General features: G+C 54.7%; 48 protein-coding genes (2 of these 48 cut by a window edge). 25 read left to right on the forward strand and 23 right to left on the reverse strand.

From position 1 onward, the window contains the following. The 6 genes from rpsA to ABLV11_RS11400 form a co-directional block, all read right to left on the reverse strand. Nucleotides 1-292, reverse strand: the 5' portion of a protein-coding gene (rpsA, locus tag ABLV11_RS11375) for a 30S ribosomal protein S1 (protein ID WP_004100702.1). Its footprint begins 1382 nt before the window's first position; only the first 292 of its 1674 coding nucleotides appear in the window; its start codon is at nucleotides 290-292; its stop codon lies beyond the left edge, outside the window. Nucleotides 293-428: 136 nt separating this feature from the next. Further along, nucleotides 429-1112 (reverse strand): (d)CMP kinase, encoded by a 684-nt coding sequence (gene cmk, locus ABLV11_RS11380; RefSeq protein WP_004100701.1) that lies wholly within the window; start codon nucleotides 1110-1112, stop codon nucleotides 429-431. 171 nt (nucleotides 1113-1283) lie between these two features. Beyond that, entirely contained in the window at nucleotides 1284-2051 is a 768-nt protein-coding gene (locus ABLV11_RS11385) for a M48 family metallopeptidase (protein ID WP_004100700.1), read from the reverse strand. 147 nt (nucleotides 2052-2198) lie between these two features. Continuing rightward, nucleotides 2199-3482: a 3-phosphoshikimate 1-carboxyvinyltransferase gene (gene aroA / locus ABLV11_RS11390; protein ID WP_023320650.1), complete on the reverse strand. Its 1284-nt coding sequence runs from the start codon at nucleotides 3480-3482 to the stop codon at nucleotides 2199-2201. A 72-nt stretch (nucleotides 3483-3554) separates the two neighbouring features. Beyond that, nucleotides 3555-4643: a 3-phosphoserine/phosphohydroxythreonine transaminase gene (gene serC / locus ABLV11_RS11395; protein WP_070557441.1), complete on the reverse strand. Its 1089-nt coding sequence runs from the start codon at nucleotides 4641-4643 to the stop codon at nucleotides 3555-3557. A gap of 186 nt (nucleotides 4644-4829) precedes the next feature. After that, on the reverse strand, nucleotides 4830-5522 hold the full coding sequence (locus ABLV11_RS11400) for a DUF421 domain-containing protein (protein WP_004100689.1): 693 nt from the start codon (nucleotides 5520-5522) through the stop codon (nucleotides 4830-4832). Nucleotides 5523-5636: 114 nt separating this feature from the next. On the opposite strand from ABLV11_RS11400, the gene ycaO reads away from it, so the two are divergent. From ycaO to pflA, 4 genes are all read left to right on the forward strand, one after another. Next, nucleotides 5637-7397, forward strand: a complete 1761-nt coding sequence (gene ycaO, locus ABLV11_RS11405) for a 30S ribosomal protein S12 methylthiotransferase accessory factor YcaO (protein WP_070557450.1) — start codon at nucleotides 5637-5639, stop codon at nucleotides 7395-7397. Between the two features lie 385 nt (nucleotides 7398-7782). Continuing rightward, complete coding sequence (gene focA, locus ABLV11_RS11410; RefSeq protein ID WP_004100685.1) at nucleotides 7783-8640, forward strand: formate transporter FocA; 858 nt, start codon at nucleotides 7783-7785, stop codon at nucleotides 8638-8640. A 51-nt stretch (nucleotides 8641-8691) separates the two neighbouring features. Then, nucleotides 8692-10974, forward strand: coding sequence for a formate C-acetyltransferase (gene pflB, locus ABLV11_RS11415; protein WP_016808066.1), 2283 nt, complete (start codon nucleotides 8692-8694; stop codon nucleotides 10972-10974). Between the two features lie 203 nt (nucleotides 10975-11177). After that, entirely contained in the window at nucleotides 11178-11918 is a 741-nt protein-coding gene (pflA, locus tag ABLV11_RS11420; RefSeq protein WP_004100682.1) for a pyruvate formate lyase 1-activating protein, read from the forward strand. Nucleotides 11919-11974: 56 nt separating this feature from the next. Here the strand turns inward: pflA and ABLV11_RS11425 are convergent, their stop codons facing one another. Then, nucleotides 11975-12832 (reverse strand): MurR/RpiR family transcriptional regulator, encoded by an 858-nt coding sequence (locus ABLV11_RS11425; RefSeq protein ID WP_064355394.1) that lies wholly within the window; start codon nucleotides 12830-12832, stop codon nucleotides 11975-11977. Nucleotides 12833-12954: 122 nt separating this feature from the next. Here ABLV11_RS11425 and ABLV11_RS11430 point away from each other — a divergent pair, with 122 nt between their 5' ends. The 5 genes from ABLV11_RS11430 to ABLV11_RS11450 are packed head-to-tail and all read left to right on the forward strand — an operon-like array spanning nucleotide 12955 to nucleotide 16725. Next, nucleotides 12955-13230: a PTS sugar transporter subunit IIB gene (locus tag ABLV11_RS11430; RefSeq protein WP_004100672.1), complete on the forward strand. Its 276-nt coding sequence runs from the start codon at nucleotides 12955-12957 to the stop codon at nucleotides 13228-13230. A gap of 17 nt (nucleotides 13231-13247) precedes the next feature. After that, nucleotides 13248-14513, forward strand: a complete 1266-nt coding sequence (locus ABLV11_RS11435) for a PTS ascorbate transporter subunit IIC (RefSeq protein ID WP_004100670.1) — start codon at nucleotides 13248-13250, stop codon at nucleotides 14511-14513. Between the two features lie 12 nt (nucleotides 14514-14525). Continuing rightward, the gene (locus ABLV11_RS11440; RefSeq protein ID WP_126488871.1) at nucleotides 14526-15323 is read left to right on the forward strand and encodes a transketolase; all 798 of its coding nucleotides are present in this window, start codon (nucleotides 14526-14528) and stop codon (nucleotides 15321-15323) included. After that, nucleotides 15323-16234, forward strand: a complete 912-nt coding sequence (locus ABLV11_RS11445; protein WP_224330338.1) for a transketolase C-terminal domain-containing protein — start codon at nucleotides 15323-15325, stop codon at nucleotides 16232-16234. The genes ABLV11_RS11440 and ABLV11_RS11445 overlap by 1 nt, the downstream gene beginning before the upstream one ends. Before the next feature lie 53 nt (nucleotides 16235-16287). After that, a complete protein-coding gene (locus ABLV11_RS11450; RefSeq protein ID WP_115239784.1) occupies nucleotides 16288-16725 on the forward strand; it encodes a PTS sugar transporter subunit IIA in 438 nt (145 codons plus the stop codon). A 39-nt stretch (nucleotides 16726-16764) separates the two neighbouring features. Here the strand turns inward: ABLV11_RS11450 and ABLV11_RS11455 are convergent, their stop codons facing one another. Continuing rightward, the gene (locus tag ABLV11_RS11455; protein WP_004111869.1) at nucleotides 16765-17913 is read right to left on the reverse strand and encodes an MFS transporter; all 1149 of its coding nucleotides are present in this window, start codon (nucleotides 17911-17913) and stop codon (nucleotides 16765-16767) included. An 11-nt stretch (nucleotides 17914-17924) separates the two neighbouring features. Between ABLV11_RS11455 and ABLV11_RS11460 the strand changes: the two genes are divergently transcribed. Then, the gene (locus ABLV11_RS11460) at nucleotides 17925-18131 is read left to right on the forward strand and encodes a hypothetical protein (protein ID WP_126488869.1); all 207 of its coding nucleotides are present in this window, start codon (nucleotides 17925-17927) and stop codon (nucleotides 18129-18131) included. Nucleotides 18132-18187: 56 nt separating this feature from the next. Here the strand turns inward: ABLV11_RS11460 and ABLV11_RS11465 are convergent, their stop codons facing one another. The 8 genes from ABLV11_RS11465 to lrp form a co-directional block, all read right to left on the reverse strand. Continuing rightward, on the reverse strand, nucleotides 18188-19051 hold the full coding sequence (locus ABLV11_RS11465) for a dimethyl sulfoxide reductase anchor subunit family protein (protein ID WP_224330340.1): 864 nt from the start codon (nucleotides 19049-19051) through the stop codon (nucleotides 18188-18190). A 1-nt stretch (nucleotide 19052) separates the two neighbouring features. Then, nucleotides 19053-19670 carry a DMSO/selenate family reductase complex B subunit gene (locus tag ABLV11_RS11470; RefSeq protein WP_004111868.1) on the reverse strand — a complete coding sequence of 206 codons (618 nt, stop codon included), beginning with the start codon at nucleotides 19668-19670 and terminating at the stop codon, nucleotides 19053-19055. Between the two features lie 10 nt (nucleotides 19671-19680). Then, entirely contained in the window at nucleotides 19681-22119 is a 2439-nt protein-coding gene (gene dmsA, locus ABLV11_RS11475) for a dimethylsulfoxide reductase subunit A (RefSeq protein ID WP_023320647.1), read from the reverse strand. Nucleotides 22120-22319: 200 nt separating this feature from the next. Beyond that, entirely contained in the window at nucleotides 22320-23612 is a 1293-nt protein-coding gene (gene serS, locus ABLV11_RS11480; RefSeq protein WP_004111863.1) for a serine--tRNA ligase, read from the reverse strand. Between the two features lie 90 nt (nucleotides 23613-23702). Continuing rightward, complete coding sequence (rarA, locus tag ABLV11_RS11485) at nucleotides 23703-25046, reverse strand: replication-associated recombination protein RarA (RefSeq protein WP_004100647.1); 1344 nt, start codon at nucleotides 25044-25046, stop codon at nucleotides 23703-23705. Nucleotides 25047-25054: 8 nt separating this feature from the next. Then, nucleotides 25055-25666 carry an outer membrane lipoprotein chaperone LolA gene (lolA, locus tag ABLV11_RS11490; RefSeq protein ID WP_004100642.1) on the reverse strand — a complete coding sequence of 204 codons (612 nt, stop codon included), beginning with the start codon at nucleotides 25664-25666 and terminating at the stop codon, nucleotides 25055-25057. 119 nt (nucleotides 25667-25785) lie between these two features. Beyond that, entirely contained in the window at nucleotides 25786-29880 is a 4095-nt protein-coding gene (gene ftsK / locus ABLV11_RS11495; protein WP_348855315.1) for a DNA translocase FtsK, read from the reverse strand. 135 nt (nucleotides 29881-30015) lie between these two features. Continuing rightward, nucleotides 30016-30510 (reverse strand): leucine-responsive transcriptional regulator Lrp, encoded by a 495-nt coding sequence (gene lrp, locus ABLV11_RS11500; protein ID WP_002439523.1) that lies wholly within the window; start codon nucleotides 30508-30510, stop codon nucleotides 30016-30018. 531 nt (nucleotides 30511-31041) lie between these two features. Here lrp and trxB point away from each other — a divergent pair. The 6 genes from trxB to ABLV11_RS11530 all read left to right on the forward strand — a co-directional run bounded on the left by trxB (nucleotide 31042) and on the right by ABLV11_RS11530 (nucleotide 37820). After that, nucleotides 31042-32010: a thioredoxin-disulfide reductase gene (gene trxB / locus ABLV11_RS11505; RefSeq protein WP_032727990.1), complete on the forward strand. Its 969-nt coding sequence runs from the start codon at nucleotides 31042-31044 to the stop codon at nucleotides 32008-32010. Nucleotides 32011-32124: 114 nt separating this feature from the next. Further along, a complete protein-coding gene (gene cydD, locus ABLV11_RS11510) occupies nucleotides 32125-33891 on the forward strand; it encodes a cysteine/glutathione ABC transporter permease/ATP-binding protein CydD (RefSeq protein ID WP_126488867.1) in 1767 nt (588 codons plus the stop codon). Beyond that, a complete protein-coding gene (gene cydC / locus ABLV11_RS11515) occupies nucleotides 33892-35613 on the forward strand; it encodes a cysteine/glutathione ABC transporter ATP-binding protein/permease CydC (protein ID WP_348855316.1) in 1722 nt (573 codons plus the stop codon). It abuts the gene before it with no gap. Nucleotides 35614-35651: 38 nt separating this feature from the next. Continuing rightward, the gene (aat, locus tag ABLV11_RS11520) at nucleotides 35652-36356 is read left to right on the forward strand and encodes a leucyl/phenylalanyl-tRNA--protein transferase (protein ID WP_004111858.1); all 705 of its coding nucleotides are present in this window, start codon (nucleotides 35652-35654) and stop codon (nucleotides 36354-36356) included. 279 nt (nucleotides 36357-36635) lie between these two features. Further along, the gene (infA, locus tag ABLV11_RS11525) at nucleotides 36636-36854 is read left to right on the forward strand and encodes a translation initiation factor IF-1 (RefSeq protein WP_002211347.1); all 219 of its coding nucleotides are present in this window, start codon (nucleotides 36636-36638) and stop codon (nucleotides 36852-36854) included. Between the two features lie 159 nt (nucleotides 36855-37013). Further along, entirely contained in the window at nucleotides 37014-37820 is an 807-nt protein-coding gene (locus ABLV11_RS11530) for an ATP-grasp domain-containing protein (RefSeq protein ID WP_004100630.1), read from the forward strand. Nucleotides 37821-38035: 215 nt separating this feature from the next. On the opposite strand, the gene clpA is transcribed toward ABLV11_RS11530, so the two are convergent. Together clpA and clpS are read right to left on the reverse strand one after the other, a co-directional pair. After that, entirely contained in the window at nucleotides 38036-40318 is a 2283-nt protein-coding gene (gene clpA / locus ABLV11_RS11535; protein ID WP_004100629.1) for an ATP-dependent Clp protease ATP-binding subunit ClpA, read from the reverse strand. A gap of 30 nt (nucleotides 40319-40348) precedes the next feature. Then, a complete protein-coding gene (gene clpS, locus ABLV11_RS11540; protein ID WP_004100628.1) occupies nucleotides 40349-40666 on the reverse strand; it encodes an ATP-dependent Clp protease adapter ClpS in 318 nt (105 codons plus the stop codon). Between the two features lie 324 nt (nucleotides 40667-40990). Here clpS and cspD point away from each other — a divergent pair, with 324 nt between their 5' ends. After that, complete coding sequence (cspD, locus tag ABLV11_RS11545; protein WP_004100627.1) at nucleotides 40991-41221, forward strand: cold shock-like protein CspD; 231 nt, start codon at nucleotides 40991-40993, stop codon at nucleotides 41219-41221. A 68-nt stretch (nucleotides 41222-41289) separates the two neighbouring features. Here the strand turns inward: cspD and macB are convergent, their stop codons facing one another. The 3 genes from macB to ABLV11_RS11560 all read right to left on the reverse strand — a co-directional run bounded on the left by macB (nucleotide 41290) and on the right by ABLV11_RS11560 (nucleotide 46181). Then, nucleotides 41290-43236, reverse strand: coding sequence for a macrolide ABC transporter ATP-binding protein/permease MacB (macB, locus tag ABLV11_RS11550; RefSeq protein ID WP_126488865.1), 1947 nt, complete (start codon nucleotides 43234-43236; stop codon nucleotides 41290-41292). Further along, on the reverse strand, nucleotides 43233-44348 hold the full coding sequence (macA, locus tag ABLV11_RS11555) for a macrolide transporter subunit MacA (protein WP_004100624.1): 1116 nt from the start codon (nucleotides 44346-44348) through the stop codon (nucleotides 43233-43235). Before macA ends, macB begins: the two co-directional genes overlap by 4 nt. A gap of 174 nt (nucleotides 44349-44522) precedes the next feature. Continuing rightward, entirely contained in the window at nucleotides 44523-46181 is a 1659-nt protein-coding gene (locus ABLV11_RS11560; RefSeq protein WP_004111853.1) for an ATP-dependent endonuclease, read from the reverse strand. 381 nt (nucleotides 46182-46562) lie between these two features. On the opposite strand from ABLV11_RS11560, the gene aqpZ reads away from it, so the two are divergent. From aqpZ to hcr, 4 genes are all read left to right on the forward strand, one after another. Then, a complete protein-coding gene (gene aqpZ / locus ABLV11_RS11565; protein WP_004100621.1) occupies nucleotides 46563-47258 on the forward strand; it encodes an aquaporin Z in 696 nt (231 codons plus the stop codon). A gap of 123 nt (nucleotides 47259-47381) precedes the next feature. Continuing rightward, the gene (locus ABLV11_RS11570) at nucleotides 47382-48281 is read left to right on the forward strand and encodes a lysine exporter LysO family protein (protein WP_004100620.1); all 900 of its coding nucleotides are present in this window, start codon (nucleotides 47382-47384) and stop codon (nucleotides 48279-48281) included. 143 nt (nucleotides 48282-48424) lie between these two features. Then, nucleotides 48425-50077 (forward strand): hydroxylamine reductase, encoded by a 1653-nt coding sequence (hcp, locus tag ABLV11_RS11575; protein ID WP_126488864.1) that lies wholly within the window; start codon nucleotides 48425-48427, stop codon nucleotides 50075-50077. Nucleotides 50078-50087: 10 nt separating this feature from the next. Beyond that, nucleotides 50088-51056, forward strand: coding sequence for an NADH oxidoreductase (gene hcr / locus ABLV11_RS11580; protein WP_016808077.1), 969 nt, complete (start codon nucleotides 50088-50090; stop codon nucleotides 51054-51056). Between the two features lie 392 nt (nucleotides 51057-51448). Here the strand turns inward: hcr and ABLV11_RS11585 are convergent, their stop codons facing one another. Next, the gene (locus tag ABLV11_RS11585) at nucleotides 51449-51883 is read right to left on the reverse strand and encodes a DoxX family protein (protein ID WP_108704013.1); all 435 of its coding nucleotides are present in this window, start codon (nucleotides 51881-51883) and stop codon (nucleotides 51449-51451) included. Nucleotides 51884-52035: 152 nt separating this feature from the next. Between ABLV11_RS11585 and poxB the strand changes: the two genes are divergently transcribed. From poxB to ABLV11_RS11605, 4 genes are all read left to right on the forward strand, one after another. After that, nucleotides 52036-53754: a ubiquinone-dependent pyruvate dehydrogenase gene (gene poxB / locus ABLV11_RS11590; RefSeq protein WP_126488863.1), complete on the forward strand. Its 1719-nt coding sequence runs from the start codon at nucleotides 52036-52038 to the stop codon at nucleotides 53752-53754. 154 nt (nucleotides 53755-53908) lie between these two features. Continuing rightward, the gene (ltaE, locus tag ABLV11_RS11595; RefSeq protein ID WP_047720081.1) at nucleotides 53909-54910 is read left to right on the forward strand and encodes a low-specificity L-threonine aldolase; all 1002 of its coding nucleotides are present in this window, start codon (nucleotides 53909-53911) and stop codon (nucleotides 54908-54910) included. 10 nt (nucleotides 54911-54920) lie between these two features. After that, nucleotides 54921-56354: a DUF2867 domain-containing protein gene (locus ABLV11_RS11600; protein WP_126488862.1), complete on the forward strand. Its 1434-nt coding sequence runs from the start codon at nucleotides 54921-54923 to the stop codon at nucleotides 56352-56354. Nucleotides 56355-56450: 96 nt separating this feature from the next. Continuing rightward, entirely contained in the window at nucleotides 56451-57464 is a 1014-nt protein-coding gene (locus ABLV11_RS11605) for an NAD(P)-dependent oxidoreductase (RefSeq protein ID WP_004100611.1), read from the forward strand. Here the strand turns inward: ABLV11_RS11605 and ABLV11_RS11610 are convergent. Next, nucleotides 57461-57671, reverse strand: partial view of an N-acetylmuramoyl-L-alanine amidase gene (locus tag ABLV11_RS11610; RefSeq protein ID WP_123830257.1) — the end only. It continues 620 nt past the right edge of the window; 211 of the gene's 831 nt are visible here — the last part of the coding sequence; its start codon lies off the right edge, out of view; its stop codon occupies nucleotides 57461-57463. The genes ABLV11_RS11605 and ABLV11_RS11610 overlap by 4 nt on opposite strands.

Here is a 57671-nt window from a genome sequence, read left to right on the forward strand (position 1 = left end):
GCGTGATCCAAGCTTCGTGACGTTTAGCTTTCTCACGGGACAGCAGGGTTTCACCGAAGCCGTCTTCTACTGCATCCAGAGCAACGTCAACTTCGTCACCAACCTGGATTTCCAGCTCGCCCTGGGCGTTTTTGAACTGCTCTGCCGGAATGGCAGACTCAGATTTCAGACCGGCGTCAACCAGTACTACGTCTTTGTCGATAGCAACAACAACACCACGAACGATGGAACCCGGACGGGTTTCGATTGTTTTTAAGGATTCTTCAAATAGTTGAGCAAAAGATTCAGTCATGTTTAATCTTCAGGTTTCATATTTAACGTCCACCAGGCTCCATGCCGGATGGGGTTGTTTAACATACCCGCTAACAGTCCGTTGCTGCGGGGTACTGCTATAATTCGCAGGCTATTGTGCTTTATCGACGATAAGATTAAGCGGAAGCCAGTTTTTCGCGCGCATATTGTAGCGCTTTTTCAATCACTTGCTCAATGTTTAGTTCTGTGGAATCAAGAACTAAGGCATCGGCAGCCGGGATAAGCGGCGCCACTGTACGATTGCGATCGCGGTCGTCGCGCTCTTTTATCTCGGATAAAAGGCGATCAAAGTTAACACTAAAGCCCTTTTCCTGCAACTGAAGCATGCGGCGATGCGCACGTTCTTCCGCGGAAGCGTCAAGGAAAATTTTCACCGGCGCATCGGGGAATACCACGGTTCCCATATCGCGTCCGTCAGCGATCAAACCGGGCAGCTCACGGAAGGCTCGTTGACGGCGCAGCAATGCCTCGCGCACGCGCGGAAAAGCGGCGACTTTAGAGGCCGTATTGGCCACATCCTGAGTGCGGATTTCCGCGCTAACGTCCTCCCCCTCCAGAATGACTTCCAGGCTACCGTCAGTGGAGACAAAACGGACATCAAGATGCGCGGCCAGCGGCACCAGCGCCTCTTCGGATTCAACATCAACATGGTGATGCAGAGCAGCGAGAGCAAGAACGCGATAAATCGCCCCAGAATCCAGCAGATGCCAGCCCAGCGTTTCTGCCATTGCCTTGCATAACGTGCCTTTGCCCGCACCGCCAGGCCCATCAATGGTGATTACCGGAACTGTTGCCGTCATCTTTTTCTCCTTTAGCAAGGCGCATAAATATATAAACGCCGCGCATTATACGCATCTCTTCGACGGAAAGTGAGCATTGGTTGTAAATTACGGATAACTGGAAATCTAATGCGGAAGAATTGTGCAATTATAGCGGGCTGATAGAGCATCAGCCCGGAAGATGAGGCAGTTTTACTTTTTATCTTCAGCAATACGGTCGCGGATATGCTGCGCGCGTTCAGCTGAAGGCGGGTGTGAATCGAACAGAGATTTGCTGTGGCCGGCGTCAAGGCTGGCCAGTTTGTCGAAGCTGCCCACCAGCCCCTGAGTGCTGATGTTGCGCTTTTTCAGCAGATCGTAGGAGAAATCATCAGCATCGGACTCTTGAGAGCGGGAGAAAGCGGAGTTAATCATTCCCTCTGCGATATCGCCCAGCTGAGATTTAGACAAACTTGCAGCCGCTCCGCTGGTGGCTGAAATTGCATCACGCGCGGCAATGGTCGCATAGGCGGTTTGCATCGCTTTGCGCGAATGTCCCAGCGCTACGTGGCCCAGCTCATGGCCCAGAACCGCTTCAACTTCATTATCGGTCATCATGTCCATCAGGCCGCTATAGACGCGGACGCAGCCGTTGGCCATTGCCCAGGCGTTGACGTCTGATGTCATGTAAACCTTATAGTTTACCGGGGTGCCGTTGATATTATTTCCTAACGCTTTGGCAATTTTATTCAGACGCTTGGTGTACTTACTTGAAGCGCCGGCCTTTTTATTTTCGCTATCCATTTGCTTACAGGCATCGTCGGAAAGCGCTTTAACTTCAGAGTCAGAAAGCGTTGCCGCTTTGTAGGCCGTCATCCCTGAACTTACGAGGGCGTTGGTGTCCACCCCCTGCATATTTTTACAACCTGCCAACAACGTGGCGGAAACCGCTAAAGCCAGCATTACTTTTGTATTTCTCATATCAATCATCCATTGATTAGCATATTAAATGCTTATAAATCCTGTATTTACAAGCAACCAAGGCTAGCATTTAGTTTTCCGCCCGACAAGCAGACATAAAAAAACGCCGACCCAAGGGTCGGCGTTTTCACCTTAAATTCGCGTGATTCAGGCCAGCGTACTGATTCGCGCCAGCTGTTCGAAGTAGTCCGGGAAAGTTTTTGCCGTACACTTCGGATCAAGGATGGTGACCGGCGTATCGGAAAGCGCCACCAGCGAGAAACACATTGCCATACGATGGTCGTTATAGGTGCCGATTTCAGCGAACTGGAGCTTAGCAGGCGGAGTGATGCGGATGAAATCCTCCCCTTCTTCAACTTCAGCTCCCACTTTACGCAGCTCAGTGGCCATAGCAAACAGGCGGTCAGTCTCCTTGACGCGCCAGTTATAAATATTGCGCAGAGTCGTGGTGCCTTTGGCGAACAGGGCGGCCGTGGCGATAGTCATCGCGGCATCCGGGATATGATTCATATCCATATCGATGGCGTTCAGTTCGCCGCGCGTGCAGGCGATATAATCATCGCCCCAGGTAATGGTTGCGCCCATTTTTTCCAGCACATCGGCAAACCGAATGTCGCCCTGCACGCTATTGCGGCCAATACCGGTGACTTTTACCGTCCCGCCTTTAATTGCTCCGGCGGCGAGGAAGTAGGATGCCGAGGAGGCGTCGCCTTCAACCAGATAATCGCCCGGCGAGCGGTAGTGTTGATTGCCGCGCACGATAAATCGCTGATAAGACTGATTTTCAACCTCAACGCCAAAGGTTTTCATCAGGTGCAGCGTAATATCAATATAAGGTTTGGATACCAGATCGCCTTTAATCGCAATGACGGTATCCTGAGGCGCCAGCGGGGCGGTCATCAGGAGCGCGGTCAGAAACTGGCTGGAAACGCTGCCGTCCACTTCAACCTGTCCACCGCTGAAACCACCGCGCAGGCGCAGCGGCGGGTAATTCTCCTGCTCCAGATAATCAATCTGCGCCCCGCCCTGACGCAGCGCGTCAACCAGGTGACCAATCGGCCGCTCTTTCATTCGCGGCTCGCCGGTCAGCACAATATCGTTACTCCCCAGACATAACGCCGCCGCCAGCGGACGCATGGCCGTTCCGGCATTACCGAGGAACAGTTCTAATGCTTCAGCCGCGTGCAGTGGGCCGGCGTTACCGGTGACTTCACAGCGGGTACGGTCGGAAGACAGGGTGTAATGAACTCCCAGCGCGCTCAGGGCATTCAGCATGTGGCGTACATCGTCGCTATCCAGCAAATTGGTCAGCACCGTCGTGCCGCGGGCCAATGCCGCCAGTAGCAAAGCACGGTTAGAAACACTCTTGGACCCGGGCAGGTTAATTGTGCCATCTACGCGTGCGATGGGTTGTAACGTCAGGGATTCCATTAAACTCAACTCTCAAACAAACAGAATAATAACCCCGCAGACGAGCTGCGGGGATGAAAAATACGACAGCGATTAGCCGCGACGGCGTTCGAAGTCCTGCATAAAGTCGGTCAGCGCCTTCACGCCCGCCAGCGGCATGGCGTTATAAATGGAAGCGCGCATGCCGCCCACTACGCGGTGGCCCTTCAGCGCATGCAGACCAGCGGCAAACGACTCTTCGAGGAACAGTTTATCAAGCGCGCTATCGGCCAGCTGGAACGGCACGTTCATGCGCGAACGGTTCGCCGCAGCGACATCGTTGCGATAGAAACCACTGTTATCGATGGTGCTATACAACAGGTCGGCTTTCTGCTGGTTGATTTTATCCATAGCGGCAACGCCGCCCTGCTCTTTCAGCCACTTAAACACCAGGCCGGAGAGGTACCAGGCAAACGTCGGCGGCGTGTTAAACATAGAGTCATTGGCCGACAGGATGGAGTAATCAAGAATCGACGGGCAGGCTATGCTGGCTTTACCCAGCAGATCTTCGCGCACAATAATCAGCGTCAGACCTGCAGGACCGATGTTTTTCTGCGCGCCTGCGTAGATTACGCCATAACGGCTTACGTCAATTTCACGAGACAAAATAGTCGAGGAGAAATCCGCCGTCACGATGACATCGTCGCCAAAATCAGGCGTTTCTTCAATGGCAATACCATCGATAGTTTCGTTCGGGCAGTAGTGCAGATAGGCCGCGCCCGGAGTCAGCTGCCATTCGCTCATCGGTTTAACCGCGCGCTGGCCGTCAACGGTGATTTTGGCGTCAATCACATTCGGTTTGCAGTATTTATGCGCTTCTTTAACCGCGCTGGCTGCCCAGTAGCCGGCATCAACGTAGTCGGCAACGGTTTTATCACCCAGCAGGTTCAGCGGGATACCAGCAAACTGTCCGCGACCGCCGCCGTGACAAAATAAGACTTTGTAATTGGAAGGAATATTGAGCAGGGAGCGAAAATCCTGTTCCGCCTCTTCAGCCACCTTGATGAACTCTTTACCACGGTGGCTGATTTCCATCACCGACGTCCCCAAACCGTTCCAGTCGCAAAGCTCCTTTTGCGCCAGTTTGAGTACATCCGCCGGCAGCATTGCCGGGCCTGAACTGAAGTTATAGACCTGAGCCATTTCCCCTCACCACTTGCTATGTTATTTACCCGCGAACCGTCGCGGGCATAAGTTATTCCTGTGGCTATCGGTTTTATCATTCAGTGACACGCACCGCAATGGCTAAAACTGAGCCTGGGGGAAATGCGGACTCGGTCACACAAAAGAATCTGCCAGCTTGACGTCATAAAACCGACATAATTGCTGTCAGGTGACTCTTTTTGCCCGACTGACCTTCGACCATTCTGCATTTGCGCAGCGAGGGCATAATTGTTTATCCCCAGCTCGTAGCGTAAGGATTGCGCTACAGCGAACGCAGGCGTACTCATCATCGTGAGGTATGGTGATAAAACGATCGGTAAAACGGGAAGGCAAAATGGAAAGCCCGGCTTTAACATCTTCATCCTCATAGTAATAAAGGCTGATCTGGCCGTTGGTTTCCAGAATGGCCAGCCGTACCTGACCCAGTTGCTCAACCCCGCTGATTCTCAGTTCCATAAAAAACTCGAATTCGGTCATATTTTCCGCCTGCAGTTTCTCCCAGGCCAGTTCGCCGTTCTCCACAACAATAATCGGCTTACCTTCCAGCAAGTCCTCCAGTTTTTCGCTATGCCCCATCAGCCACATAATCAATCGATACAGCAGAGCCAGGGTAATAAATACCGCCAGTACCGGCAGCATGGGAACATCATCATAAAACGCGACGTCCCCTGCCGCCGAACCGAGGGTCAAAATGATGAGGACTTCGAAAAGAGACATCTGGCGAACGCCACGCCGCCCGGTTATCTTGAGAAAAATAAATACCAGGACGAAGGTATAGAGGCTACGCAGTGCCACCTCGGCCAGAAACTCCACGGGCACTTTATCCAGTGCCATACGATGCCAGTCAAATGTCTTCATGGTTAACGCCTGAACAGTTATTGAGTGACATAAGCATAGCCAGACGATGGAGATAGCACCTGTCATATAAAACCCGTATCATTGCGCGCTTTACGTACGATAAAAGTGACTGCCATGACTCAAACGTTTATTCCCGGCAAAGATGCCGCCCTGGAAGATTCCATCGCTCGCTTCCAGCAGAAGTTGCACGACCTCGGATTTGATATTGAAGAGGCCTCATGGCTCAACCCGGTACCGCACGTCTGGTCAGTGCATATCCGCGATAAAGAGTGCGCTCTGTGCTTCACCAACGGCAAAGGCGCCACCAAAAAAGCCGCGCTGGCCTCGGCCCTTGGAGAGTACTTTGAGCGTCTCTCGACTAACTATTTTTTTGCCGACTTCTGGCTGGGCGAGACCATCGCCAACGCGCCTTTCGTTCACTATCCGAATGAAAAATGGTTCCCTTTAACCGACGATGACGAAGTACCGGAAGGCCTGCTGGATGCCCGCCTGCGCGCATTCTACGATCCTGACGATCAGTTAACCGCCAGCATGCTGGTCGATCTGCAGTCAGGTAATGACGATCGCGGCGTCTGCGGTTTGCCGTTCACCCGTCAGTCAGATGGCGAAACGGTCTATATTCCGATGAATATCATCGGCAACCTGTACGTTTCTAACGGAATGTCCGCGGGCAACACCCGCAACGAAGCCCGCGTTCAGGGCCTCTCGGAAGTGTTCGAACGCCATATTAAAAACCGCATTATCGCTGAAAGTATCAGCCTCCCGGAGATCCCGGCGGAGGTGATGGCGCGCTATCCGGGCGTGGTTGAATCCATCAACAAGCTGGAGGCCGAAGGTTTCCCGATTTTCGCTTATGACGGTTCGCTCGGCGGCAAATATCCGGTTATCTGCGTTGTGCTGTTTAACCCCGCAAACGGCACCTGTTTCGCCTCGTTTGGCGCGCATCCTGATTTCGGCGTGGCGCTGGAACGTACCGTTACCGAACTGCTGCAGGGCCGCAGCCTGAAAGATCTCGACGTCTTCACGCCGCCAACCTTTGATGATGAAGAAGTCGCCGAACATGCGAATCTTGAAACGCACTTTATCGATTCCAGCGGCCTGATCTCCTGGGATATGTTTAAGCAGGATGCCGACTACCCGTTCGTGGACTGGAGCTTCTCCGGGACCACGGAGGAAGAGTTCGCCACCCTGATGGCTATCTTTAAGCAAGAAGATAAAGAAGTTTACATCGCCGATTACGAACACCTTAGCGTCTACGCCTGCCGGATAATTGTTCCGGGCATGTCTGATATCTATCCGGCGGAAGACCTCTGGCTGGCGAATAACAGCATGGGCGCACCTCTGCGGGAAACGATTCTTTCTCTGCCGGAAAGCGAATGGGAAAAAGAAGATTATCTGGCGCTTATCGAGCAAATGGATGATGAAGGCCTTGATGATTTCACCCGCGTGCGCGAACTGCTCGGTCTGGCAACCGGCAAAGACAACGGCTGGTATACGCTGCGCATTGGCGAGCTAAAAGCAATGCTGGCGCTGGCGGGCGGCGATCTCGAGCAGGCCTTGATCTGGACCGAGTGGACCATGGAATTTAATGCCTCAATCTTTAGCGCCGAACGCGCTAATTACTACCGCTGCCTGCAAACTCTGCTGCTGCTGAGCCAGGAAGAGGAGCGTCAGCCGCTGCAGTATCTCAACGCTTTCGTACGCATGTACGGCGCCGATGCCGTTGAAGCCGCCAGCGCCGCGCTTAGCGGAGAAGCACCGTTCTATGGGCTGCAGGCAGTAGACAGCGATCTGCTCGCTTTCCCGGCTCACCAGTCGCTACTGAAAGCCTACGAAAAGCTACAGCGCGCAAAAGCTGCATTCTGGGGTAAATAAGCTCACTTTACTGCCTGAATCACCGTATGATGAGGGGGCAAATAGGCCCCCTCTTTTTATGTTTTCCACAACCCGCAACCAGGTTGTAGCCATAAAGTTAATTAGTGGTGAGAAATAATAAAATGGTGCCGCAAATATTGTTAATTTTAATAAAAATACCCCATTTTAATTAACCGAAAAACGGGGGTAAAATGAAAATAATCAACATTATTTGTAAAATTTAAAATTTATTTTTTCATTAAAAATCAAATAATTAGATATAAAAAACATCAATTCCACACACTAAAAGGGCCTATAGTTCCGGTAGGATATGATCTACATCAAATTCCCTTCTATAATGCTTTGTTAGTATCTCACCGCCAACTTACATAAAGAGAGAGTTAGTGTGAAAGCTGACAACCCTTTTGATCTTTTACTCCCTGCTGCCATGGCGAAAGTCGCCGAAGAAGCAGGTGTCTATAAAGCGACAAAACATCCGATAAAGACGTTTTATCTGGCTATCACCGCAGGTGTCTTCATCTCTATCGCTTTTGTTTTCTATATTACCGCGACAACCGGCACGGCCGGGATGCCATTCGGGGTTGCCAAACTGATTGGAGGCATCTGCTTCTCACTGGGTTTGATTCTCTGCGTTATATGCGGTGCCGACCTGTTTACTTCAACCGTTCTTATCGTTGTGGCGAAAGCCAGCGGAAGAATAACATGGGGTCAGCTGGCTAAAAACTGGCTAAACGTCTATGTTGGTAACCTGGTTGGTTGCTTACTCTTTGTATTGCTGATGTGGCTTTCAGGCGAATATATGACTGCCAACGGTCAATGGGGACTTAACGTTCTGCAAACCGCCGACCACAAAATGCACCATACTTTTATTGAAGCTGTGTGCCTGGGTATCCTGGCAAACCTGATGGTCTGCCTTGCGGTATGGATGAGCTACTCCGGCCGTAGCCTGATGGATAAAGCCATGATTATGGTTTTACCGGTGGCAATGTTTGTTGCCAGCGGGTTTGAGCACAGTATCGCGAACATGTTTATGATCCCGCTGGGTATCGTCATTCGCGACTTTGCGAGCCCGGAATTCTGGACCGCAGTTGGTTCAACTCCGGAAAGTTTCTCTCACCTGACCGTCATGAACTTCATCACTGATAACCTGATTCCGGTAACAATCGGGAACATCATCGGCGGTGGTCTGCTGGTTGGGTTGACATACTGGGTCATTTACCTGCGTGGCGACAACCATCACTAAGGGTTGTTTCAGGCAGTAAATAAAAAATCCACTTAAGAAGGTAGGTGTTACATGTCCGAGCTTAATGAAAAGTTAGCCACAGCCTGGGAAGGTTTTGCGAAAGGTGACTGGCAGAACGAAGTCAACGTCCGCGACTTCATCCAGAAAAACTATACCCCGTACGAAGGTGACGAGTCCTTCCTGGCTGGCGCAACTGAAGCGACCACCAAGCTGTGGGACACCGTAATGGAAGGCGTTAAACAGGAAAACCGCACTCACGCGCCTGTTGATTTTGACACTTCCCTTGCGTCCACCATCACCTCTCATGACGCTGGCTACATCGAGAAAGGTCTCGAGAAAATCGTTGGTCTGCAGACTGAAGCGCCGCTGAAACGTGCGATTATCCCGTTCGGTGGTATCAAAATGGTAGAAGGTTCCTGCAAAGCGTACAATCGCGAGCTGGACCCAATGCTGAAGAAAATCTTCACTGAATACCGTAAAACCCACAACCAGGGCGTGTTTGACGTTTACACCAAAGACATCCTGAACTGCCGTAAATCTGGCGTTCTGACCGGTCTGCCGGATGCCTATGGTCGTGGTCGTATCATCGGTGACTACCGTCGCGTTGCGCTGTACGGTATCGACTTCCTGATGAAAGACAAATACGCTCAGTTCGTCTCTCTGCAAGACAAACTGGAAAGCGGTGAAGATCTGGAAGCAACCATCCGTCTGCGTGAAGAAATCTCTGAGCAGCACCGTGCGCTGGGTCAGATCAAAGAAATGGCGGCGAAATATGGCTGCGATATCTCTGGTCCTGCTACCAACGCTCAGGAAGCTATCCAGTGGACCTACTTTGGTTACCTGGCTGCCGTTAAATCTCAGAACGGCGCGGCAATGTCCTTCGGTCGTACCTCCAGCTTCCTGGACATCTTCATCGAACGTGACCTGAAAGCGGGTAAAATCACCGAGCAAGACGCTCAGGAAATGATTGACCACCTGGTCATGAAACTGCGTATGGTTCGTTTCCTGCGTACTCCAGAATATGATGAACTGTTCTCCGGTGACCCGATTTGGGCAACTGAATCCATCGGCGGTATGGGCGTTGACGGCCGTACTCTGGTAACCAAAAACAGCTTCCGTTTCCTGAACACCCTGTACACCATGGGGCCGTCTCCGGAGCCGAACATCACCATTCTGTGGTCTGAAAAACTGCCGCTGAGCTTCAAAAAATTCGCTGCAAAAGTGTCCATCGATACCTCTTCTCTGCAGTATGAGAACGATGACCTGATGCGCCCAGACTTCAACAACGATGACTACGCTATCGCTTGCTGCGTAAGCCCGATGGTTGTTGGTAAACAAATGCAGTTCTTCGGTGCTCGCGCTAACCTCGCGAAAACCATGCTGTACGCAATCAACGGCGGCGTTGATGAAAAACTGAAAATGCAGGTTGGTCCTAAATCTGAACCGATCAAAGGCGACGTTCTGAACTTCGATGAAGTGATGGACCGCATGGATCACTTCATGGACTGGCTGGCTAAACAGTACGTCACTGCGCTGAACATCATCCACTACATGCACGACAAGTACAGCTACGAAGCCTCCCTGATGGCGCTGCACGACCGTGATGTTATCCGCACTATGGCATGTGGTATCGCAGGTCTGTCCGTTGCTGCTGACTCCCTGTCTGCAATCAAATATGCGAAAGTTAAACCGATTCGTGATGAAAACGGTCTGGCTGTCGACTTCGAAATCGAAGGCGAATACCCGCAGTTTGGTAACAACGACTCTCGCGTCGATGATATGGCCGTTGACCTGGTTGAACGTTTCATGAAGAAAATTCAGAAACTGCACACCTACCGTAACGCTATCCCGACTCAGTCTGTTCTGACCATCACCTCTAACGTTGTGTATGGTAAGAAAACTGGTAACACCCCAGACGGTCGTCGCGCTGGCGCTCCGTTCGGACCAGGTGCTAACCCGATGCACGGCCGTGACCAGAAAGGTGCAGTTGCCTCTCTGACCTCCGTTGCTAAACTGCCGTTTGCTTACGCGAAAGATGGTATCTCTTATACCTTCTCTATCGTTCCGAACGCGCTGGGTAAAGACGACGAAGTTCGTAAAACTAACCTCGCAGGCCTGATGGATGGTTACTTCCACCACGAAGCGTCCATCGAAGGCGGTCAGCACCTGAACGTCAACGTCATGAACCGCGAAATGCTGCTCGACGCGATGGAAAACCCGGAAAAATATCCGCAGCTGACCATCCGCGTATCCGGTTATGCAGTACGTTTTAACTCCCTGACTAAAGAACAGCAGCAGGACGTTATTACTCGTACCTTCACTCAGACCATGTAATGGTATTGACTGAAATCGTACTGTAAAAAGCGTACAATAAAGGCTCCACGCAAGTGGGGCCTTTTTAGCAATACCTTCCTGTCCCAGTCTCTTTTGTCCGCTGTCTATACTTTATGGATAACAGCCAAAACAGACTTAACACAGCCGGTTTGAGCTGTGCATGCACAGGCCCCGGACGGGCCGAATCTGGAGATATCACCGCAATGTCAACAATTGGTCGCATTCACTCCTTTGAATCCTGTGGCACCGTCGATGGCCCGGGGATCCGCTTTATCACTTTCTTCCAGGGCTGCCTGATGCGCTGCCTCTATTGCCACAACCGCGATACCTGGGATACCCACGGCGGTAAAGAGATTACCGTTGAAGAGCTGATGAAAGAGGTGGTGACCTATCGCCACTTTATGAACGCTTCCGGCGGCGGCGTAACGGCATCCGGCGGCGAAGCCATTCTGCAGGCCGAATTTGTTCGCGACTGGTTCCGCGCCTGTAAGAAAGAAGGTATTCATACCTGTCTCGACACTAACGGCTTTGTGCGCCGTTACGATCCGGTTATCGATGAACTGCTTGAAGTGACCGATCTGGTGATGCTCGATCTCAAGCAAATGAATGATGAAATTCACCAGAACCTGGTTGGCGTCTCTAACCATCGGACGCTGGAGTTTGCCCGCTATCTGTCAAATAAAAACATCAAAGTCTGGATCCGCTACGTTGTGGTCCCTGGCTGGTCCGACGATGATGATTCCGCGCATCGCCTGGGTGAGTTTACCCGCGATATGGGCAACGTCGAGAAAATTGAACTGCTGCCGTATCATGAGTTGGGCAAACATAAATGGGTGGCCATGGGCGAAGAGTACAAGCTGGATGGCGTCCATCCGCCTAAAAAAGAGACCATGGAACGCGTGAAGGGAATTCTGGAACAGTACGGTCATAAAGTGATGTACTAAATTTCCCCACCCGGTAGCGCAAGCGCTACCGGTTTTTTGCCAAACTATGATAAGCATCAGGACATAAAGTATTCCGACAGCTTATTTGCCACGCTTTCAATAGAGAAAATGCGCTTCTGATGCGCTTTACGGTATTCCGCATAGCGTTCATCCTGCTCTTCCAGCGCGCTGAGGATCCGGTCGGCCACCATCATGGCGCCGGCAATTTCCGCAAATCCTGACTCCCCCTCCCCCTGTAAAGCCACCGCCGCCTGAAGATTCCAGTCAGATAAGCGGGCTAACGGCGCGAACGTCCCCCGCGTCAGCGACAATATTTTCACGCCCTGCTGCTTTGCCAGGGACAGGGACTGCATCATATCCGCCGAGGCCTGTTCAGTATGCACGACGATAATGCCGGTTTTTTGGTTATCAGCCAGCAACGGCATCGCCGCCGGATAAGAGCGATCGACAAAGCTGGCCACCTTACCCATATTGATTAAATTCATTTGCAGGAATAACGCGACCGGCACTGCCGTGCCCACGGCATAGATAGCAATGCTGTTCAGGGCGTTAAGCCAGTCAGCTGCGGCTTTCAGCTCCTGGTTATCCACGATAGCATTACTGTCGCGAATGCTCGCCAGCACCGGCGCAATCTCTTCGTTCTCGTTGATACCGTTGTCTTCCGAACGCGCGGCGCCCTGCTCCATCGCCAGCGCAGTTCTGAAATCCGAGAAACCTTTAAATCCGAATGCCCGACAAAAACGGGTGATACTCCCTTCACTGGTATCAATGGAGTCGGCCAGTTCTGAAATCGTGTGACGCATCACAAAGTCAGGATTTTCCGTAATAAAACGGCCAACTTTCTCCAGTATCGGGCTTAGCCCTGAAGCTCCATTTCTTATGCTTATCAACAAGTTATTGTCTATCTGGCTCATGTTTTGCCTTATTTGCTCAAAATGCAAACACAGTCACATCTTTCGTCCTGCCGCAAAGATAATAATTATTATCTCACACAAACAAATAAAAATAATTATTTTTACAAACAGGAGAACATCGAATGAAAGGTCTCATAGTCTGTCGTACCGGTATGGGCAGCTCCTTAATGCTCAAAATAAAAGCACAAAAAATCATCGACAAACACGGCTGGGATATCGAGCTGGAACACGACGTCCTCTCAGGCTTACGCACCTGGCGAGATATTGATTTTGTCATCACTATGCGCGATCTCACCGATGAAGTCGAAGCCGCCGGATTCAGAGCTGTCGGCATCACCGACCTGATGAACAGTGAAGAGATGGAATCTGCGCTCACCGACATCGTTCAAAGCAACTAACCTCTCCCGGAGGCAATATGGATTTCCTCAGATTTATTGTATTCGACATTCTGGGCGTAACCCCACTTTTAGTTGGCTTTATTGCATTAATCGGCCTGTTAATTCAACGCAAGCCGATTGAAAAAGTGCTTTCCGGCACTTTTAAAACCATCGTCGGCTTTCTGGTATTCGCCGGCGGCGCTGGTCTGGCGGTGACTTCCCTGGGTAACTTTCAGACCTTATTCAGCGATGGTTTTGGCCTGAAGGGCGTAATGCCGCTGGCTGAAGCGCTAACCGGACTGGCGCAAACCAAATTCGCCATGTGCGTTTCGCTGATTATGGTGATTGGTTTTGCCTGGAACCTGTTCTTTGCCCGCGTGACGCCGTTTAAATACATCTTTCTTACCGGGCAACATAACCTGTATCTCTCCGCGCTGCTTACCGTGACGCTAAAGGCGCTGGGCTACAGCGACATGACGACCATTATTGTCGGCTCGGTGCTACTGGGGCTTGCCGCCTGCCTCTATCCGGCTATTGCGCAACCGTGGATGCGAAAAATTACCGGTAACGATGAGATCGCCATGGGGCACTACGTCACGCTGGCCTATGCCGCCTCCGGCTGGATCGGTTCTAAAGTCGGCGATCCTAAACAATCTACCGAAAAGCTGAATCTCCCCGGTTGGCTGGGGATCTTCAAAGATTACATTGTTTCAGTATCGATCTCGGTGAGTATTTTCTATTACATCGCCGCGCTCGCGGCCGGAAAAGCTGCGGTCACCGCAGCAGCCGGCGGCATGCACTGGCTGGTTTACCCGCTCTTTCAGTCGCTGACCTTTACCGCTTCTCTGTACATCATCATCACCGGCGTGCGCCTGCTGCTGTCAGAAATTGTTCCGGCCTTTCTCGGCATCTCGGAGAAGTTTATTCCTAATGCCAAACCCGCGCTCGACTGCCCGGTCGTCTTTCCCTACGCTCCAACCGCCACGGTTCTCGGATTTATCTCGTCTTTTGTCGGCGGGCTGGTGGTGATGGGTTTGCTGGCGATCCTCGGACAAACTGTCATTATCCCGGTAGCTATTCCCTACTTCTTCATCGGCGCCACCGCTGCGGTATTTGGTAATGCCTCCGGCGGCTGGAAAGGCGCGATTGCCGGAAGCTTCATCACCGGGATCCTGATCGGTATTGGCCCTGCGCTGATTTACCCGATTATGGAGTCCGTCGGTCTTTCAGGCACCAGCTTCCCGGAAACTGACTTCGTTGCCCTGGGTCTGGTCGTGTACTACATCGGTAAAATGCTGCCCTAAGAAGGAAAGAACATGAACATTGATGAACTGAAATCCCATGCGCTTGCCGCTCGCCGCGAGATAGTCACCATGATTTACGAATCCGGGATTGGCCATCCGGGCGGGGCATTGTCAATAATCGACATTCTTACCTGGCTCTATTATCAGGAAGTCGATCTGCAAGCCTCCCCGCGCTCGCGCGTGGTGATGAGTAAAGGCCACGCCGTCGCCGCGCAGTACGCCATGCTCTATCAAAAAGGAAAGATCGATCGCAGCGAGTTCCATACGTTCCGGCAGATCAACTCGCGCCTGCAGGGACACCCAAGCATTAAATCACTACCGGAGGTCGATGCCACAACCGGTCTGCTGGGTCAGGGGCTGTCGATTGCTTTTGGTATGGCGGCCGCCAAAAAGCGGCGCAACGATCCGCACCGGGTCTTTGCCATCGTTGGCGATGGCGAAATGCATGAAGGCCAAATCTGGGAAACCTTACAGCAGGCTGGTCACATGAAAATGGATAATCTGGTCGCCATCTTCGATTACAACGGCTTCTCTTCCCACGACCCCGTTAATGAAGTCGTTAATCTCGAGCCGCTGGCGGACAAAATCCGCAGCTTTGGCTGGCATGTACTGGAGCTGCACAATGGCAATGATATGCATCAGGTTGCCGATACCCTGATGCTATCCCGCCATCTGAAAGGCAAGCCGGTCGCCATTGTGGCGCACACGACGAAAGGTTCCGGCGTCAGCTATATGGAAAACAACGGCGACTGGCACTCAAAAACCCCGAGCAGAGAACAATTTCAGCAGGCAATGGAGGAGTTACAGTGATGAAAGCACCCCGTGATGAGATCGGTAATGCCCTGATTGCGCTAAAAGAAAAAGACTATCCCGTCGTTGTTATCGACAGTGATTTAGCCAGCTCAACCCGTACTGACCAGTTTCAGGCCATCTATCCTGAGGCCTTCTTCGAAATGGGCATTGCGGAAGGCTCCGCCATGAGTTTCGCGGTCGGCCAGGCGCTGGAAGGCTTTATGCCCTTCTATGTTAACTTTGCCATGTTCGTCACCGGCACCGCCTGGACCCAGCTGCGGCAGGCCTGCTACGCCAAAGCCAATATTAAACTCGTCGGTAGCCATCCCGGTATGGATGATGGACCTGACGGCGCTTCGCATCATGCGCTGGAGGATTTAGCGCTGACCCGCGTCCTTCCGGGGTTAACCGTCCTGACGCCAGCAGATGCGGAAGAAATCGCCGAGGCCTTCGAGCAGGCGGCAAAAATAAAGGGGCCCGTTTATATCCGCGTTGCCCGCGAACCGATGCCGGTTCGCGATAAAAGCGTCGTGCCGCGGGTGAGCGATATCGCCGCCATCGCCGATAGCGGCAATGATTTTGCGATTCTTTTTGAAGGGACGGTTCTGGAGCAGGCCACCGAGGGTTATGAAAAGTTAGCCGCCAGCGGCAAAAAGGGCAAGCTGATTCACGTCGCAACCCTTAAGCCTTTTAATCAGCAAGAATTTTATCGGCTGGTTAATGATTGCCCACTTATCGCTACGCTTGAAAATCATTCCGTCAACGGCGGCCTCGGTGGGCTGATCGCGGAAACCCTGGCGCAAAAGGCGCATCCGGCGCGCCTTACGCGGCTGGGAACGCAGGATACATTTACCGAATCGGGTAACAGCAGACAGTTAAAAGCCAAATACGGCATTTCGGGAGAAGCGCTGTTTAATGCTCTATGCTAACCACCAGGCGAGCCGGTCAGATGGCGGTCGGCTCGCGCATAAAAGGAACGTATATGGAAGAGACGCTGTTTTCCGCCTGCCAGTTCACCAGCCACTGCCTGAACTGGCGCAGCGCTGTTCAGCTCGCCTGCCGCCCGCTAGAGCAACAGGGGAAAATTACCGCCGGGTATGCCGGTGCGATTATCCACGCCACAGAGCAGGATGGCCCCTGGTATATACTGAGCCCGGGATTTGCGCTACCGCATGCGCGTCCGGAAGCGGGCGTGCTGAGCAAAAATAGCGCGCTTTCGCTGCTTTGCTGTAGCGAAGCCGTTGATTTTCCCGATCATCCCGGAATTCGGCTGATAGTCATACTGGCGGCGGCAGATAGCGAACAGCATATTCAGACGATCCAGCGGTTAGTCTGCTGGCTGGATGAGGGGGATAGACTTCAGCGATTCAGCGCGGTGCAAAGTCAGACCGAGTTTGCCGCGCTTCTTGCTTCGCATTAAACCATAGCCAGGGCGTGCCCTGGCTATGTTCTGCATAAATCAGGCGTGCGCCACAGGCGTAGGATGGTGGCCCGCTTTACGCAGCAGCGTCAGCAGATAGATGAATGACACGCTGGCGATCATGATAAACAGCAGATTATCAGAGAAATTCTGCATCAGCATCGCGGTAAGGGTCGGCCCAAGCAGGCTACCCACGGTATAGCTCATTAAGAGCGCCTGGTTCATCGCCACCAGCTGATGACGCTCCACTTTTTCACAGGCCCAGGCCATAGCCACCGGATAGAGCGTAAAGCCGGATGCCCCCAGCACGAACAGCGCCGGCGCCATTGCGGCCTGGCTTAACATTGCCAGACAGCCGAGGATCACCACAAATACCTGAACGCGCAGGACCAGCAGACGCCCGTAGCGATCGGCAAGACGGCCAATCGGCCACTGCCCAACGATACCCGCGCTCACCATTACCGCCATCCAGAAGCCAATGCCGGAATCGCTAACGCCCTGGTGGTTAAGCCATAGCGGCATCAGGCCATACAGCGAACCGAGAACGATGCCGGAAATAATGCAGCCGTTGACCCCATGGCGGGCCTGACGCAGCCGTAGCATTGGCCAGATACGCGCCGGTTCATGCGGTTCATCGGCCTGAGTCGCCACGCGAGCAAACAGCAGCGGCAGGATGGCCGCCAGAGCCAGCGCCGTCACCCACGGCAGAACGCTCATCAGATCCGTCGGCAGTTTGCTGACCATTAGCTGGCCCAGTACCGTGCCGACATAATAAATCATCATATAGGCCGCCAGCAGTCGACCCCGGCTCCGCGAAGTGCCGCTACAGACCAGCGCGCTCTCAACCACCACCCAAATCATCGCGCAGCCGACGCCGGCGATAAAACGCCAGCTGAACCAGCTCCAGAAGCCAATAGTGATACCAAGACCCACGCAGCCCACGGCAAAAATAACCGATGCCAGGTAATAGCTGCGGTTAAACCCCAGGCGCTTAATTACCCATCCGGCGAGCAACGTTCCCACCAGATTACCGGTAAAATAGGACGACCCCACCATTCCAACCTGCCAGGTCGGCATATTTTCATGGGCGAGCCAAAGCGGGACGAGCGTATTTAAAACCGCTATCGCCAGAGTCAACAGAAGCAGGCCACAGAGCAGCATTTGCACTGGCCGGGTGTAGATGGTCATGGATATAAACCGTGATGGAGTTCAGATTTCGTGCGCATCATGCCACTGCTGAAAACATTGTCAATCCACCTGAAATCAGGCCTGACGCGGTTTGCGGGGGAACGATTGAAGTTTTTTATCCAGCGGATCGTCAACAGAATAGCTATTTATATTATTCCATTGTTTTTATTAATTTATTAAAAAAAAGCGGTGGGAATATCAGTAGAAATATTTCATGAATCGACCGCACTTTTTATCGCGCCAGAAATCATAATTCTGGCGCGATAAAGGACGATTAGCTGGCGATTGCCATCCCGACGGTCATATGCAGGCCATAGAAGACGCCGCGGCCGATCGCCTCGCCAACCAGCACCAGCGCAAATGCCAGCCCCAGAAGCGGCAATGCGGGCTGATAGCCTTTGAGCTGCGGAGCAATCCAGCATACCAGCGCCAGCACCAGAGCCACCACGCGCCACGCCATCAGCGAACCATAGTTCGGCACCAGCGCCAAGGCCTGCTGGATAGAGCTATGGATTGTTGTCAGCTCCTGACCCTGCATCAGCACCACGGTCACGCTCACCACCAGCGCCAGCAGAGTCACCGCCGGCAGCAGGCGCATCGCCCAACCGTTGACGTCCGCAAAGCGCAGCAGCAGATATCCCAGCAGCGGACCGCCGATAAACATCGTCAGGAAGAAGCTCAGTGGCGTCCAGACCGTGTACCAGGTGGGCACCGTATCGATGGTGTTATAGACGCGGACCATCATCCAGACAAAGATTATCCCGAGCACCATGGTAATAACCAGCCAGAGGTGACGCAGTCCCGCGGGTAGCTTATTCACCACCGCCAGCAGCCAGCCAATGCCGCCGACGGCAAAGAACAGCGCACCGCTGGCGATTTCGTTGCTGAGCGATGAAGCCCCCACGCGATTAAGCGAGTTAAAAGCGCGCATCGGCGACCCAAGATGCAGAGTCGAGGCAATAAAACCTACGCCCATCAGCACCCACAGGCCAAACATACTTCGCACCACGCGCTGCTGCTGTTCACGCGTTAAATCGCCCTTTATTAGCGCCAGAGCCAGTACAATAAATCCGCCCACGACGCACTGACCCAAGACCGTGAAAATAATCAGCGGCCATTCATGCCATCCACTCCCCATCTCACACCTCCTTCGGGTTAGCCAGGTAGCCGGTGGTATCTCCACACGGTCGGCTGTTGGCATTAGGTTTAATCACAATGCTCGGCTTAGTGAAATGCGCCGAAGGCAGCGGCGCGACGGCAGCCAGCTGACCGTGTTTTTTACGCAGCTCTTCAATCGGGCCGAAATCCAAGGCGCGCAGCGGGCAAGATTCCACGCAAATCGGTTTTTTGCCGTCGGCTACGCGCTCGTGGCAGCCATCGCATTTGGTCATATGGCCTTTTGTCGCATTGTACTGCGGTGCGCCGTACGGGCAGGCCATATGACAGTAGCGACAGCCGATACAGACATCTTCATCGACGACGACAAAGCCATCTTCACGCTTGTGCATCGCTCCGCTAGGGCAAACTTTAGTGCAGGCAGGATCCTCACAATGGTTGCAGGCGATAGAGAGGTAATAGGCAAAGACGTTTTGCTGCCATACCCCATTATCCTCCTGCCAGTCGCCGCCGGCGTATTCGTAGATACGACGGAAGCTGACTTCCGGCGTAAGGTTTTTATAGTCTTTACAAGCCAGTTCGCAGGTTTTGCAACCGGTGCAACGGGCGGAATCAATAAAAAAACCATATTGAGTTGTCATCGGTTACTCCTTACAGCTTTTCAACCTGGACGAGGTTGGTATGCGATGGATTGCCTTTCGCCAGCGGCGACGGGCGTTGGGTGGTCAGCACGTTGATGCTGCCAGCCTGATCCACGCGGCCTGCGTCCGGGTTATACCAGGCCCCCTCACCCAGCGCGACCACGCCAGGTATCATTCTCGGGGTCACTTTGGCTTCGATATGGACTTCACCACGATCGTTAAAGATGCGGATCCGATCGCCATTAGCGATGCCGCGCTTCTGCGCATCCAGCGGGTTGATCCACATCTCCTGACGGCAAGCCGCTTTCAGCACGTCAACGTTGCCGTAAGTGGAGTGCGTACGGGCTTTATAGTGAAAACCGGTGAGCTGCAGCGGATACTTTTCAGCCAGCGGATCGTCATAGTTTTCAAACCCAGGGCTGTAGATCGGTAGCGGGTCGATGACATCCTGTTCTTTAAGCTCCCAGGTCGCCGCAATTTCCGCCAGCTGCGCAGAGTAAATTTCAATTTTCCCTGACGGCGTCGTTAACGGATTGGCGGCGGGATCTTCACGGAAGGCTTTATAGGCAACGTGGTGACCTTCCGGATCGCGCTGCTTGAAGATTCCCTGCTTACGGAATTCATCAAACGGCAGCAGTGCCGGGATCGCTTTACGGGATTGCTCATAGAGATGACGCAGCCACTCTTCCTGCGTGCGACCTTCGGTGAAGCGTTGCTCAACGCCCATGCGCTTCGCCAGTTCGCTGGTCATTTCATAAATGGTTTTGCACTCAAAGCGCGGCTTGATGGCCTGGTCGGCAAAAATCACGTAGGACATGTTGCCGCAGGAAGCATCCAGCGCAAAATCCATCTGCTCCGAGGCCGTACAGTCCGGCAGCAGAATATCGGCATATTTTGCTGAGGAGGTCATATGGCAATCAATGACCACAATCATTTCGCACTTCTTGTCATCCTGCAGGATGTCATGGGTACGGTTGATTTCTGAGTGCTGGTTGATAAGACAGTTACCAGCATAGTTCCAGACCATTTTGATAGGGACGTCAAGCTTATCTTTGCCGCGCACGCCGTCGCGCAGCGCGGTCATTTCCGTACCGCGCTCAATCGCATCGGTCCACATAAACATGGAAATACTGGTTTCCACCGGATTATCCAGCGTCGGCATGCGTTCAAAAGGCAGGGAGTAAGAACCTTCACGCGCGCCGGTGTTGCCGCCGTTAATCCCGACGTTACCGGTTAAGATCGCCAGCATTGAAATTGCACGGGATACCAGCTCACCGTTGGCATGACGCTGCGGGCCCCAGCCCTGAGAAATATAGGCAGGTTTAGCGCTGGCGATTTCGCGCGCCAGCTGCACGATACGCGCCTGGGGAATGCCGGTAATTGTCGCCGCCCACTCAGGAGTCTTCGCGATACCGTCTTTGCCCTGACCGAGAATATAGGCCTTATAGTGGCCATTGGCTGGCGCTCCTTCCGGCAGCGTTTTCTCGTCATAGCCTACGCAGTACTTATCGAGGAAAGGTTGATCAACGAGGTCTTCCGTAATCATCACCCACGCCAGCGCGGAGACCAGCGCGGCGTCGGTTCCCGGGCGAATCGGGATCCACTCGTCTTCGCGTCCGGCACCGGTGTCGGTATAGCGTGGATCGATAATAATCAGCCTGGCGTTGGATTTCTCCCGCGCCTGTTCCAGGTAATAGGTTACCCCGCCGCCGCTCATTCGGGTTTCCCCGGGGTTGTTGCCAAACAATACGACCAGCTTACTGTTTTCGATATCCGACGGGCTATTGCCATCGGCCCAGCCACCGTAGGTATAGTTCAGGCCAGCGGCAATTTGCGCGGTGGAGTAGTCGCCATAATGGTTGAGATAGCCGCCGCAGCAGTTCATCAGGCGGGCAATTAGGGTTTTTCCCGGTGGCCATGAGCGAGTCAAAGTTCCGCCGAGGGTACCCGTTCCATAGTTCAGATAGATAGACTCATTACCGTACTCTTTTATCAGGCGCTGCATATTGCTGGCGATAGTATCAAACGCTTCTTCCCAGCTGATGCGCTCGAATTTGCCCTCGCCGCGCTTGCCCACGCGCTTCATCGGATATTTCAGGCGGTCCGGGTTGTAGACGCGTCGACGCATCGAGCGGCCACGCAGACAGGCGCGAACCTGATGCAGGCCGTCGTAGCTATCATCGCCGGTATTGTCTGTTTCAACATATTTGATCTCACCATCGACCACATGCATCCGCAGCGGACAGCGGCTACCGCAGTTAACCGTACAGGCGCTCCAGGTAACGGTTTCGCTGGTGGGAGTCAGGCTATCCGCAGCGTGGGCAATGCGCGTGAAGGGTAAGGTAAAAGCGCTGCTGGCCATTGCCAGCCCGCCAATCGCCGTGGTTTTCATTAAACCACGCCGGCTCACCTCGGCAGCCAGTAAAGCATCGGGGGTTTTGGTTTTCATAGATACTCGCTTTGGTTGCTCACAATTAACTTAAAGCCGCTATATAGTTTGATATATAACGAAATTAGACTTTATTAGTTTTTTATGCTGGTTAATCCAAAGGGAGTATCTGCGTATTCGCGAAGTCGATTATTGCCCGGTATCAAGAAGGGGGTAAAAAAAAAGCGCCCGCAGGCGCTTTTGAGAAAAGAGTCGAAAAATCAGCCGATAAATTCAAGGCCGCGCATATACGGACGCAGCACTTCCGGAATTTCAATGCGGCCATCCGCCTGCTGATAGTTTTCCATCACCGCGACCAGCGTACGCCCAACCGCCAGGCCAGAACCGTTCAGCGTGTGTACGAGGCGAGTTTTCTTGTCAGACTTGCTGCGGCAGCGCGCCTGCATACGACGCGCCTGGAAATCCCACACGTTGGAGCAGGAAGAGATTTCACGATAGGTATTCTGCGCCGGTACCCACACTTCCAGATCGTAGGTTTTGCACGCGCTGAAGCCCATGTCGCCAGTGCACAGAGCCACTTTACGATACGGCAGACCCAGCAGCTGCAGCACTTTCTCGGCGTGACCGGTCATCTCTTCCAGCGCGGCCATGGAATCTTCCGGACGCACAATCTGCACCATCTCAACTTTGTCGAACTGGTGCATGCGGATCAGACCACGGGTATCACGGCCGTAAGAGCCCGCCTCAGAGCGGAAGCACGGCGTATGGGCGGTCATTTTGATCGGCAGATCGTCTTCATCAATGATTTCATCGCGAACCAGGTTGGTCAGCGGGACTTCCGCCGTTGGGATCAGCGCATAGTTGCTGCTGTCGGCTTCTTCTTCCAGTGGACGGGTATGGAACAGGTCGCCGGCAAATTTTGGTAGCTGACCAGTGCCGTACAGCGTGTCCTGGTTAACCAGATACGGAACATAGTTTTCGCTGTAACCGTGCTGTTCAGTATGCAGATCCAGCATAAACTGCGCCAGCGCGCGGTGCAGGCGTGCCAGCTGGCCCTTCATGACCACAAAACGAGAACCGGTCAGCTTCACGGCGGCGGCAAAATCCAGCCCTCCGTGCATTTCGCCCAGCGTGACGTGATCGCGAATGTCAAAATCGAACTCGCGCGGGGTCCCCCAGCGGCTGACTTCAACGTTATCGTTTTCATCGCGACCGGCCGGTACGTCATCATGCGGGATGTTTGGAATAGCCAGCGCAATATCGCGGATTTCCGCCAGCAGCGCGTCCAGCTCGGTCTTAGCGGCATCAAGCTGCTCACCGAGCTTGTTCACTTCCAGGCGTAATGGCTCAATATCTTCCCCGCGCGCTTTCGCCTGGCCAATGGATTTCGATCGGGAGTTACGCTCCGCCTGCAGGTTTTCAGTTTGAACCTGCAGAACTTTACGACGCTCTTCCAGAGCGCGAAGTTTATCTACATCCAGCTTAAAGCCCCGGCGTGCCAGTTTTTCTGCGACTGCGTCTGGCTCGGTACGCAGCAGATTGGGATCGAGCATGCTTATCCTGTGCTTATCGAATTAATAAAGAAAAATGGCCGCAGAGCGCGACCACGGAAATAGTGTGACAACCTTACCGCAACGCCTCAATTATCGGTAGCGTTTTATCGGGCTATTTTGATCCTGTTCGGTTAACCAGGCGAGCTTTTCGCCTATTTTGCCCTCCAGCCCCCGGTTTGTCGGCTGATAATAGCGCGTTTGCGCCATTTCCTCCGGGAAGTACTGCTCTCCGGCGGCATAAGCATTAGGTTCATCATGTGCATAGCGGTACGCCTGCCCGTAGCCCATCTCTTTCATCAGCTTCGTGGGGGCATTGCGCAAATGTACCGGGACGTCGTAATCGGGACGTTCGCGCGCGTCGGCCATTGCCGCTTTAAAGGCGGTGTAAACAGCGTTGCTTTTGGGCGCACAGGCAAGATAAACAATGGCCTGAGCAATGGCGCGTTCACCTTCCGCCGGTCCGACGCGGGTAAAGCAGTCCCAGGCGGAGATCGCAACCTGCATCGCGCGCGGATCGGCATTGCCTACATCTTCAGAGGCAATCGCCAGGCAGCGGCGGGCAACGTAGAGGGGATCGCCACCGGCGGTAATAATCCGCGCGTACCAGTAGAGGGCGGCATCCGGCGCGCTTCCGCGGACCGATTTATGCAGCGCGGAGATTAAATCGTAAAAGCGATCGCCTTTGTTGTCGAAACGCGCGCTGCGCTCGCCGGCAATTTCGGTCAGCAGTTCAACCTGCAACACGCGATTGCCAGAGGCGTCGGTTTCAGCCATATCGGCCATCATTTCCAGCGTATTCAGCGCCCGGCGCGCATCACCGTTGACGAGGTCAGCGATGGCCTTGCGCGTCTCGTCCGGTAGTACAATATTTTGCCCACCGTAGCCGCGCGTTTTGTCGCTCATGGCCTGATTAAGCACCTGCTCGATATCGTCGCTGGTCAGCGACTTCAGCAGATAGACGCGCGCGCGGGATAACAGTGCAGAATTGAGCTCAAAGGAAGGGTTTTCCGTCGTCGCGCCGATAAAGGTGATAGTTCCATCTTCGATATGCGGCAAAAAGGCATCCTGCTGGCTTTTATTAAACCGATGGACCTCATCGACAAACAGGATCGTGCGGCGACCCGCATTGCGGTTTTGACGCGCGCGTTCAATGGCCTCGCGGATCTCTTTCACTCCGGAGGTAACCGCTGAAATACGTTCAACATCGGCGCTGGCGTAGCGCGCAATGACCTCAGCGAGGGTGGTTTTTCCCGTCCCCGGCGGCCCCCAGAGGATCATCGAGTGCAGGTGCCCGGCTTCAATCGCCCTCGGTAAGGGTTTACCCGGCGCCAGCAGGTGCTGCTGGCCAATGTACTGCGCTAAATTTTCTGGCCGCATACGGGCGGCCAGAGGTTGAAACGCGTTATCGGAAAAATCGAGCGACAGGTTGCTCACGTTCGCCTCTATTTACGTTGATCGTCCACCGTAACCCCTTGCGGCGGCGTAAAGGTGAACTTAGATGCATCCACGGCACCATTTTGTTGCGATTTCAGCTGATAGCTGCTGCGTTGATCGTCCTGTTCCACGGCGCTGAATTGATGAATCGTACCGTCACGACCCACGTTGATGGTGAACTGCTTAAGATTACCGCTGCCGTTTTTCGGAGTCAGAACAAAATCGTCACCGTTCTGCTTAATGTTATAGTTTTGCCAGTCGCTGGCCTGATTACGGGCAATCAGCATAAACGGCGTATTGCTGGTCGCGTCTTTTAACCAGGTGGCGGTGGCCTGCTCAACAAACGGATTGTAAAACCATAGCGTTTTGCCATCAGAAACCAGCACGCTTTCATCTGGCTGAGTCATGTGCCAGTTGAACAGATTTGGCCGCTTGACCCAGAGATCACCCTGCCCGTCCTGAACGGCATTACCGCTGCCGTCGGTGACCTTCTGCGTAAAACTGGAGTGGAAGCTGCTCACTTTATCAAGGCGGCTTTTTAAATCGCTGGCGGCATCCGCCCATACCTGGCTGACAACCAGACCGGACAGTAATGCACAGGTGATTGCGAGTTTTTTCATTATCATTCCTTTATGTGCGTCACTCCCGACGCGGGAGCCTCTTCTGCCAAATTTAGACCCGCTAACGGCGGCTAAACAGCAGAAAAGGCTGATTTTCACTTATTTACCCAGCTTAGCGGTTACTCGAAGGGCGGCGGAGCCAGCACTTCACGGTTACCGTTATGACCCTGCTCGCTCACAATACCCTGGGCTTCCATTTGCTCAATAATACGCGCGGCGCGGTTATAGCCAATGCGGAACTGACGCTGTACCCCAGAAATGGAGGCTTTGCGTTTTTCCGTCACAAAATTCACGGCCTGATCGAATAGCGGATCGAGCTCTTCCCCGCCATCGTAGCCACCGCCGCCGCCTTCGCTTTCGCTGTCGGAGGTGATGCCATCGACATACTGCGGACGACCGCGCGCTTTCCAGTCCTGAACGACAGCGTGAACTTCCTCGTCGCGCACAAAAGCGCCGTGCACGCGCACCGGAATCGTCGAGTTAGGCGCGGAGTAGAGCATATCGCCCATCCCCAGCAGAGATTCCGCACCGCCCTGATCGAGGATGGTACGCGAGTCAATTTTACTCGAGACGGTAAAGGCGATACGCGTCGGGATGTTGGCTTTGATGAGGCCGGTAATCACGTCAACCGAAGGGCGCTGAGTTGCCAGTACCAGGTGGATACCCGCGGCGCGCGCTTTCTGCGCCAGACGGGCGATCAGCTCTTCCACTTTCTTACCAACGGTCATCATCAGGTCGGCAAATTCATCGACCAGCACCACGATATAAGGCTCTTTTTTCAGTACCGGATGGGTTGCATCCATACTGTCGCCAGGCTTCCAGTACGGATCCGGAATTGGCCGTCCCATACGCGCGGCTTCGGCAATTTTCTCGTTGTAACCCGCCAGATTACGCACGCCCAGCGCAGACATCAGCTTATACCGACGCTCCATCTCGTTAACGCTCCAGCGCAAAGCGTTGGCGGCGTCTTTCATATCCGTCACCACCTCGGTCAACAGATGCGGTATGCCTTCATAAACCGACAGCTCGAGCATTTTCGGGTCAATCATGATGAATTTCACATCTTCCGGCTGCGCTTTGTAAAGCATGCTCAGGATCATGGCGTTGACCCCAACAGACTTACCGGAACCGGTAGTACCAGCCACCAGCAGGTGCGGCATCTTCGCCAGGTCGGCGGTTACGGGTTCGCCCGCGATGTCTTTGCCGAGGACCACGGTGAGCGGTGAAGGATTGTCGCGGAATTTGGCGTTATCGAGCACTTCGCGCAGGTAAACGGTTTGCCGTTTTTTATTAGGCAGCTCCAGGCCAACGTAAGGCTTACCCGGAATAACTTCAACTACGCGCACCGCCGCTGTGGACAGGGAACGGGCCAAATCTCGCGACAGGTTGGAAATACGCGCTGCTTTCACACCCGGCGCCAGGTTAAGCTCAAAGCGAGTGATTACCGGGCCCGGTGAGTAGTTCACCACGTCGGCTTTAATGCGGAAATCGGCCAGACGAGCTTCAACCAGACGCGCCATCTGCTCAAGCGCAAAGGTATCAATCGGCTCAACTTCAGCCGGGGGCGGCGTAAGTAGGTCAAGAGACGGCAGCAGCGTCGTCGGCTTCTGCAACGGGCGACTGTCGCCATTGCGCATCAACAACGGATGAATGAGACTCTCCTGCGGCTGTGGAGCCGGCTGCTGCGGGGCGTGCCCCTGAGAAGCATGCTGCTGCGGATAGCTGCCAGCAGCCTGCTGCGGCATCTGCGGATGTTGAGCCGGCTGATGCTGCGCAGATTGATAAGCCTGGTGCTGCACATTTTGCGGTTGCTGAGGGGCGTGCTGATGCGGCATCGGCTGCGGCACGGGCTGCGAATGCTGGACCGGCTGCTGATACTGCGGAGCAGGCTGCTGCACTTCCGGCAATGGCGTGAAGACAGGCTCGCTCGGCGCATCGTCAACTAACGTTTTCATTGGCGAGAATTCATAGTCAGCCGCAGAGAACGGATGAGATCCCGGCGGCTGCTCGCTTGCGTAGCGCTGCTGTTGAGACGCGGCAAACTGACGAGCCAGCTCGGCTTCAGCAGCGGAATCGTCATCTGCAGTTTCATCTTCGGCGGCGTAGCTATCACCATAGCGCTGATTTTGCGCGGCGGCGAACTGACGCGCCAGCTCTCCCTGCTCGAGCTCTGCAACTTCCTCGTCAGACAGCGAATCATCATAGTGCTGATGCTCAGCCTGACGCGCGCGCTCTTCGGCTAACCGCTGGGAAGGCAGCTTGATCCCGTAGGAGGCAAGTTCCCGGCGGGTGGGAACCCGTACGCGATTTGGACGAGGCAATTTCGGGCCAATGCCTTCTTTTACCTGCGCGCGAGGACCGCCCGAAGCCGGACTAAATAACGGCGCAGCGCCGGATGCGGCAGAAGCGGTTGAGGTCGCGGCGGCGCTAGCTGCAGCCGCCCCCGTTGCCTGATGGACCCCGGCCGCCAGTGCGCTCACGGCGGCAACATCTCCCGCCGGTGAAGACGGAGGCGTGATGGGTTTTGTCGCCAACGGACTGACGGGTTCAGGAATCGGCTGATACCAGGCGGCAAGCTGCTCGCGTTCACGCGCGCGTTTCTCTTCTACTTCTTCAAAGTAATACATCGGCGGACGCTGAGGCTTCACCTCCTCTTGCGGAGGCTCAGGCTCAACGGGGGCAGCATAGGGATCGGGCTGCTGCACTGGAGCCTGCTCCGGCTGGTACGCATGCTGCGGCTGCCATGCCGGTTCCGGCTGATAAGCTGGCTGCTGCACTGGAGCCTGCTCCGGCTGGTACGCGTTCTGCGGCTGCCATGCCGGTTCCGGATGATAAGCTGGCTGCTGCGCCGGAGCCTGCTCCGGCTGGTACGCGTGCTGCGGCTGCCATGCCGGTTCCGGCTGATAAGCTGGCTGCTGCACCGGAGCCTGTTCCGGCTGGTACGCATGCTGCGGCTGCGCGATCGGTTCCGGCTGATAAGCTGGCTGCTGCACCGGAGCCTGCTCCGGCTGATACACGTGCTGTGGCTGCAAGAACGGTTCCGGCTGATAAGCTGGCTGCTGCACCGGAGACGGCTGCGGCTGGTACGCGTGCTGCGGCGGTGTCACTGGTTCGGGCTGATAGACTGGCTGAGCGTCGTACCCTGGCAGCGGTTCAGACCATGCCTGCGGAGCAGCGGTATCCTGCGCGGCCACTGCTACCGGATCGGCAATGCTATGGCCGTTCAACAGCGGATCGTATGGGTCAAAATCGCCAGGGCGTGCCGCGCTGACTCCGGAGAACAGAACGTCATCGGCATTGGCCGGACGCGCTGCGCTGGAACCAGAAAAGAGCACATCATCAGCGGCAACAGGCGCACCGCTGGCGCTATACTGAATCTCATCTTCCGCATCATCCATCCGCTTACCGGAGAACAGAGCGGCATCAGTTTTACGCCCCATCGGGTTAGCGAATTTTTCGGCCAGGCGCTGGCGGCGGGCTAAGGCGCTGCGTAGAATCCGCGCGCGTCGAGAACCCTGCGGCCTGGCGGGTTCATCATCTTCATATTCTTCTTCATCATCTTCATATTCCCCTTCATCAACCCAGGTGTCGTCACGACGGGTACGGTTGCTGGCAAACGTGAGAACAGAGAGAATCACACCGCCGATTTTTTCGGCAATGCTGACCCAGGACCAGCCGGTAAACAACGTCAATCCGGCCGCCCAGATGCAGAGCAGCGCGATTGTGCCGCCGCTGCTGTGCAGCAGAGGTTGCAGGGTGGTGCTCAGCAGACTGCCGATCACCCCACCGGAGGCAAAGTACCAGATATCATCAGCGTTGATAGCCGCCAGCCCACAGGACGTGAGAATCAGCGCCAGCGCACCGATCAAACGCAGCGAGACGGCGAAATAATCGATGTACTCGTCGTTTTCCTGATGACGCCAGGCAAACCAGCAGCCGCCGATAATAATGACCGGAATGGTGTAAGCCATTACGCCAAAAATGAAAAATAGCGTATCGGCTAGCCATGCTCCGGGCGTACCGCCTATGTTATGAATAGGCTCGTGCCACGCCGTTTGCGACCAGCTAGGATCCGAGGGATTAAAGCTGAGTAAGGCCGCCATCAACCAGATGGCAAAAAGGGAGCAAAGAATGAGTAATGCCTCAAGGAGACGGCGCCCGCTACTCAGCTTTGTGAACTTGACTTCTTTGTCTTCGGTGTATTCCTGGCTCAAGAAAGGCTCTCCAGGTATCAGGCTGTTTCCTGCCTTCAGCTAAAACGGACAACAGTGCCGGGTCTCCCCGGCACTGTTGCTGTATGGATTAACAGGAGTGTAATCAAACTACGTCGATTTTGCACCTGTTCCGTGTTAGCGCGTCTTAATTACCAGACGATTACTTTGCTTGACTTCTTCCATTACCACATAGGTACGGGTGTCGTTTACGCCCGGCAGGCGCAGCAAGGTCTCGCCCAGTAGTTTACGATACGCAGACATATCCGGCACGCGGGTTTTCAACAGGTAATCGAAATCCCCGGAAACCAGATGACACTCTTGAATTTCTTCAAGTTTTTGCACAGCGGAGTTAAATTGCTCAAACACATCCGGCGCGCCACGATTCAGAGTAATCTCAACAAATACCAGAAGTGATGCATCCAGATAATGCGGGTTGAGCAGCGCTGTATAGCCCTGAATAAAACCCTGTCTTTCCAGTCGACGCACGCGCTCAAGGCAAGGCGTCGGAGAAAGTCCCACCCGTTTAGAAAGCTCGACGTTGGAAATACGCCCGTCTTTTTGCAATTCATTCAAAATATTACGATCAATGCGGTCGAGATCTTTGCCAGGGCGCTTCTTGCTATCTACCATTATTATTGTCTCTCTGTATTCCTTCCCTACTCCTGTTCCGACTCTGAGCCTTCACTGCCAGAGTCCATCCTGTCATTACCCTTACGACGATGGGTAACCCAGGGGTACGTGAGAAGCCCGTTGCCTGACGGCAGTCACCGACATCACGCATGGCGTCTGTCCACACCATGCGTAGATTTCGCTAACCCGGATAAAAATGGCATTTGCGTGCATTAAAATTCGCCACACGCTAAACACTGCTTTTCTTCTTCCATGAATGTTTTCGCAAAAGCACAGGGGATTGTCAAAGCAAAACATCGATTTTTAGTACAAGATGCCAGATATTCATTATCCTCCCCCGTTGATTCTCATGTTTTCCTCTTATAATTGTCCCCCTGACAGTAGAATTAGTTATATTCTTCGTTCGTTAAATCGCCAATTAATCGGCAGCTTCTATTACACATATCGTTAACAAAACTGCCACGCTCTTTTTTTACGTCCACAAATTCCCTACAATCCAGCGCATGTATGCTAATAAATTACGAGGATCTCATGGGCACGGCCAAACACAGTAAACTGCTTATTCTTGGTTCTGGACCTGCGGGATATACCGCTGCGGTCTACGCAGCGCGCGCAAATCTGCAGCCGGTACTGATTACCGGAATGGAAAAAGGCGGTCAGCTGACCACCACCACTGAAGTGGAAAACTGGCCAGGCGATCCTAACGATCTGACCGGACCGCTGCTGATGGAGCGCATGCACGAACATGCCACCAAGTTTGAGACCGAAATTATTTTCGATCATATCAACAGCGTCAATCTACAAAACCGTCCGTTCCGCCTGACTGGCGACAGCGGTGAATACACCTGTGACGCCCTGATTATCGCCACCGGCGCATCAGCGCGTTATCTGGGGCTTCCATCAGAAGAGGCATTTAAAGGCCGCGGCGTTTCTGCCTGCGCCACCTGCGACGGTTTCTTCTATCGTAACCAGAAAGTCGCCGTCATCGGCGGCGGCAATACGGCTGTTGAAGAGGCGCTGTATCTGTCCAACATCGCTTCCGAAGTCCATCTGATCCACCGTCGTGACGGCTTCCGCGCGGAAAAAATCCTCATCAAACGCCTGATGGATAAAGTGGAAAGCGGCAACATCGTGCTGCATACCAACCGCACCCTCGAAGAAGTAACCGGCGATCAGATGGGCGTGAGCGGCCTGCGCTTGCGCGATACGCAGAATGCTGACAATGTTGAATCCCTGGACGTTGCCGGGCTGTTCGTTGCTATCGGGCATAGCCCGAACACGGCGATTTTTGCCGGTCAACTGGAGCTGGAAAACGGCTACATTAAAGTTCAGTCCGGCATCCACGGCAACGCCACCCAGACCAGCATTCCTGGCGTCTTCGCTGCGGGTGACGTGATGGACCATATCTATCGTCAGGCGATTACCTCTGCCGGAACAGGCTGTATGGCTGCGCTGGATGCAGAGCGTTATCTGGATGGTTTAGCCGACGCTTGCAAATAATCTTTACAAGTCAGTAACAAAGGTAAAGAAGGCGACGAAAAGTCGCCTTTATTTTTGCCCCGTTGTAACATTGCCGTGCCCAAAAAACTCATAACTACACCTGCTAAGCGCGCAATGAATAAAACCCGTCAACAAGAGTTAACCCGTTGGTTAAAAGATCAAAGCATTATCTCCCGTCGCTGGTTGATGATTTCCCGTCTCCTGGGCGTCGTTAGCGGCCTGCTCATCGTTGCTCAGGCCTGGTTCCTGGCGCGGATCCTTCATCGCATGATTATGGAAAATATTCCCGCCACGGCGCTGCTGCTGCCTTTTGTGTTACTGGTGCTGGTCTTTGTGCTGCGCGCCTGGGTTGTCTGGCTGCGTGAAAGAGTGGGTTTTCAGGCGGGCCAGCATATCCGCGTTGAGATTCGCCGCCAGGTTCTGGATCGCTTACAGCAGGCGGGGCCTGCCTGGATACAGGGGAAACCCGCGGGTAGCTGGGCCACGCTGATCCTTGAGCAGATCGACGATATGCATGACTACTATGCTCGCTATTTACCGCAGATGACGCTGGCGGCCAGCATTCCCTTACTGATCGTCATCACTATTTTCCCCATCAACTGGGCCGCAGCGCTGATTCTGTTGGGCACAGCGCCGCTTATTCCTCTGTTTATGGCGCTGGTTGGCATGGGAGCGGCCGATGCCAACCGACGTAACTTTCTCGCTCTGGCGCGCTTAAGCGGCCATTTTCTCGACCGCCTGCGCGGTATGGAGACGCTGAGAATTTTTCATCGCGGTCAAGCAGAGACGGAAAACATACGCGAGGCTTCTCAGGATTTCCGTCAGCGAACAATGGAAGTGCTGCGTCTGGCGTTTCTCTCCTCCGGCGTGCTGGAATTTTTCACCTCGCTCTCGATTGCGCTGGTAGCCGTTTACTTTGGCTTTTCCTATCTGGGAGAGCTCAACTTTGGCCACTACGGCGCCGGTGTGACGTTGATGGCCGGTTTCCTCGCGCTGATTCTGGCCCCCGAGTTTTTCCAGCCGCTGCGCGATTTAGGCACCTTTTATCATGCGAAAGCGCAGGCTATTGGCGCCGCAGATAGCCTGAAGACCTTTATGGAAACGCCGCTGGCGCAGCCAGAACGTGGGGAAAAAGTATTAAGCGATAATGAAATGATTAGCATCGAAGCCCGCGACCTGCTGATCAAATCCCCTGAGGGTAAAGTGCTGGCCGGGCCGCTGAATTTTTCCCTACGCGCTGGCGAGCGCGTGGTGCTGGTTGGGCAAAGCGGCTCCGGTAAAAGCTCGCTATTGAATACGCTAACGGGTTTTCTTCCCTATGAGGGCTCGCTCAAGGTCAATGGCGTTGAGTTGAAGAGTCTGGATGCCGACCGCTGGCGCCGTCTCCTGAGCTGGGTAGGGCAAAATCCGCAACTGCCGGCGGCAACGCTGCGTGACAACGTCCTGCTGTCATGCCCTGATGCCACCGAAGCACAGCTACAGCTTGCGCTGGATAAAGCGTGGGTCAGCGAGTTCCTCTCCCTTCTGCCGCAGGGTATTAACACGCCTGTCGGCGATCAGGCCGGTCGCCTGTCGGTCGGGCAGGCTCAGCGTGTCGCCGTCGCGCGGGCGCTGTTGGTACCCTGCCGCCTGCTGCTGCTGGACGAACCCGCAGCCAGCCTGGATGCCCATAGTGAGCAGCGCGTGATGCAGGCGCTGACCAATGCATCAACGCAGCAAACCACGCTAATGGTTACCCACCAGCTGGAAGGCCTTGCGAACTGGGATGCAATCTGGGTGATGCAGGATGGTCAAATTGTTGAACAAGGCAGTTATTCGCAACTGGCGACCGCAGGCGGCCCTTTTGCAACCCTGCTTGCTCATCGTCAGGAGGAGATTTAAATGCGCGCATTATGGCCTTACCTGGCGCTGTACAAACGACACAAATGGCTGCTGCTGCTCGGTATCGTGCTGGCGATCGTTACGCTGCTGGCCAGCATTGGCTTATTAACGTTATCCGGCTGGTTCCTGTCGGCATCGGCCGTTGTTGGCGTAGCGGGCATCTACAGCTTTAACTATATGTTGCCAGCCGCGGGCGTACGCGGCGCGGCGATCATTCGCACCGCTGGCCGTTATTTTGAGCGTCTGGTCAGCCATGACGCAACCTTTCGCGTCCTGCAGCATCTGCGGGTATTTACCTTCAGCAAACTGCTACCGCTCTCCCCCGCCGGGCTGGCGCGTTTTCGTCAGGGCGAACTGCTTAACCGGGTGGTTGCAGATGTCGATACCCTGGATCATCTCTATCTGCGCGTCATATCGCCGCTGGTAGGCGCGCTGGTGGTAATTCTCGTCGTCACCGTGGGGCTGAGCGTACTGGACGTTACTCTGGCTCTGACCCTGGGCGGTATTATGCTACTTACCCTGCTGGTGATGCCGCTGCTGTTCTATCGCGCCGGTAAGCCCGCCGGTGAAAGCATGACTCATTTCCGCGGGCAGTACCGCCAGCAGTTGACCTCATGGCTGCAGGGGCAGGCGGAGCTGATGCTGTTCAAAGCCAGCGATCGTTACCGGCAGCAAATGGAAAAAACCGAAGCGCATTGGCTGGATGCGCAGCGTCGCCAGGCGGAACTGACGGCCCTCTCCCAGGCGCTGATGCTGCTGATTGGCGGAGTGGCGGTTATTACTATGCTGTGGCTCGCCTCCGCAGGCGTTGGCGGCGATACTCAACCGGGCGCGCTGATCGCGTTGTTTGTCTTCTGCGCGCTGGCGGCGTTTGAAGCGCTGGCGCCGGTAACCGGCGCATTTCAGCATCTGGGGCAGGTGATCGCTTCCGCAAAGCGCATTACGCAAATTACCGAACAAGAGCCGGAAGTCGCCTTCACTCAGGGCGAAAACCAAAAGCTGGATCGCGTTTCGTTAAGCTTAAATCAGGTTACCTTCAGCTATCCGCAGCAGCCCTCCCCTGCGCTGGAGAAAATTTCATTGCAGATCGAGGCCGGAGAGCATATCGCCATCCTGGGACGAACAGGCTGCGGTAAATCGACGCTGTTACAGCTGCTGACCCGTGCCTGGGATCCGGCGGAGGGAGAGATATTACTCAATGATCAGCCGCTGACGCAGCTTAACGAAGCGACGTTGCGCCAGGCGATGAGCGTCGTGCCACAGCGCGTACATCTGTTCAGCGCGACCCTGCGCGACAACCTGCTGCTGGCTTCCCCGGGGGCCAGCGATGCCCGGCTTGCAGAAACGCTTGAACGCGTCGGTTTAGCCAGGTTGCTGGAAGATAGCGGCCTGAATAGCTGGCTGGGAGAAGGTGGTCGTCAGCTTTCCGGCGGCGAGCTGCGCAGGCTGGCTATCGCTCGCGCCCTGCTTCACGATGCGCCGCTGATGCTGCTGGACGAACCTACTGAAGGCCTTGATGCGACGACCGAAAGCCAAATACTTGATTTACTTGCTGAAGTTATGCGTGAAAAAACCGTGCTGATGGTAACTCATCGTCTGCGCGGGCTGGCGCGGTTTAATCAGATAATAGTCATGGACAACGGAAAGATTATTGAGCAAGGTAGTCACGCAGAATTGCTGGCTGAACAGGGGCGTTACTACCAGTTTAAGCAGCGTCTGTAGGCTACTATTGAATCATTGCCTGATGCGTTGAGGTAAAAATGCGGCTGGTTCAGCTCTCTCATCATTCCATCGCCTTCCCCTCCCCGGAAGGCGCTTTGCGCGAACCTAATGGTCTGTTAGCGCTGGGCGGCGATCTTAGCCCGGCGCGGTTACTGATGGCCTATCAGCGCGGTATTTTTCCATGGTTTTCGCCCGGTGACCCAATTCTCTGGTGGTCCCCCGACCCGCGAGCGGTACTGTGGCCGGAGAAATTCCATCTCAGCCGCAGTATGAAGCGTTTTCATCAGCGCTCCCCGTATCGCGTAACGTTGAATCACGCCTTCGGTCAGGTTATTGAAGGCTGCGCCGATCATCGTGATGAAGGAACATGGATAACGCAGGGTATTGTTCAGGCATACCATCAGCTACATGAGCTGGGGCACGCTCATTCTGTTGAAGTGTGGCAGGGAGAGGAATTAGTGGGTGGCATGTACGGCGTTGCGCAGGGGGCGCTGTTTTGCGGAGAATCAATGTTCAGCCGAGCCGAAAATGCCTCCAAAACCGCACTGTTGGTCTTTAGCCAGGCGTTTATGCACGATGGTGGAAAATTAATCGATTGCCAGGTGCTAAACAAGCATACGGCTTCGTTGGGCGCAGTAGAAATTCCTCGCCGCGATTATCTCGACTATCTCTCCGTACTGCGGACGTATCGTCTGCCGGAGCGGTTCTGGGTGCCAAGGGTGCTATTTGCAGGAGAAGCATAAATGTTTTCAGCACATTTTTTGTCGGGATGTTATAATTGCGCGGTAGAGTAGCTTCTGCCCGTTGCCCCGCCGCCGTTTGGGAATAATAAGAGTCAGATAACGCCCATCGTTCTGTCACTCCCCCTTTACGTTTGCGCCTGTCGCCCGGTTTATCCGCGTGAATTACGGGCAATGCGCCAAAACTACTTCGGCGATTTGACGTAAAACTTTACATACTTGCTGAACTTCGGCATTATCTTGCCGGTTCAAAACTACGGTAGTGATACCCCAGAGGACTAGATGGCCAAAGAAGACAATATTGAAATGCAGGGCACCGTACTTGATACGCTGCCTAACACTATGTTCCGCGTAGAACTGGAAAACGGTCACGTGGTAACTGCGCATATTTCCGGTAAAATGCGTAAAAACTACATCCGCATTCTGACGGGCGACAAAGTGACTGTTGAGCTGACCCCGTACGACCTGAGCAAAGGCCGCATTGTCTTCCGTAGTCGCTGATCGTTTTCGCGCTTAACGCGCCAGATGCTGAAGGCCGGGATAATTCCCGGTCTTTTCATTTCTTTCATTCTCACGCCGCTTCCCTCTTCGGCTTTGACGGCCCTGTCTCTGCGCCCGTAAAATAATAGCTGGATTGTCCTGGCGAGAAAGGATACCCAAATGAGCGCCCTGCAAATTATCTATCCCAACGATATGCTTCATCCGTCACAACCTGACGAGATGTTTTTAGCTGAGTACACTTATGCCTGCCAAAGCAGTATTACCTGCCTGTTACTTTCATCAGAGGCTGCGGCGCTGGGCGACTACCGCTTTTCATCCAGTTTTTCAGCCAATATGCCGGTACTGTGGCGCGGATGGATGCTGCACCCGGATGAGTACGAAAGTTTATCCCGAGCGGTGGAAAAGCGAGGCGCTCGCTTATTAACGTCATGCCAGCAATATCTTCAATGCCACCATTTGCCGGGCTGGTATGAAAGTTGTCGGGATCTCACGCCAGAAACCATCGTGACTAGCGAAGATGCTGACTTTGCTGCCCTCACTAAGGAATATGGTTGGCCTGCTTATTTTGTGAAGGACTATGTAAAGTCGCTCACAACCTCCCGCGGCTCAATCGCTCGCAATGCGCAAGAAATTGATGAAATCATCACATTGCTTAAACAGTTTCGCGGTGAAATTGAAGGAGGAGTTTGCCTGAGACGCGTGGAGAAATTTGATACATCCAGCGAAAGGCGATTCTTTGTTCTCGATGGCAAAGTTCATGCCGCAAACGGCGATATTCCTGCCAGGGTTAGCGAAATCGCCGCACGTATAAACAGCCCTTTTTACTCTATAGATGTTATCAATGATGAAGCTGGTGCTTTGAGGCTCGTCGAGATGGGTGACGGCCAGGTATCGGATATCAAAGAGTGGTCCGTTGAGCGTTTTGTGAAAATGCTGAGTGACTATGCGGTAAGTCAGGAAATTTAAGGATGGAATGCTGCCTTTATGGCAGTGAACTGGGCAAACCGCACCCCATCATATTGTTATTATTGAAATTAAATAATAAACCTCCTCTGCCATATTTTTTTTAACCGGTTTTTTTTATTTAAAATCAACATGTTAAAAAAACGAATAAAAGGATTCAGAAGAGAGGCATAAAAAAACCGGCCCTGAGGCCGGTTTTGACGTTTCACGCAAGCGACTTAATGTGCCGCTTCCGGTTTGTGCTTTTGCGCACTCTGGAAGGCGTAGGTCAGCGCGTTTTTCTCTTTGTCCAGCTCAACGATCACCTGACCACCGTCAACCAGTGAGCCAAACAGCAGCTCGTTGGCCAGCGGTTTTTTCAGGTTGTCCTGAATCACCCTCGCCATCGGACGCGCGCCCATGGCCCGGTCGTAGCCTTTCTCGGCCAGCCAATCGCGGGCTTCCTGGCTTACTTCCAAAGAGACGCCTTTCTGATCCAGCTGGACCTGCAGCTCAACGATAAACTTATCCACTACCTGGTGGATAACCGTCGTGGACAGGTGATCGAACCAGATAATGTTGTCGAGGCGGTTACGGAACTCCGGCGTAAAGATCTTTTTGATCTCATCCATCGCATCCGGACTGTTGTCCTGATGGATAAGGCCAATCGATTTACGCTCGGTTTCACGCACGCCGGCGTTGGTGGTCATCACCAGCACCACGTTGCGGAAATCCGCTTTGCGGCCGTTGTTATCTGTCAGCGTACCGTTATCCATTACCTGCAACAGCAGGTTAAAGACGTCCGGATGCGCTTTTTCAATTTCATCGAGCAGCAGTACCGCGTGCGGATGCTTAATAACCGCATCGGTCAGCAGCCCGCCCTGATCGAAACCGACGTATCCCGGAGGCGCACCAATTAAGCGGCTGACGGTATGACGTTCCATATATTCGGACATATCAAAACGCAGCAGCTCAATACCCAGCGACTTCGCCAGCTGTACAGTAACCTCGGTTTTACCCACCCCGGTAGGCCCGGCAAACAGGAAAGAGCCGACAGGTTTGTGCTCATGGCCAAGCCCGGCGCGCGCCATCTTGATCGCTTCGGTTAAGGCCTCAATCGCTTTATCCTGGCCAAAGACCAGCATTTTCAGGCGATCGCCAAGGTTTTTCAGCGTATCGCGGTCGCTGCGGGAAACGCTCTTCTCAGGAATACGCGCAATTCGCGCCACCACGGACTCAATATCCGCCACGTTGACCGTTTTCTTACGTTTGCTCACCGGCATCAAGCGCGCGCGCGCGCCGGCTTCGTCAATCACGTCAATCGCCTTATCCGGCAGATGACGATCGTTAATGTATTTCACCGCCAGTTCCACCGCCGCACGTACCGCTTTCGCGGTGTAACGCACGTCGTGGTGCGCTTCATACTTCGGCTTCAGACCGTTAATAATCTGCACCGTCTCTTCCACGGAAGGTTCGGTGATATCAATTTTCTGGAAACGACGCGCCAGCGCACGATCTTTTTCAAAGATGTTGCTGAACTCCTGGTAGGTCGTCGAACCGATAACCCGGATTTTACCGCTGGAAAGCAGCGGCTTAATCAGGTTAGCGGCATCGACCTGCCCGCCGGAAGCCGCGCCCGCACCAATGATAGTGTGGATCTCATCAATGAACAGAATACTGTTGGTATCCTGCTCCAGCTGCTTAAGCAGCGCTTTAAAGCGTTTTTCAAAATCGCCGCGGTATTTAGTACCTGCCAGCAGCGAGCCAATATCCAGTGAATAGATAGTGCAGTCGGCCATCACTTCCGGTACGTCGCCCTGCACGATACGCCAGGCGAGACCTTCGGCAATTGCGGTCTTACCGACGCCGGATTCCCCCACCAGCAGCGGGTTGTTCTTGCGACGGCGGCACAGAACCTGAATAGCACGTTCCAGCTCTTTCTCGCGGCCGATCAGCGGATCGATACCGCCTACGCGGGCAAGCTGGTTGAGGTTGGTGGTGAAGTTTTCCATACGATCCTCCCCGCCTGCTTGCTCTTCACTGCTGCCAGGCTGGCTTCCGCTGTTATCGGAAGACTGGCTCGGCTCGTCTTTGCGCGTACCGTGAGAGATGAAGTTCACCACATCAAGTCGGCTGACTTCATGTTTACGCAGCAGGTATGCCGCCTGAGACTCCTGTTCGCTGAAAATCGCAACCAGAACGTTGGCGCCGGTCACTTCGCTGCGACCGGATGACTGGACGTGGAAAACAGCACGTTGCAGCACGCGCTGGAAGCTCAGCGTCGGCTGAGTGTCGCGCTCTTCTTCCGTTGCAGGCAGTACGGGTGTGGTCTGTTCGATGAAGGCTTCAAGTTCCTGACGCAGCGCGACCAGGTCCACTGAACACGCTTCAAGCGCTTCGCGGGCCGAAGGGTTGCTAAGCAGCGCCAGCAACAAGTGCTCGACGGTCATGAACTCATGACGGTGCTCGCGCGCTCTGGCGAAAGCCATGTTTAAACTGAGTTCCAGTTCTTGATTGAGCATAGGCACCTCCCCCAAGTTTATTGCCTGCATTCAGGCTTTTTCTAGCGTACACAACAACGGATGTTCGTTCTCCCTCGCGTATTGGTTCACCATCGATACTTTGGTTTCCGCGACTTCAGCGGTAAACACCCCGCAAATCGCTTTACCTTGATAGTGAACCGTCAGCATCAGTTGCGTTGCACGTTCAACATCATAAGAAAAGAATTTTTGTAACACGTCAATAACAAACTCCATTGGAGTGTAGTCATCATTGACTAATATCACTTTATACATAGATGGCGGTTTTAGCGCATCTTTAACTTCGTCCTCGATTAGCTGATCGAAGTCCAACCAGTCTCTCTTACTCATCGTCAGTGTTCATCATCGGTTGCTGTTGCCAACAGGCGGTGGCCTGTCGATGACCAGAGGCTATGCACATCACAAATCTACAATAGATCATAGATAATTATCATCTATTACTTCCATCCGCGATGTCTGTCACATTCCCCGGCAATAGCGTTAACTGCTTCAAATTTTGACGCATTTTTCACCGTTCCCGGTCGTCAATCGCTTGACGCATTTCCTGATTTCTCTAAATTGTAGTGGCGAGAGTTGGCGAGCAAATGAACAACTCGTCACTCCACTACCGGTTCATTCCATCTTACTTATAAGATTTACGAAGGATGTCGAAGTATGGAAATGGGTACTGTTAAGTGGTTCAACAATGCCAAAGGGTTCGGTTTTATCTGCCCTGAGGGCGGCGGCGAAGACATTTTCGCCCATTACTCGACCATCCAGATGGATGGTTACAGAACGCTAAAAGCCGGACAAGCGGTTCGGTTTGATGTTCACCAGGGGCCAAAAGGTAATCACGCCAGCGTGATCGTCCCTGTTGAAGCGGAAGAAACAGAAACAGCCGCATAACTCTTTTGCTTCATTGTGTACATCCCGCCAGTAAAATGCCAGTCCTTCTGACTGGCATTTTTTTATCGCTACTCCCGTGCCAGGGCGTCGACCGGGTCCAGACGAGCCGCATTGCGCGCCGGGAGCCAGCCAAACAACACTCCGGTCAGCGTCGAGCATAAAAATGCGGTCAGCAGCGCCAGCGGCGAAAAGCCGATTTCCCAGCCGGGCAAAAACAGCTGCAGCACGAAGGCAATCAGCAACGAAAGCGTCACGCCCAGCGCCCCGCCGACCAGGCAAACCAGCACCGCCTCAATCAAAAACTGCTGCAGTACGTCGCTGGCCCGCGCCCCGACAGCCATACGGATACCGATCTCTCGCGTGCGTTCGGTAACGGAGACCAGCATAATATTCATCACGCCAATCCCGCCAACCACCAGCGCAATCACCGCCACCAGGGTCAGAAACAGCTGTAGTGTATGTGTGGTCCGTTCCGCCGTTTTCAAGATGCTGTCCATATTCCAGGTGAAAACATCTTTCTTACCGTGGCGCAGTTCCAGGAGACGTAACAGCTGCTGCTCGGCAAGCGCGCTGTCGTAACCTTCATTGACCCGGACGGTGATGGAGTTCAGCCACGACTGCCCCATAACCCGGCCGGCCATCGTGGTATAGGGTAACCAGACGCGCAGAATTTTGCTGCTGCCAAACATCGACTGTTTTTCATCGGCAACGCCGATGACCGTCGCGGGCATGTTGCTGACAAGAATCACTTCGCCAACGACCCGCGCTTTGTGCGGAAATAGCTGACGACGCGCGTTGCTATCGAGCACCACCACCTGCGCGCGGCTATTTAGCTGGAGTTCGTTGAAGGTGTTGCCTTCGCTAAAAGTCATACCGTAAACGTTAAAGTACTGCGCCCCCACGCCCTCAGCGCTAGCGGCAACGTCGATATTATCCGCCCGCAGACGCAGGCTTTTGGAGACCGCAGGGGTCGCCGAGCTGACCCAGGGCTGTTTCTGAATAGCAAGCAGATCGTCGTACTTCAGCGACTGCTGATAGCGGGGATCGTCATCGCCGAAATCCTTACCGGGATAAACATCAATGGTATTGGTGCCGATGGCGCGGATATCGGCCAGCACCATTTGCTTCGCGGCATCGCCCACCACCACAATCGACACCACCGATGCAATGCCGATAATTATCCCGAGCATCGTCAGCAGCGTGCGCATTTTATTCGCCGCCATGGCGCGCCAGGCCATGACCAGCGCCTCGCGAAAACCGCTACTGAACTGACGCCATGCCGACGGTTCGGCCGCCGTGCGCTGGCGCAGCGCGCCGCCTTGCGCGGAGCTCAACGCGGGCGGGTTACGCACGATCTCACCGTCGTGTATCTCAATGACCCGCTCAGCCTGAGCCGCCACCTGCGGGTCATGGGTGACGATAATGACCGTATGTCCCTGCGCTTTCAGCTGGTGAAGGATCCCCATGACCTCTTCGCCGGAGCGGCTGTCCAGCGCACCGGTAGGCTCATCCGCCAGAATCACTTCCCCGCCGTTCATCAGGGCGCGGGCGATACTCACCCGCTGCTGTTGGCCGCCGGAGAGCTGTGAAGGTTGATATTCTGCCCGGTCGCCAAGCCCCAGTCGTACCAGCAGCTCATGGGCGCGGGCCAGCCGCGCTTTGCGCTCCGCTCCGGCATAGACCGCCGGCACTTCCACGTTCTGCGCCGCGGTGAGATGCGATAGCAGATGATAGCGCTGAAAAATAAAACCGAAATGTTCCCGCCGCAGTCGCGCCAGCTCATCGCCGTTGAGACGTGCCACGTCGGTTCCGGCAACCCGATAGGTGCCGCTGGTGGGTTTATCCAGACAGCCGAGAATATTCATCAGCGTGGATTTCCCTGAGCCGGAGGCCCCGACAATAGCCACCATCTCGCCGGCGGCAATGCTCAACGTAATACCTTTCAGCACCTCAACGTTGCCATCGCCGGAGGGGTAGCTGCGGCGAATATCACGCAGTTCAAGTAACGCCGTCATTTCGCTGCTCCGGCCGCACCTTCGCCGATAATGACTTCATCCCCCTCTTCCAGCCCTTTCACCACCGCCACATCGGTGTCATTCCGCGCACCGATAACGATTTCACGCTCTTTAACTTCACCGGTACGTAGCAGACGCACGTGATAGCGGTTATCGCCGATGGCCTCCCCCAGCGCGCTCAGCGGGATGGTGATGACGTTTTTGACTTCCGAAAGCTGAATATGCACCTGGGCGGTCATCTCCAGGCGCAGGATGCCCTGCGGGTTCGGTACCTCAAAGCGGGCGTAGTAGAAGATGGCGTCGTTAACCTTTTCAGGCGTCGGTAGAATATCCTTCAGCGTCCCTTCATAGCGCGTCAGCGGATCGCCCAACACCGTAAACCAGGCCTTTTGCCCCGGCTTGAGATGGATGACGTCCGCTTCCGAAACCTGCGCCTTCACCAGCATGGTGCTGAGATCGGCCAGGGTCAAAATATTCGGCGCCTGCTGGGCGGCAATCACCGTCTGCCCCTGCAGGGTGGTGATTTGCGTCACTTCCCCGGACATCGGCGCCAGAATTTTGGTGTAGTCGAGGTTGGTTTTAGCCGTATCCAGGGTGGCCTGATTGCGTTTGACCTGCGCTTCAATCGTGCCGATTTGCGCCTCTTTCACCGCCAGGTCGGTCGCTGCAGTGTCCAGGTCCTGCCGGGAGACCAGCTGACGCTGCGCCAGCTGCTGCTGGCGAGCTAAAGTCGCCGCAGAGAGTTTACGCTCCGCGCGCGCCTGGTTGAGCTGCGCCCGCAGCTCCATCAGCGTCGCTTCAACTTCCTTAATCTGGTTTTCCGCCTGCTCCGGGTCAATAACCCCCAGCAGCTGGTCTTTTTTCACTTTGTCGCCAATCTCGACGCGCAGCGTTTTGAGCTGTCCGCTCACCTGCGCCCCGACATCCACTTTTTTTAACGCATCCAGCTTACCGGTCGCCAGCACGCTCTGCTGCAGGTCCCCTTTACGCACCACCAGCGTCTGATATTGCGGTAGCGGCGCATTCAGTATTCGCCATCCCCAGACGGCGAGGGCCAGCACGACAATCGCCAGCAGCCACCAAATTTTCCTGCGCTTTCCATTTAATTTCATAACCATTCCTGATGTTTTAATCCGCAGAACCCGCGTCAATTCTATCTAAATGCGGTAACAGAATAACGTTCATTTTTAGCTGCGCTTAATTTTTGTTTAACTGAGGTTGAGTGACGTGCAGATGCAGACGCGCCGGAATCGCTCCCGGCACGAAGATATAAACGTTGGTCGCCGCTAATCCGCCCGCCCGCGCGCCAGCCATAGCACGCGAGAAAACATTTTTTTCAACAGCGTCGGAATGGCGTCAACGCCGCGACGTCCGGCCTCCATCGCCACTTCAATCGCCAGGTCAGGCTTAGACGAGCGATGAATCGCTTTGGTGATCACCCGCCGCATATTCATAGGAATATTCATCGGCAGCTGCGCGACCCGATGATAAACATCATCGAATCCCTGACGATACATAAAATGTTCCATATCCATCGCCGGTAGCGCGGTGAGATGGTCTCGCTCCAGCATTTTATCGTCATTCAACAAACTGCGAACGGTGGCGGCGTATTTCTTCCCGGCTTCATCGCCATCCACCAGCACGTGCCACTCAATGCCCATTCGCCGGGCGAACTTAATCAGCGGTTTTAAACCCGACTGGGCAAACTCGATCACCTTCACCCCTTCCGCATCAAAGTGATGGCCGCACTGGCGGGCCAGTTCGTTGATAACCCAGGTTTCCGTCTCGCCTTCCACCAGCAGCCAACAGCGGGCAAACAGCGATGAAGCGCGGTTAAAACGAATATGAAATGCGATGCGTCGACTGTCTTCTGCATTCATTCCACCAGGCCCCAGTCGCCAGGCCGACACCCGTGACGATTCACGCACCAGTCGGCACACATGCTCGACGGGCGTTAGCGACAGCAGCTCGCCGGAGTTCGTCGTCGTCACCCGCTGCAGCGGCAGCAAATTGAGCAAATGCCAGGCCACGGATAGCATAATGGGGTGCAGTCGGGTTTCCGGATCCTCAATTAACAGCAGCGGCCGCGCATCGCGATCGAGTCTGACGGTCCCTTTCGCCTGCAACAACGTGGAAAAGAGCCCCAATAAAATCACCCGATGGCTACGGCCGCCGGGTTTGTCGATCATACGGTTGATGATGTCCAGATAGCGCCAGCTGCGCTGTTCATCATGTGAATGGCGGCGCATCAGGCGGTGACGAGATTGCGCGCTGCTCTGCTCGGCAAAATAGTGCTCCAACAGCTGCACCATGGCCGACAGCCCCTGCCTGATTTGCCCGTCGGTTAAATTTTGCGGATGGTGCACCAACTCGCGGGAGAGAAAATCGAGCTGGCGGGCGGTAATTTCGATCTGCGGCGAATGCGGCACGGTACCGTTGTGGATCCGCCGCATAAAACGGGCATCGCGCAGGCGCAGCACCGGCATCAGCCGTACCAGGTGACGAGCGAGCTCATCAATATCTTCAAGCTCCAGCGCTTCCCCTTCGCCGTTAATAAAGCTGCGCAGAGTCATCACGCTATCATCATCGGCAAGCTCCCCCTCCAGGCGGTAGAACACTCGCTGATAGCCATCGTCGCAGGGTACCCAGCAATTGCTGAGCGGCCGATAGCGGCGGACCCGATGGCGGCCCGGTTCATTTTCACGGAAGGTCAGAATAATATGCAGATGACGCTCGCGCCCCTGAACATCCCCGGGTGGAAACCAAAAATCTTCCCGAACAAAATGATACAGATCGAACTCCGGCGACAGGAGCAGCGTCAGGGCATCCAGCAGGCTGGATTTACCCCATGCATTTTCGCCAATCAGCACGTTATTTTGCTCCAGCATCAACGATAACCGGTTGATGCCGCGAAAGCCTACTATTTCGACGCGCTCAAGATGCATATCCCCTCCGCTCGGTGGCTACTTTCTCCTTCAGTTATCAGCAGTATAGCGAGGTGGGGATGAACATGACACACCCGCTACTCCGCGCTGCAGGATAAATCTTAAGCGTATGTATCCGCACGGTGACTATTCAGCTTGCAAAATACTTAACGGGTTGCCAGTTTTTTAATTTGTTCTGTTCTACACTTCAACTCGGTAGACATTACTGAAGGAATCACATCACCTTGCCCTAAATCAAGTTACCTCGATTTATATTGCTAGTGCGACGATGTTGAACGTCCATAAAATAGCGGCGCTTTATTTTTATCGTCGTTATTTATATCGATAAATAAAGACCGGCGCGGTTTTCCGCGCTCGTAACATTATTTTATTGAGGTGGTTATGTTTAGAAAATTAGCAGCAGAATGCTTTGGTACATTCTGGCTGGTGTTTGGTGGTTGCGGCAGCGCCGTTCTGGCGGCAGCCTTCCCGGAATTAGGTATTGGTTTTGCCGGCGTCGCGTTAGCCTTCGGCTTAACGGTATTAACCATGGCGTTTGCCGTCGGTCATATTTCCGGCGGCCACTTTAACCCGGCAGTCACTTTAGGCCTGTGGGCTGGCGGTCGTTTCCCGGCTAAAGAGGTGATTGGCTATATTATCGCCCAGGTTGTCGGTGGTATTATTGCCGCCGCTATTCTGTATATCGTCGCCAGCGGTAAAGCGGGCTTTGACGCCGCCGCCAGCGGGTTCGCGTCGAACGGTTACGGCGAACACTCACCTGGCGGTTTCTCCATGCTCTCCGCAATTGTGATTGAGATTGTCCTGACCTGCGGCTTCCTGTTGGTCATCCACGGTGCCACCGATAAAAACGCTCCGGCGGGCTTCGCCCCTATCGCCATTGGCCTGGCGCTGACCCTTATTCACCTGATCAGCATTCCGGTCACCAACACTTCTGTCAACCCGGCTCGTAGCACCGCGGTAGCGATTTTCCAGGGCGGCTGGGCGCTGCAGCAGCTGTGGCTATTCTGGGTGATGCCGATTATCGGCGGTATTCTCGGCGGCGTGCTCTACCGTACTCTGCTGGAAAAACGCAGTTAAGCACCCTCGCTTCTCTGAAGGCCCGGTTTCCCGGGCCTTTCTTTTTTTCGACTACTTTACTCAGTCCGGCGATTTGGGTAGTGTCAGGGACGCTATTTTCACTCTGCAAGGACCACGTCGTTCATGTTTTCGGGACTATTAATCATTCTGCTGCCGTTAATCGCAGGCTACCTTATTCCTCTCCATCGGCCGTCAGCCCTTAAACTTATCGCACGACTTCTGAGCTGGATCGTTTACGTTATTCTCTTTTTTATGGGAATTAGCCTGGCGTTCCTCGATAATCTGGCCAGCAACCTGTTGTCGATACTTCATTACGCAGCGGTCAGCGTCGTCATTATCCTGCTGTGTAATATTGCGGCTCTGATGTGGCTTGAGCAGAAAATGCCCTGGCAAAATCATCATCGCCAGGAAAAATTACCCTCGCGTCTGGCAATGGCGCTGGAATCCCTTCAGCTATGCGGCGTAGTCCTTATTGGTTTTCTTATTGGCCTGAGCGGCCTGCCTTTTTTACAACACGCCACCGAGGCCAGTGAATATACGCTGATTTTCCTGCTGTTCCTGATCGGTATTCAACTGCGTAATAATGGCATGACCCTGCGGCAAATTGTTCTGAATCGCCGCGGAATGATGGTTGCGGTGGTGGTGATGGTGAGCTCACTGCTGGGCGGAATCATTAATGCCTTTATTCTCGACCTGCCGCTAAAAACCGGCCTGGCCATGGCCTCCGGCTTTGGCTGGTATTCGCTTTCCGGCATCCTGTTAACAGAATCCTATGGCCCGGTGATTGGTAGCGCCGCCTTCTTTAACGATCTGGCACGAGAGCTGCTGGCGATTATGCTGATCCCGGGGCTGGTACGCCGCAGCCGTTCAACGGCGCTAGGCCTGTGCGGCGCAACATCGATGGATTTTACGCTGCCGGTGCTGCAGCGCTCAGGCGGCGTGGAGATCGTGCCGGCAGCTATTGTTCATGGCTTCATTCTCAGCCTGCTGGTGCCCATCCTGATGGCCTTTTTCTCCGCTTAATACCTCTCAGGCGGTAGCCCTCTGCCGCCAATTTTGCGCTAAATCAATCTCCCTGTAAGTTGTATCAGAAATACCTTTTCTCCTCACGCGCTCGGGCATAACCTTAAACATGTATATTAAATATAACTTTAAAAGGTGTGACCATGTTTTGTGTGCAATGTGAACAAACCATCCGTACTCCAGCAGGAAACGGCTGCTCTTACGCGCAGGGTATGTGCGGGAAAACGGCCGAAACGTCCGATCTGCAGGATCTGCTGATTGCCTCTCTGCAGGGCCTCTCCGCCTGGGCGCTTAAAGCTCGTGAATATGGCATCATCGACCACGACGTCGATAGCTTTGCGCCGCGCGCTTTTTTCTCTACGCTGACTAACGTTAACTTCGACTCCCCGCGTATCGTTGGCTATGCGCGCCAGGCTATCGCCATGCGTGAAGCGCTTAAAGCCCGGTGCCTGAGCATTGATGCCCACGCGACGGTTAACAATCCGATGGCCGCTGTGCAACTGGCTAGCGACGATCTGGGCGACCTGCAGCGTCAGGCGGCGGAATTTACTCCGAACAAAGACAAAGCGGCCATCGGCGAGAACATTCTCGGCCTGCGCCTGCTGTGCTTGTACGGCCTGAAAGGCGCTGCGGCCTATATGGAGCACGCGCACGTTTTGGGCCAGTACGATAACGACATCTACGCCCAGTACCATAAAATCATGGCATGGCTGGGTACCTGGCCTGCCGATATGAACGCTCTGCTGGAGCGCTCAATGGAAATCGGCCAGATGAACTTCAAAGTCATGAGCATTCTGGACGCCGGTGAGACCACCAAATACGGTCATCCGACCCCAACCCAGGTCAACGTTAAAGCGACCGAGGGCAAGTGCATCCTGATCTCCGGCCATGACCTGAAAGATCTCTATAACCTGCTGGAGCAGACCGAAGGCACCGGCGTTAACGTCTACACCCACGGGGAAATGCTGCCGGCGCACGGCTATCCGGAGCTGCGTAAATTCAAACACCTGATTGGGAACTACGGCAGCGGCTGGCAGAACCAGCAGGTGGAGTTCGCCCGTTTCCCGGGGCCGATCGTCATGACCTCTAACTGCATCATCGACCCAACCGTCGGCGCCTATGACGATCGTATCTGGACCCGTAGCATCGTTGGCTGGCCGGGCGTGAACCATCTGGAAGGCGAAGATTTCGCCCCGGTTATCGCCCAGGCGCAGCAGATGGCAGGCTTCCCGTACAGCGAGATCCCGCATCTCATCACCGTAGGTTTCGGCCGTCAGACCCTTCTGGGCGCTGCTGATACCCTTATCGATCTGGTGAGCCGGGAAAAACTGCGCCACATCTTCCTGGTTGGCGGCTGTGACGGCGCGCGGGGCGAGCGTAATTACTTCACCGATTTTGCCACCAGCGTACCGGACGACTGCCTGATCCTGACCCTGGCCTGCGGTAAATACCGCTTCAATAAACTCGATTTCGGCGATATTGAAGGCCTGCCGCGTCTGGTCGATGCCGGTCAGTGCAACGACGCTTACTCGGCGATTATCCTGGCGGTGACCCTGGCGGAAAAACTGGGCTGCGGCGTCAATGATCTGCCGCTATCGCTGGTGCTTTCCTGGTTCGAGCAGAAAGCGATTGTCATTCTGCTGACCCTGCTCTCACTGGGCGTGAAAAACATCGTAACCGGCCCGACCGCGCCAGGCTTCTTCACCCCGGATCTGCTGGCCGTGCTCAATGAGAAATTCGGTCTGCGCTCTGTGACCACCGTAGAAGAAGACATGAAGCAACTGCTGAGCGCGTAAGGAGCTATCCATGACCATGCCAACCTCACAATGCCCGTGGCGGATGCAGGTGCATCACATCCATCAGGAAACGCCGGATGTGTGGACCATTTCATTGCTCTGCCATGACTATTATCCGTACCGTGCCGGGCAGTACGCACTGGTGAGCGTGCGTAATTCGGCAGAGACCCTGCGCGCTTACACTATTTCGTCCACGCCGGGCGTCAGCGAATATATTACGTTGACCGTTCGCCGTATTGACGATGGCGCGGGATCACAGTGGCTCACCCGCGACGTAAAGCGCGGCGACTATATCTGGCTGTCCGACGCGATGGGGGATTTCACCTGCGATGATAAAGCGGACGATAAGTTCCTGATGCTGGCCGCAGGCTGCGGCGTCACGCCGATCATGTCGATGCGCCGCTGGCTGGCAAAATATCGCCCGCAGGCTGATGTGCAGGTGATTTTTAACGTTCGTTCGCCGCAGGATGTGATTTTCGCTGAGGAGTGGCGTCAGTATCCGGTGACGCTGGTGGCGGAAAATAACGCTACCCACGGTTTCGTGGCAGGACGTTTAACGACTGAACTACTGCAAAGCGTGCCGGATCTGGCATCGCGCACCGTGATGACCTGCGGTCCGGCGCCGTATATGGATCTCGTCGAGCAGGAAGTGAAAGCGCTGGGCGCGACGCGCTTCTTTAAAGAGCAGTTCTTTACGCCAGTCGCCGTCGCGGCCACCAGCGGTCTGAAGTTCACCAAACTGCAGCCGGCGAAAACGTTTTATGCCCCGGTCGGCACCACGCTGCTCGAAGCGCTGGAAAGCAATAAGGTGCCGGTTACCGTCGCCTGCCGCGCGGGCGTTTGCGGCTGCTGCAAAACGAAAGTGGTTTCCGGTGAATATACCGTCAGCAGCACCATGACGTTAACCGATGCGGAAATCGCTGAAGGCTACGTGCTGGCCTGCTCCTGCCAGCCGCAGGGAGATTTGGTACTGGCTTAATGTTGTTGCTGGCCATGCTACGCGGTAATCGTCGGGTAGCATGGCTCTTACTGAACTGCCGGAACGGCAGTGAACCAATTCAAAAATGCCGATACGATCGGTCATCCTTTCTAAGCTGCCTGTACGGCAGTGAACAAGCCGTGGTTTCGCTCTGGCAACAGACGGCAATTTCTAAGCTGCCTGTACGGCAGTGAACACTAGCCCGGCGCACCTGCCTCATTGTTTTATCATGCAATAATCAATAAAAGGCCCTTTTACCCTTTTTTAGGCAAGAATAAAAATATTAAAAAATCAATATCTTAAAATAACGCCCCAGAAAAGGGTCTGAAAAACGAGCGGCGACACCCCGGCAAACAGGATGTGGCCAGGGTGAGGCAGAAACCCTGGTGCACTTAGCGCCAGGCCGAGGTTCCGCCAATGGAATAGCGCCCTGCCCCAAGGAAGGCAATCGCCAGCGCGCCAACAAAGAAATAGACCAGACTCTCAATCGCCCACGCGCCTACCGCATCCAGCGCGAAGGTTTTACCCGTCCCGACCATCAGCCAGGCCACAACCATCGTGAATGCCAGCACCAGCGCCGCGGGGCGCGTCAGGATCCCCACAATCAGCAGACATGGCGCAACCACTTCTCCAGCTAAAACCCCATAAGCGATAAAGCCCGGCAGACCTTTCGCCACCAGCATGCTGCTGATGCCCCCCACGCCATCGAATAGCTTGTGTAATCCGTGAAACAGCATCAGGCCGCCAACGGCAAGTCGTAACAAAAGTTTGCCAAAATCATCATGCGACAGCAATTTATTAACACCATTTAACAGAGATTTAACCATTTGAAATGATTCCTGTTTACCACCGAAGGTGAACACAGCGTATGCGCAATGTCCGACGAATAAAAGCAGCTGAAAATGAGGGGCAAACGGCGGGCGTAATGGTCATTTTCATCTAAGCTTGTAAGCGTTATCACTTAAGGAGATGGAAAACCATGAAACAGACCGTGGCGGCATACATTGCCAAAACTCTAGAACAGGCTGGCGTTAAACGTATTTGGGGCGTGACTGGGGATTCTCTTAATGGCTTAAGCGACAGCCTGAACCGCATGGGGACCATCGACTGGATGCCCACGCGCCATGAAGAAGTTGCCGCCTTCGCCGCCGGAGCGGAAGCGCAGCTTACCGGCGAACTGGCGGTGTGCGCCGGTTCCTGCGGGCCGGGCAACCTGCATCTGATTAACGGTCTTTTCGACTGCCACCGCAACCATGTTCCGGTGCTGGCCATCGCTGCCCATATTCCTTCCAGCGAAATCGGCAGCGGTTACTTTCAGGAAACGCATCCGCAGGAGCTGTTTCGCGAATGCAGCCACTACTGCGAACTGGTCTCCTCGCCGGAGCAGATCCCGCAGGTGCTGGCCATCGCTATGCGCAAAGCGGTGATTAACCGCGGCGTCTCGGTAGTGGTGCTCCCCGGCGACGTTGCGCTAAAACCCGCGCCGGAAAGCGCCAGCAGCCACTGGTACCACGCCCCGCTGCCGCAGGTGACGCCGGCAGAAGAAGAACTGAAAAAACTGGCCCAGCTGCTGCGCTATTCGAGCAATATCGCGCTGATGTGCGGCAGCGGCTGCGCCGGAGCGCATAAAGAGCTGGTTGAGTTCGCCGCGAAGCTGAAAGCGCCTATCGTTCACGCGCTGCGCGGCAAAGAGCACGTTGAATACGATAACCCTTATGATGTTGGGATGACCGGGCTGATAGGCTTCTCCTCCGGTTTCCATACCATGATGAACGCTGACACCCTGGTGCTGCTCGGCACCCAGTTCCCCTATCGCGCCTTCTACCCGACGGACGCAAAAATTATTCAGATCGATATCAACCCCGGCAGTATCGGCGCGCACAGTAAAGTGGACATGGCGCTGATCGGCGATATCAAATCCACCCTCAGCGCGCTGCTGCCGCATCTGGAAGAGAAAACCGACCGCAAGTTCCTCGACAAAGCCCTGGAACACTATCGCGACGCGCGCAAGGGGCTCGATGACCTGGCGAAGCCAAGCGATAAAACCCTTCATCCGCAGTATCTGGCGCAGCGGATCAGCCACTTTGCCGACGACGACGCCATTTTTACCTGTGACGTCGGAACGCCAACCGTGTGGGCTGCGCGCTATTTACAGATGAACGGCAAGCGCCGCCTGATCGGATCGTTCAACCACGGTTCGATGGCTAACGCCATGCCGCAGGCCATCGGCGCGAAGGCCACCGCCCCCGACCGGCAGGTCGTGGCAATGTGCGGCGACGGCGGCTTTAGCATGCTGATGGGGGATTTTCTCTCGCTGGCGCAAATGAAGCTGCCGGTGAAGATCGTTATCTTCAATAACAGCGTCCTGGGCTTTGTCGCGATGGAGATGAAGGCCGGCGGCTATCTGACAGACGGCACCGAGCTGCATGCGACCAACTTTGCCCGCATCGCCGAGGCCTGCGGCATTAAGGGCATCCGTGTCGAAAAAGCGGCTGACGTTGACCAGGCGTTGCAAACCGCCTTCAATATCGACGGCCCGGTCCTGGTGGATGTGGTGGTCGCCAGTGAAGAACTGGCGATGCCGCCGCAGATCAAACTGGAGCAGGCCAAAGGTTTCAGCCTTTACATGCTGCGCGCGATTATTAGCGGCCGCGGCGATGAGGTTATCGAACTGGCGAAAACTAACTGGCTAAGGTAAAAATATCCTTTTCAATTCATACGCAAAAATATTCGTGTCGCATCAAGGCGGCAAGCCCGAAAATCCCCGGAAGCAGAAATAACGATGTGACCGGGGTTTGAGGGTGCAGCCAACGCAGAGGCAGCGCGAAGGATGAAGTGTATAAGGATATGTCATGATAGATTTACGCAGTGATACCGTCACCCGCCCGGGCCGCGCCATGCGGGAAGCGATGATGGCCGCCCCGGTCGGGGATGACGTGTATGGCGATGACCCGACCGTTAACGAACTCCAGCGCTTTGCCGCCGACCTGGCGGGCAAAGAGGCCGCTATCTTCTTGCCGACCGGCACTCAGGCCAACCTGGTCGCGCTGCTCAGCCACTGCCAGCGCGGCGAAGAGTATATTGTCGGCCAGGGCGCGCATAATTATCTCTACGAAGCCGGCGGCGCGGCGGTGCTCGGCAGTATCCAGCCGCAGCCTATCGACGCCGCAGCTGACGGTTCCCTGCCGCTCGATAAAGTCGCAGCCAAAATCAAACCGGACGATATCCATTTCGCCCCTACCCGGCTACTGTCGCTGGAAAACACCCACAACGGCAAAGTGCTGCCGCGTGAATATCTTAAAGATGCCTGGGAGTTTACGCGTCAGCGCGGCCTGGGGCTGCACGTCGACGGGGCGCGTATCTTTAACGCCGTCGTGGAATACGGCTGCGCGCTGGGTGAGATCACCCGCTACTGCGACTCTTTCACCATCTGTCTGTCTAAAGGTCTCGGCGCGCCGGTAGGCTCGCTGCTGGTGGGGAGCGAAGCGTATATTCGCCGCGCCATCCGCTGGCGGAAAATGGTCGGCGGCGGGATGCGTCAGGCCGGGATTCTGGCGGCTGCGGGCCTGTATGCTTTGCAGAACAACGTCGAGCGTTTAAAAGAGGATCATGATAACGCCGCATGGATGGCAGAACAGCTGCGCGCCGCCGGCGCGGATGTGATGCGTCATGACACCAATATGCTGTTTGTTCGCGTCGGTGAAGCGCGCGCCGCCGCCCTGGGCGAGTATCTGCGCGAACGCGGAGTGCTGATCAACGCCTCGCCCATCGTGCGCCTGGTGACGCATATTGACGTGAACCGTCAGCAGCTTGCCGAGGTGGTTAGCCACTGGCAGACATTTTTAAATCGTTAAGGAGACCGGCGTGTCGCAGCGAATTCTGGTGCTTGGCGCCAGCGGTTATATCGGCCAGCATCTGGTGACAAGGCTCAGCGAGCAGGGCTTCACCGTGCTGGCGGCGGCGCGCCAGATCGACAGACTCAAGAAGCAGCATCTCCCCGGCGTCGAGTGCTACTCGCTCGATTTAAACCAGCCTGACGCGCTACCCGCCCTGCTGGCGCAGGTTGACACCGTTTATTATCTGGTACACGGGATGGGCGAAGGCGGCGACTTTATCCGCCACGAGCGGCAGGTCGCCCTTAACGTCCGCGACGCGCTGCGCAAGACGCCGGTGAACGAAGTCATTTATCTCAGTTCGTTACAGGTTGCAGAAGAGGAACAATCCGATCATCTGCGCGCCCGCCAGATCACCGGCGATCTGCTGCGCGAATCGGGCATACCGGTAGCGGAAGTTCGCGCCGGCATTATCGTCGGCGCCGGTTCCGCCGCATTCGAAGTGATGCGTGATATGGTTTACAACCTGCCAGTACTGACGCCGCCGCGCTGGGTGCGCTCGCGCACCACGCCGATTGCGCTGGAAAACTTACTCTATTATCTGCTGCAGCTGCTGAACAATCCTGCGGCAGAGCATCGCATTTTTGAAGCCGCCGGGCCGGAAATTTTGAGCTATCAGCAGCAGTTTATCCGCTTTATGGCAGTCAGCGGCAAACGTCGGCCGTTGATCCCCATTCCTTTTCCGACCCGTTGGATTTCGGTGTGGTTTCTCAACATCATTACTTCAGTGCCGTCAACCACGGCCAGGGCGCTAATTCAGGGGCTAAAGCACGATCTGATCGCCGACGACCGCGCCCTGCGGGCGCTCATCCCGCAACCTCTCATCGCTTTTGATGAAGCGGTGCGCCGCACGCTAAAGGAAGAGGAGCAGCTGGTGAACTCCAGCGACTGGGGCTACGATGCGCAGGCCTTTGCCCGCTGGCGCCCAGAGTACGGTTACTACCCGAAACAGGCGGGCTGCACCGTTAACACTTCCGCCAGCCTTGCTGCGCTGTGGAAGGTGGTCAACCAAATTGGCGGCAAAGAGGGCTATTTCTTCGGCAACGCTCTGTGGAAAACTCGCGGCTCGATGGATCTGCTGGTCGGTCACCGGCTGGCAAAAGGTCGCCCGGAAAATGAATATCTGCAGACCGGCGATGCGGTGGACAGCTGGAAGGTGATTATCGTCGAGCCGGAAAAGCAGTTGACGCTGTTATTCGGCATGAAAGCGCCCGGCCTTGGCCGCCTGAGCTTTACCCTGTGCGATAAAGGCGACCATCGCGAACTGGACGTCCGCGCCTGGTGGCACCCGCATGGTATGCCGGGACTCTGCTACTGGTTGCTGATGATCCCGGCGCATCTGTTTATTTTTCGCGGTATGGCCCGACGCATCGCGCACCTGGCGGAGCAAATCACCATCAAATAGAGTATAGGTACAGAATTCTTTCATGATTCTCATTGCATCGTAGTCAGAATCACGGAAAAATGCGCACGAAATTCTTTTGTTAAACAGTGGATCGATATGAAGGTACTGGTTACCGGTGCGACCAGCGGATTAGGCCGCAACGCGGTGGAATATCTGCGTAACAGGGGCATTAGCGTCAGAGCGACCGGGCGCAACGAAGCGATGGGCAAGCTTCTGAGCAAAATGGGCGCAGAGTTCGTCCCTGCGGACTTAACCGAGCTGGTCTCTTCGCAGGCCAAAGTGATGCTCGCCGGTATCGATACCCTGTGGCACTGTTCCAGCTTTACTTCACCCTGGGGCACTCAGCAGGCTTTCGATTTAGCCAACGTCCGCGCAACCCGTCGCCTCGGCGAATGGGCGGTTGCCTGGGGCGTACGCAACTTCGTACATATCTCCTCACCGTCGCTCTATTTTGATTACCACCATCATCGCGATGTTCAGGAAGATTTTCGTCCGCAGCGTTTCGCCAACGAATTCGCCCGCAGCAAGGCGGCAAGCGAAGACGTGATCCATCTTCTGGCGCAGGCCAACCCGAATACCCGCTTCACGATCCTGCGTCCGCAAAGCCTGTTTGGCCCGCATGATAAAGTGTTTATTCCGCGTCTGGCGCAGATGATGCAGCACTATGGCAGCGTTCTGTTACCGCGCGGCGGCAGCGCGCTGGTGGACATGACCTATTATGAAAACGCGGTGCACGCGATGTGGCTCGCCAGCCAGCCACAGTGCGACCTTCTGCCCTCGGCCCGGGCGTACAACATCACTAACGGCGAACCGCAAACCTTGCACAGCATCGTGTTGAAACTCATCGATGAGCTGGGGATTAAGTGCCGCATCCGATCGGTTCCCTATCCTATGCTGGATATTATCGCCCGCAGCATGGAGCGCTTTGGCAATAAGTCAGCTAAAGAGCCCGCCTTTACCCACTACGGTGTCTCCAAGCTGAACTTCGATTTTACCCTTGATATCTCTCGCGCTCAGCAGGAGCTGGGCTATCAGCCGGTGGTGAACATGGATGAAGGGATTATCCGCACCGCCGCGTGGTTGAAGGACCACGGCAAGCTGCACTATTAACCGCGCCCGTACTTTTCCAGCAGCGCTTCAGCAATCGCCAGCGTTTGCGCATCGGCAACGCCGTCCCAGCGCGCGGGGCGGAAGTGCATCTGGAAAGCCATAATCACCCGCTTTTGCTGCGCTGGGGTCATTTCCGGCGTCACCTGATAGCCGTAGCGCGCCAGGACGTCCAGCAGCTCGGCAGTGTCTACCGGCTCGTATGAAGGA

The sequence above is a fragment of the Klebsiella sp. GW_Kp181 genome (assembly GCF_040062315.1).
Taxonomy (GTDB): domain Bacteria; phylum Pseudomonadota; class Gammaproteobacteria; order Enterobacterales; family Enterobacteriaceae; genus Klebsiella; species Klebsiella oxytoca.

Bases quoted from the DNA above. Each gene is read 5' to 3' on its own strand.
- ABLV11_RS11435 (WP_004100670.1), top strand. From the start codon at position 13,248: ATGGATTTCCTCAGATTTATTGTATTCGACATTCTGGGCGTAACCCCA.
- cmk (WP_004100701.1), bottom strand. From the start codon at position 1,112: ATGACGGCAACAGTTCCGGTAATCACCATTGATGGGCCTGGCGGTGCG.
- aat (WP_004111858.1), top strand. From the start codon at position 35,652: ATGCGGCTGGTTCAGCTCTCTCATCATTCCATCGCCTTCCCCTCCCCG.
- clpA (WP_004100629.1), bottom strand. From the start codon at position 40,318: ATGCTCAATCAAGAACTGGAACTCAGTTTAAACATGGCTTTCGCCAGA.
- ABLV11_RS11400 (WP_004100689.1), bottom strand. From the start codon at position 5,522: ATGAAGACATTTGACTGGCATCGTATGGCACTGGATAAAGTGCCCGTG.
- ABLV11_RS11470 (WP_004111868.1), bottom strand. From the start codon at position 19,670: ATGACAACTCAATATGGTTTTTTTATTGATTCCGCCCGTTGCACCGGT.
- ABLV11_RS11425 (WP_064355394.1), bottom strand. From the start codon at position 12,832: ATGAGCCAGATAGACAATAACTTGTTGATAAGCATAAGAAATGGAGCT.
- macA (WP_004100624.1), bottom strand. From the start codon at position 44,348: ATGAAATTAAATGGAAAGCGCAGGAAAATTTGGTGGCTGCTGGCGATT.
- serS (WP_004111863.1), bottom strand. From the start codon at position 23,612: ATGCTCGATCCCAATCTGCTGCGTACCGAGCCAGACGCAGTCGCAGAA.
- cydD (WP_126488867.1), top strand. From the start codon at position 32,125: ATGAATAAAACCCGTCAACAAGAGTTAACCCGTTGGTTAAAAGATCAA.
- dmsA (WP_023320647.1), bottom strand. From the start codon at position 22,119: ATGAAAACCAAAACCCCCGATGCTTTACTGGCTGCCGAGGTGAGCCGG.
- aroA (WP_023320650.1), bottom strand. From the start codon at position 3,482: ATGGAATCCCTGACGTTACAACCCATCGCACGCGTAGATGGCACAATT.
- ABLV11_RS11385 (WP_004100700.1), bottom strand. From the start codon at position 2,051: ATGAGAAATACAAAAGTAATGCTGGCTTTAGCGGTTTCCGCCACGTTG.
- ABLV11_RS11570 (WP_004100620.1), top strand. From the start codon at position 47,382: ATGTTTTCGGGACTATTAATCATTCTGCTGCCGTTAATCGCAGGCTAC.
- serC (WP_070557441.1), bottom strand. From the start codon at position 4,643: ATGGCTCAGGTCTATAACTTCAGTTCAGGCCCGGCAATGCTGCCGGCG.
- clpS (WP_004100628.1), bottom strand. From the start codon at position 40,666: ATGAGTAAGAGAGACTGGTTGGACTTCGATCAGCTAATCGAGGACGAA.
- lolA (WP_004100642.1), bottom strand. From the start codon at position 25,666: ATGAAAAAACTCGCAATCACCTGTGCATTACTGTCCGGTCTGGTTGTC.
- ycaO (WP_070557450.1), top strand. From the start codon at position 5,637: ATGACTCAAACGTTTATTCCCGGCAAAGATGCCGCCCTGGAAGATTCC.
- ABLV11_RS11530 (WP_004100630.1), top strand. From the start codon at position 37,014: ATGAGCGCCCTGCAAATTATCTATCCCAACGATATGCTTCATCCGTCA.
- ABLV11_RS11430 (WP_004100672.1), top strand. From the start codon at position 12,955: ATGAAAGGTCTCATAGTCTGTCGTACCGGTATGGGCAGCTCCTTAATG.
- ABLV11_RS11585 (WP_108704013.1), bottom strand. From the start codon at position 51,883: ATGGTTAAATCTCTGTTAAATGGTGTTAATAAATTGCTGTCGCATGAT.
- cspD (WP_004100627.1), top strand. From the start codon at position 40,991: ATGGAAATGGGTACTGTTAAGTGGTTCAACAATGCCAAAGGGTTCGGT.
- cydC (WP_348855316.1), top strand. From the start codon at position 33,892: ATGCGCGCATTATGGCCTTACCTGGCGCTGTACAAACGACACAAATGG.
- pflA (WP_004100682.1), top strand. From the start codon at position 11,178: ATGTCAACAATTGGTCGCATTCACTCCTTTGAATCCTGTGGCACCGTC.
- poxB (WP_126488863.1), top strand. From the start codon at position 52,036: ATGAAACAGACCGTGGCGGCATACATTGCCAAAACTCTAGAACAGGCT.
- aqpZ (WP_004100621.1), top strand. From the start codon at position 46,563: ATGTTTAGAAAATTAGCAGCAGAATGCTTTGGTACATTCTGGCTGGTG.
- ABLV11_RS11465 (WP_224330340.1), bottom strand. From the start codon at position 19,051: ATGGGGAGTGGATGGCATGAATGGCCGCTGATTATTTTCACGGTCTTG.
- lrp (WP_002439523.1), bottom strand. From the start codon at position 30,510: ATGGTAGATAGCAAGAAGCGCCCTGGCAAAGATCTCGACCGCATTGAT.
- pflB (WP_016808066.1), top strand. From the start codon at position 8,692: ATGTCCGAGCTTAATGAAAAGTTAGCCACAGCCTGGGAAGGTTTTGCG.
- ltaE (WP_047720081.1), top strand. From the start codon at position 53,909: ATGATAGATTTACGCAGTGATACCGTCACCCGCCCGGGCCGCGCCATG.
- trxB (WP_032727990.1), top strand. From the start codon at position 31,042: ATGGGCACGGCCAAACACAGTAAACTGCTTATTCTTGGTTCTGGACCT.
- ABLV11_RS11560 (WP_004111853.1), bottom strand. From the start codon at position 46,181: ATGCATCTTGAGCGCGTCGAAATAGTAGGCTTTCGCGGCATCAACCGG.
- hcr (WP_016808077.1), top strand. From the start codon at position 50,088: ATGACCATGCCAACCTCACAATGCCCGTGGCGGATGCAGGTGCATCAC.
- ABLV11_RS11455 (WP_004111869.1), bottom strand. From the start codon at position 17,913: ATGACCATCTACACCCGGCCAGTGCAAATGCTGCTCTGTGGCCTGCTT.
- ABLV11_RS11450 (WP_115239784.1), top strand. From the start codon at position 16,288: ATGGAAGAGACGCTGTTTTCCGCCTGCCAGTTCACCAGCCACTGCCTG.
- ABLV11_RS11440 (WP_126488871.1), top strand. From the start codon at position 14,526: ATGAACATTGATGAACTGAAATCCCATGCGCTTGCCGCTCGCCGCGAG.
- macB (WP_126488865.1), bottom strand. From the start codon at position 43,236: ATGACGGCGTTACTTGAACTGCGTGATATTCGCCGCAGCTACCCCTCC.
- ABLV11_RS11605 (WP_004100611.1), top strand. From the start codon at position 56,451: ATGAAGGTACTGGTTACCGGTGCGACCAGCGGATTAGGCCGCAACGCG.
- ABLV11_RS11445 (WP_224330338.1), top strand. From the start codon at position 15,323: ATGAAAGCACCCCGTGATGAGATCGGTAATGCCCTGATTGCGCTAAAA.
- hcp (WP_126488864.1), top strand. From the start codon at position 48,425: ATGTTTTGTGTGCAATGTGAACAAACCATCCGTACTCCAGCAGGAAAC.
- infA (WP_002211347.1), top strand. From the start codon at position 36,636: ATGGCCAAAGAAGACAATATTGAAATGCAGGGCACCGTACTTGATACG.